The sequence below is a fragment of the Vreelandella sp. V005 genome (assembly GCF_052645115.1).
The window spans coordinates 1-57,671 of record NZ_JBQXYA010000003.1; the positions used below are offsets into that span (position 1 = coordinate 1).

At 54.5% G+C, this 57,671-nt stretch carries 47 protein-coding genes and 3 pseudogenes (1 of these 50 running past the window's edge); 10 read left to right on the forward strand and 40 right to left on the reverse strand.

Annotation, left to right across the window (positions count from 1 at the left end):
- Positions 1-479: 479 nt before the first annotated feature.
- The 13 genes and pseudogenes from ACUN8H_RS08620 to fliD (ACUN8H_RS08680) all read right to left on the reverse strand — a co-directional run bounded on the left by ACUN8H_RS08620 (position 480) and on the right by fliD (ACUN8H_RS08680) (position 16,953).
- On the reverse strand, positions 480-1,940 hold the full coding sequence (locus ACUN8H_RS08620) for a flagellin N-terminal helical domain-containing protein (RefSeq protein WP_445531732.1): 1,461 nt from the start codon (positions 1,938-1,940) through the stop codon (positions 480-482).
- Between the two features lie 310 nt (positions 1,941-2,250).
- A complete protein-coding gene (locus tag ACUN8H_RS08625; RefSeq protein ID WP_445531733.1) occupies positions 2,251-2,718 on the reverse strand; it encodes a hypothetical protein in 468 nt (155 codons plus the stop codon).
- Positions 2,711-2,860 carry a hypothetical protein gene (locus tag ACUN8H_RS08630; RefSeq protein WP_445531734.1) on the reverse strand — a complete coding sequence of 50 codons (150 nt, stop codon included), beginning with the start codon at positions 2,858-2,860 and terminating at the stop codon, positions 2,711-2,713. The genes ACUN8H_RS08625 and ACUN8H_RS08630 overlap by 8 nt, the downstream gene beginning before the upstream one ends.
- Positions 2,861-2,905: 45 nt before the next feature.
- Positions 2,906-3,846: pseudogene (locus ACUN8H_RS08635) on the reverse strand (DegT/DnrJ/EryC1/StrS family aminotransferase).
- A gap of 146 nt (positions 3,847-3,992) precedes the next feature.
- Positions 3,993-4,181 (reverse strand): hypothetical protein, encoded by a 189-nt coding sequence (locus ACUN8H_RS08640; protein WP_445531735.1) that lies wholly within the window; start codon positions 4,179-4,181, stop codon positions 3,993-3,995.
- 28 nt (positions 4,182-4,209) lie between these two features.
- Positions 4,210-4,842, reverse strand: a pseudogene (locus tag ACUN8H_RS08645) (GDP-mannose 4,6-dehydratase).
- Positions 4,832-9,181, reverse strand: a complete 4,350-nt coding sequence (locus tag ACUN8H_RS08650) for a glycosyltransferase (RefSeq protein WP_445531736.1) — start codon at positions 9,179-9,181, stop codon at positions 4,832-4,834. The pseudogene ACUN8H_RS08645 and the gene ACUN8H_RS08650 overlap by 11 nt, the downstream one beginning before the upstream one ends.
- 366 nt (positions 9,182-9,547) lie before the next feature.
- Positions 9,548-10,429, reverse strand: a complete 882-nt coding sequence (locus ACUN8H_RS08655; RefSeq protein WP_445531737.1) for a flagellin N-terminal helical domain-containing protein — start codon at positions 10,427-10,429, stop codon at positions 9,548-9,550.
- Between the two features lie 229 nt (positions 10,430-10,658).
- A complete protein-coding gene (locus ACUN8H_RS08660; RefSeq protein WP_445531738.1) occupies positions 10,659-11,552 on the reverse strand; it encodes a flagellin N-terminal helical domain-containing protein in 894 nt (297 codons plus the stop codon).
- Positions 11,553-11,838: 286 nt separating this feature from the next.
- Positions 11,839-12,720 carry a flagellin N-terminal helical domain-containing protein gene (locus ACUN8H_RS08665; protein WP_445531739.1) on the reverse strand — a complete coding sequence of 294 codons (882 nt, stop codon included), beginning with the start codon at positions 12,718-12,720 and terminating at the stop codon, positions 11,839-11,841.
- 326 nt (positions 12,721-13,046) lie between these two features.
- Positions 13,047-13,937: a flagellin N-terminal helical domain-containing protein gene (locus ACUN8H_RS08670; RefSeq protein WP_445531740.1), complete on the reverse strand. Its 891-nt coding sequence runs from the start codon at positions 13,935-13,937 to the stop codon at positions 13,047-13,049.
- Positions 13,938-14,073: 136 nt separating this feature from the next.
- Positions 14,074-15,426 carry a flagellar filament capping protein FliD gene (fliD, locus tag ACUN8H_RS08675; protein ID WP_445531741.1) on the reverse strand — a complete coding sequence of 451 codons (1,353 nt, stop codon included), beginning with the start codon at positions 15,424-15,426 and terminating at the stop codon, positions 14,074-14,076.
- Between the two features lie 171 nt (positions 15,427-15,597).
- A complete protein-coding gene (gene fliD, locus ACUN8H_RS08680; RefSeq protein WP_445531742.1) occupies positions 15,598-16,953 on the reverse strand; it encodes a flagellar filament capping protein FliD in 1,356 nt (451 codons plus the stop codon).
- A gap of 474 nt (positions 16,954-17,427) precedes the next feature.
- On the opposite strand from fliD (ACUN8H_RS08680), the gene ACUN8H_RS08685 reads away from it, so the two are divergent.
- Positions 17,428-17,769: a hypothetical protein gene (locus tag ACUN8H_RS08685; RefSeq protein ID WP_445532175.1), complete on the forward strand. Its 342-nt coding sequence runs from the start codon at positions 17,428-17,430 to the stop codon at positions 17,767-17,769.
- A 384-nt stretch (positions 17,770-18,153) separates the two neighbouring features.
- Positions 18,154-19,185 (forward strand): serine hydrolase domain-containing protein, encoded by a 1,032-nt coding sequence (locus ACUN8H_RS08690; RefSeq protein ID WP_445531743.1) that lies wholly within the window; start codon positions 18,154-18,156, stop codon positions 19,183-19,185.
- 139 nt (positions 19,186-19,324) lie between these two features.
- Here the strand turns inward: ACUN8H_RS08690 and ACUN8H_RS08695 are convergent, their stop codons facing one another.
- From ACUN8H_RS08695 to ACUN8H_RS08760, 14 genes and pseudogenes are all read right to left on the reverse strand, one after another.
- Entirely contained in the window at positions 19,325-19,918 is a 594-nt protein-coding gene (locus tag ACUN8H_RS08695) for an exopolysaccharide biosynthesis protein (protein WP_445531744.1), read from the reverse strand.
- The gene (locus ACUN8H_RS08700) at positions 19,911-20,375 is read right to left on the reverse strand and encodes a tellurite resistance TerB family protein (protein ID WP_445531745.1); all 465 of its coding nucleotides are present in this window, start codon (positions 20,373-20,375) and stop codon (positions 19,911-19,913) included. Before ACUN8H_RS08700 ends, ACUN8H_RS08695 begins: the two co-directional genes overlap by 8 nt.
- A 35-nt stretch (positions 20,376-20,410) precedes the next feature.
- The gene (locus ACUN8H_RS08705; RefSeq protein WP_445531746.1) at positions 20,411-21,424 is read right to left on the reverse strand and encodes a nucleoid-associated protein; all 1,014 of its coding nucleotides are present in this window, start codon (positions 21,422-21,424) and stop codon (positions 20,411-20,413) included.
- A gap of 47 nt (positions 21,425-21,471) precedes the next feature.
- The gene (locus ACUN8H_RS08710) at positions 21,472-22,233 is read right to left on the reverse strand and encodes an ABC transporter permease (RefSeq protein ID WP_445531747.1); all 762 of its coding nucleotides are present in this window, start codon (positions 22,231-22,233) and stop codon (positions 21,472-21,474) included.
- Positions 22,230-23,165 (reverse strand): ABC transporter ATP-binding protein, encoded by a 936-nt coding sequence (locus tag ACUN8H_RS08715; RefSeq protein ID WP_445531748.1) that lies wholly within the window; start codon positions 23,163-23,165, stop codon positions 22,230-22,232. Before ACUN8H_RS08715 ends, ACUN8H_RS08710 begins: the two co-directional genes overlap by 4 nt.
- A gap of 83 nt (positions 23,166-23,248) precedes the next feature.
- A pseudogene (locus tag ACUN8H_RS08720) lies at positions 23,249-23,536 on the reverse strand (peptidylprolyl isomerase); the annotation flags it as partial.
- Between the two features lie 39 nt (positions 23,537-23,575).
- On the reverse strand, positions 23,576-24,646 hold the full coding sequence (locus ACUN8H_RS08725) for a serine hydrolase (RefSeq protein WP_445531749.1): 1,071 nt from the start codon (positions 24,644-24,646) through the stop codon (positions 23,576-23,578).
- A gap of 75 nt (positions 24,647-24,721) precedes the next feature.
- Positions 24,722-25,846: a heparan-alpha-glucosaminide N-acetyltransferase domain-containing protein gene (locus tag ACUN8H_RS08730; RefSeq protein ID WP_445531750.1), complete on the reverse strand. Its 1,125-nt coding sequence runs from the start codon at positions 25,844-25,846 to the stop codon at positions 24,722-24,724.
- Positions 25,847-25,922: 76 nt separating this feature from the next.
- The gene (locus ACUN8H_RS08735) at positions 25,923-26,693 is read right to left on the reverse strand and encodes an SDR family NAD(P)-dependent oxidoreductase (protein WP_445531751.1); all 771 of its coding nucleotides are present in this window, start codon (positions 26,691-26,693) and stop codon (positions 25,923-25,925) included.
- A 42-nt stretch (positions 26,694-26,735) separates the two neighbouring features.
- Positions 26,736-27,899, reverse strand: a complete 1,164-nt coding sequence (locus ACUN8H_RS08740) for a Gfo/Idh/MocA family protein (RefSeq protein WP_445531752.1) — start codon at positions 27,897-27,899, stop codon at positions 26,736-26,738.
- 41 nt (positions 27,900-27,940) lie between these two features.
- On the reverse strand, positions 27,941-28,996 hold the full coding sequence (locus ACUN8H_RS08745) for a sugar phosphate isomerase/epimerase family protein (RefSeq protein WP_445531753.1): 1,056 nt from the start codon (positions 28,994-28,996) through the stop codon (positions 27,941-27,943).
- Positions 28,997-29,108: 112 nt separating this feature from the next.
- The gene (locus tag ACUN8H_RS08750; RefSeq protein ID WP_445531754.1) at positions 29,109-30,074 is read right to left on the reverse strand and encodes an ABC transporter substrate-binding protein; all 966 of its coding nucleotides are present in this window, start codon (positions 30,072-30,074) and stop codon (positions 29,109-29,111) included.
- Positions 30,075-30,149: 75 nt separating this feature from the next.
- Entirely contained in the window at positions 30,150-31,175 is a 1,026-nt protein-coding gene (locus ACUN8H_RS08755; protein WP_445531755.1) for an ABC transporter permease, read from the reverse strand.
- Entirely contained in the window at positions 31,168-32,679 is a 1,512-nt protein-coding gene (locus tag ACUN8H_RS08760; protein ID WP_445531756.1) for a sugar ABC transporter ATP-binding protein, read from the reverse strand. Before ACUN8H_RS08760 ends, ACUN8H_RS08755 begins: the two co-directional genes overlap by 8 nt.
- Before the next feature lie 161 nt (positions 32,680-32,840).
- Here ACUN8H_RS08760 and ACUN8H_RS08765 point away from each other — a divergent pair, with 161 nt between their 5' ends.
- Positions 32,841-34,070 carry an ROK family protein gene (locus tag ACUN8H_RS08765; RefSeq protein ID WP_445531757.1) on the forward strand — a complete coding sequence of 410 codons (1,230 nt, stop codon included), beginning with the start codon at positions 32,841-32,843 and terminating at the stop codon, positions 34,068-34,070.
- Here ACUN8H_RS08765 and ACUN8H_RS08770 read toward each other — a convergent pair.
- From ACUN8H_RS08770 to ACUN8H_RS08790, 5 genes are all read right to left on the reverse strand, one after another.
- A complete protein-coding gene (locus ACUN8H_RS08770; RefSeq protein WP_445531758.1) occupies positions 34,067-35,812 on the reverse strand; it encodes an IlvD/Edd family dehydratase in 1,746 nt (581 codons plus the stop codon). The genes ACUN8H_RS08765 and ACUN8H_RS08770 overlap by 4 nt on opposite strands.
- Positions 35,813-35,885: 73 nt before the next feature.
- Positions 35,886-36,902 (reverse strand): L-arabinose ABC transporter permease AraH, encoded by a 1,017-nt coding sequence (gene araH / locus ACUN8H_RS08775; protein WP_445531759.1) that lies wholly within the window; start codon positions 36,900-36,902, stop codon positions 35,886-35,888.
- Between the two features lie 55 nt (positions 36,903-36,957).
- A complete protein-coding gene (gene araG, locus ACUN8H_RS08780; RefSeq protein ID WP_445531760.1) occupies positions 36,958-38,451 on the reverse strand; it encodes an L-arabinose ABC transporter ATP-binding protein AraG in 1,494 nt (497 codons plus the stop codon).
- A gap of 45 nt (positions 38,452-38,496) precedes the next feature.
- On the reverse strand, positions 38,497-39,492 hold the full coding sequence (locus ACUN8H_RS08785; protein ID WP_445531761.1) for an arabinose ABC transporter substrate-binding protein: 996 nt from the start codon (positions 39,490-39,492) through the stop codon (positions 38,497-38,499).
- Between the two features lie 87 nt (positions 39,493-39,579).
- Positions 39,580-40,809 carry an aldose epimerase family protein gene (locus ACUN8H_RS08790; RefSeq protein WP_445531762.1) on the reverse strand — a complete coding sequence of 410 codons (1,230 nt, stop codon included), beginning with the start codon at positions 40,807-40,809 and terminating at the stop codon, positions 39,580-39,582.
- A 159-nt stretch (positions 40,810-40,968) separates the two neighbouring features.
- Between ACUN8H_RS08790 and ACUN8H_RS08795 the strand changes: the two genes are divergently transcribed.
- Entirely contained in the window at positions 40,969-41,910 is a 942-nt protein-coding gene (locus tag ACUN8H_RS08795; protein WP_445531763.1) for a LysR substrate-binding domain-containing protein, read from the forward strand.
- Here the strand turns inward: ACUN8H_RS08795 and ACUN8H_RS08800 are convergent.
- The gene (locus tag ACUN8H_RS08800; protein ID WP_445531764.1) at positions 41,907-43,652 is read right to left on the reverse strand and encodes an IlvD/Edd family dehydratase; all 1,746 of its coding nucleotides are present in this window, start codon (positions 43,650-43,652) and stop codon (positions 41,907-41,909) included. The two genes, ACUN8H_RS08795 and ACUN8H_RS08800, sit on opposite strands and share 4 nt — an antisense overlap.
- Before the next feature lie 225 nt (positions 43,653-43,877).
- Between ACUN8H_RS08800 and ACUN8H_RS08805 the strand changes: the two genes are divergently transcribed.
- The 5 genes from ACUN8H_RS08805 (at position 43,878) to ACUN8H_RS08825 (ending at position 49,534) form a co-directional block, all read left to right on the forward strand.
- Positions 43,878-44,897: a TRAP transporter substrate-binding protein gene (locus tag ACUN8H_RS08805; RefSeq protein ID WP_445531765.1), complete on the forward strand. Its 1,020-nt coding sequence runs from the start codon at positions 43,878-43,880 to the stop codon at positions 44,895-44,897.
- An 84-nt stretch (positions 44,898-44,981) separates the two neighbouring features.
- Complete coding sequence (locus tag ACUN8H_RS08810) at positions 44,982-45,593, forward strand: TRAP transporter small permease subunit (protein WP_290698982.1); 612 nt, start codon at positions 44,982-44,984, stop codon at positions 45,591-45,593.
- The gene (locus ACUN8H_RS08815; RefSeq protein ID WP_445531766.1) at positions 45,593-46,894 is read left to right on the forward strand and encodes a TRAP transporter large permease; all 1,302 of its coding nucleotides are present in this window, start codon (positions 45,593-45,595) and stop codon (positions 46,892-46,894) included. The genes ACUN8H_RS08810 and ACUN8H_RS08815 overlap by 1 nt, the downstream gene beginning before the upstream one ends.
- 33 nt (positions 46,895-46,927) lie before the next feature.
- The gene (gene araD1, locus ACUN8H_RS08820; RefSeq protein ID WP_445531767.1) at positions 46,928-47,914 is read left to right on the forward strand and encodes an AraD1 family protein; all 987 of its coding nucleotides are present in this window, start codon (positions 46,928-46,930) and stop codon (positions 47,912-47,914) included.
- Positions 47,915-47,959: 45 nt separating this feature from the next.
- Positions 47,960-49,534 (forward strand): aldehyde dehydrogenase (NADP(+)), encoded by a 1,575-nt coding sequence (locus ACUN8H_RS08825; RefSeq protein ID WP_445531768.1) that lies wholly within the window; start codon positions 47,960-47,962, stop codon positions 49,532-49,534.
- Positions 49,535-49,553: 19 nt separating this feature from the next.
- On the opposite strand, the gene ACUN8H_RS08830 is transcribed toward ACUN8H_RS08825, so the two are convergent.
- The 4 genes from ACUN8H_RS08830 to ACUN8H_RS08845 all read right to left on the reverse strand — a co-directional run bounded on the left by ACUN8H_RS08830 (position 49,554) and on the right by ACUN8H_RS08845 (position 54,184).
- On the reverse strand, positions 49,554-50,492 hold the full coding sequence (locus tag ACUN8H_RS08830) for a Gfo/Idh/MocA family protein (RefSeq protein ID WP_445531769.1): 939 nt from the start codon (positions 50,490-50,492) through the stop codon (positions 49,554-49,556).
- Positions 50,493-50,598: 106 nt separating this feature from the next.
- The gene (locus ACUN8H_RS08835; RefSeq protein WP_445531770.1) at positions 50,599-51,369 is read right to left on the reverse strand and encodes a FadR/GntR family transcriptional regulator; all 771 of its coding nucleotides are present in this window, start codon (positions 51,367-51,369) and stop codon (positions 50,599-50,601) included.
- Between the two features lie 31 nt (positions 51,370-51,400).
- On the reverse strand, positions 51,401-52,348 hold the full coding sequence (locus tag ACUN8H_RS08840; protein WP_445531771.1) for a DMT family transporter: 948 nt from the start codon (positions 52,346-52,348) through the stop codon (positions 51,401-51,403).
- Between the two features lie 33 nt (positions 52,349-52,381).
- Positions 52,382-54,184, reverse strand: coding sequence for an IlvD/Edd family dehydratase (locus tag ACUN8H_RS08845; RefSeq protein ID WP_445531772.1), 1,803 nt, complete (start codon positions 54,182-54,184; stop codon positions 52,382-52,384).
- Positions 54,185-54,449: 265 nt separating this feature from the next.
- Here ACUN8H_RS08845 and ACUN8H_RS08850 point away from each other — a divergent pair, with 265 nt between their 5' ends.
- Positions 54,450-55,526, forward strand: a complete 1,077-nt coding sequence (locus ACUN8H_RS08850) for a TRAP transporter substrate-binding protein (protein ID WP_445531773.1) — start codon at positions 54,450-54,452, stop codon at positions 55,524-55,526.
- 95 nt (positions 55,527-55,621) lie between these two features.
- Here ACUN8H_RS08850 and nanR read toward each other — a convergent pair whose 3' ends face one another.
- The 3 genes from nanR to ACUN8H_RS08865 all read right to left on the reverse strand — a co-directional run.
- Complete coding sequence (nanR, locus tag ACUN8H_RS08855; protein ID WP_445531774.1) at positions 55,622-56,344, reverse strand: transcriptional regulator NanR; 723 nt, start codon at positions 56,342-56,344, stop codon at positions 55,622-55,624.
- Positions 56,345-56,446: 102 nt separating this feature from the next.
- Positions 56,447-57,535, reverse strand: a complete 1,089-nt coding sequence (locus ACUN8H_RS08860) for an Ldh family oxidoreductase (RefSeq protein ID WP_445531775.1) — start codon at positions 57,533-57,535, stop codon at positions 56,447-56,449.
- A 61-nt stretch (positions 57,536-57,596) separates the two neighbouring features.
- Positions 57,597-57,671 carry the 3' end of a TRAP transporter large permease gene (locus ACUN8H_RS08865; RefSeq protein WP_445531776.1) on the reverse strand. The gene runs 1,305 nt beyond the window's last position, so only the last 75 of its 1,380 coding nucleotides appear in the window; the start codon falls outside the window, past its right edge; it ends in the stop codon at positions 57,597-57,599.

Below are 57,671 nucleotides of genomic sequence, written 5' to 3' on the forward strand. Positions count from 1 at the left end.
GAAGAAAGACCGAAGAAAAGTCTTGGTGGGCTGACACCTTCAGCCTATGCCGAGCAACTGGTGATAAAACACGATAAAGTTACTTCTGACTCTAAACCTAGCTGCTACTGAAGATGGGGTGACGTCGCCCCTGCCACTCAGCATGTAATACATAGCGACGACTAAACAGTTAAAACTCAGCCAGCCAGCAGCAATCGTTAAGGTTATTGCCAATTTATGCGGATCCATAGTTGGTTTCCCGCTAGGTAAGTAAACAGTGGTTAGAATTTTTATAGTTCCCCTAAGCTCACTATAACTTACTTTTTATTGAACATACGAGCAAGTTCGATTCTAGCGGGCATAGCCATTGGTGGGAATATTGCCACAAGAAAGCCAAGACGACCCAGTAAAGGCTGATGATCCACCTCCTATGTTTAACACCATAAAAAGGAACCGTATTCGGTCCCCTTTTAACTCTCAATTACCAATCGATTAATCAATTAACCCAGCAATGAAAGAACGCTTTTGGGAATCTGATTGGCTTGGACAAGCATTGATGTACCAGCCTCCTGTAAGATTCGTGCATGCGTCATATTAGTGACCTCTAAGGCGTAATCTGCATCCTCGATTCTCGACTTAGCAACCCCCAGGCTCTCTTGCTCCTGCCCCAGGGTACCAATAGCAGATTCGAAGCGATTGTTGAGTGCTCCATATTGGCTTCGATAGTCATCGACTTGGCCCATTGCCTGCTCAAGCTTCTGCATCGCTTCCAAGGCCTTCTCTACAGGATCTAATCCTACCCCCTCAAGCCCCAAAGACTGGGTATCCGAGGGCGTGGGAGCGATCGTGATGGAATCCATTTTCTGCCCAACCCCCGCGCTTACCAGTATGTTTGTGGGCGTGCTAACAGGGGTCATCGCGGGCTCTGGCTCGTCATACTCAATGGGCATATCATCCCAGGTAGCGCTGGCATTGAAAGCGCCCTGGCCTACCACGAAAACAATTAGGTTTTCCGTTATCTTGTCGAAGGTAACTCGCTCGCGCATATTTTCCGACAGCCTGCCGTCGTTAAACTCTGTGCCAGCATCACCCGCCGTCGCCACAGCAAGACGATCACCGTCACCGCTATAGGTAATTTTCATACCATTGTAATCAAGCTGAACAGGCGGTGAATTCAGATCATAACTCCCAGCAGCGTCTTGGAGCAGGCTAGCATCGTAGGTGGCGCCTGAATTAAATCCATTGCCAGGCGTCAGTAGCGAAGTATTAGCAGAGGCGGCATCATCAACGTTTTGGAACTGCCAAACATAATCAGCGTTTCCGCCCTCGATAGGGGTACCAACAAGGTGCTGCCCGTCTTGCGTAAATATCTGAATATCATCGTCTAAACCAAGAGAGTCGATTTCCAGCGTCACGTTAGTAGCACCAGCAGGTATGTAAGACAAGGAGACCGTCCCAGAGGTGAAATTCTTAGCGCTAGGCCCTAGAAGCTCGGTTATATGGGGTGTATTACCTAGCTTAACTGGCAATGGGCGGGGCTCAGCGGGGGCGAGCGGGGTCTTGCCAAACGCCTCGGTACTGAATGCCAGCCGATCGATCTCCTCTGCAAGCTGCTGATACTCGGCATTGACCGAGGCACGATCAGCATCAGAAAGGGTTCCGTTTGCCGATTGAATGGCCAGTTCGCGTGAGCGCTGCAAAATGCTATTGATACTATCCAAGCCACCTTCAGCGGTTTGCATCAACGAGATGCCATCATTAATGCCCCGAGCCAAGGCCTTACCCGCCTGTAGATTGGACTCCATGCGGTTAGCTATTGCTTGCCCGGCAGCATCGTCCTTGGCACTGTTAATACGCAGCCCGGATGAAAGTCGCTCAACGGCACTCTCCATGGCGGACTGTGAGCGCTTGAGATGGTTTTGCCCGCTTAAGGCGAGCAGGTTCGTATTGATTACCGCCATCTAAGACATCCTTGTACACAATTTATTACATTGAGTAACGGCAGAGGTGATGGGAACTTTAGGGGACGATTGAGAAAATACTCAGGTTTTGTATTTTCCTTCATTTAACATCAGTGACTCACACATCGCGTAGTCAAATAAGCATCAATATCTATTGATCTATCTTTTGGCATAATAAATGCTTTAGGTTCATCGAAAATGATTCGACCTTCAGTCAAGAAGGCCAATCTATCAAATACGTAAATTGCGCCATTAGTTCTATACTCTTTACTAGCCTCTTGAGAGAACGAAACACTGATATCAAAACCTTTCAAACGCTATCTTCTGATATAATTCTACACCGTGCAGTTGGATGATCAATTTCGCATTCAGAAATAACATTATTTGTTTTTTTCCTTTTCAAAAAATTAATAGCTCCCTGAATATTGCATGCTTTTCTAACTAGTGAAGTTGGCTGAAGAAGCAAAGCACGTTTAGGATAAATTCCTATTTTAGAAAACCCTAACAAAGTATGTGCGACGACACCTATAGCACCAAGCCCTATTGACTTGGCCACGCCCACGCGAGTATTCGAGGAAAGCAGCATTTCGACTTTGGCACCTACGTTAAAGCCATCTTGCTCAATTAATTGCCAGATATTACCTAATTCGGGTGATAAATGCATGGCAGCTACGATGACCTGTAGCTCCAATTGAGTGTGAGCATCAATCTCTTTCATCAACCAATAAAGTAGCCCGTATTCAGCTCGCGTACCGGTAAAAACAGCGATCTTACGCATCAGCCTCTCCCTGTGTAGAGCTGACGCTGCTAGGCAGATTCACCACGCGCTCTTCGAGCCAACGCGCATTACTCAAATCACCAACAGGAGCATGGGCATACATCGGCAGGCGATTCATTAACTGCCAAATAGGGCGAGTCATCGCGCCTAGATCGTTGGTTATGCGTAGCAGCTCATCGCTATGTTTCTAATTTTCGCAGATCACGGCATTCAGCCAACAATTGCTGCGACATTCTTCTGGCTCAGTCACAAATTGATAACTGCTATCCTCCAAGCAAGCGGCATAATTGGACGCTAGCTGGCGTTTTTCGGTAATGAAAGCGTCGACCTGCTCTAGCTGGGCGCAACCAAGAGCAGCGTTTAAGTTTGGCAGGCGATAATTATAGCCAAGCTCATCGTGCACGTATTCATAAATATGCGGACGCTTGGCGGTAGTTGTCAGATACTTGACACGATGGGCCAGCTCTTCACTAGCCAAAATCATACCGCCACCACCGGTGGTCATCAGTTTGTTACCGTTAAAGCTCAGCGTACCCACCGAACCAAAGATACCGGTGAGTTGGCCAGGTAGAGACTTCCCAATGACTCGGCAGCATCTTTTACCAACGTAATACCCCACTGCTGGCAAACACGGACAAGCCCAAAAATATCTGCCGGGTGCCCGAATGTACACATCGGCAGGCACTGCCGACGACACTGCCTCTGATCAACACGGTAGGAGTGCGTTTCCAGCCACCTCGTGAGTGCGATTGGCGACAATCCCATCGTATGACGGTCAACGTCAATAAACAGTGTCATGCCACCGGTGTAAGCAATAGCATTACAGTTAGCTACAAAAGTTAGTGGCTGGGTAATAACAAGATCTCCTGGTTCAAAGCCTACCAACCTGAGAGCAACTTGCAGAGCCGCCGTTCCGTTGACCGTTGCAACGGCTTTCGGACTACCTGTGTAAGTGGCAATATCCTGCTCGAACTTGTCGACAAACGCACCTACGCTGGATACAAAAGTAGAGCCGATGGTTTCCGAAACATAAGCTTTCTCATTGTCGCGAACGACCGGCGTATGGAGGGGAATAAACGCATAGGTGTGATAGTGTTCGCGAATGAACTGGATCAGCGTTGACAGCATAGCGGCACTCAAACGTTATAAAGACTGGCTTAATATTTCGCCAGTTAGTACGGTTGAGAAAACCAATCAATATTTTTCTGTAAGCCGGTACGAATATCATACCGTGGCACAAAACCAGTCAGCTCGCGAATACGGGTGTTGTCCCCTCACAGGCGGAAAACTTTTGACTTACCTGGGCGTAAGCACTGCTCATCGGTGATGAACTCGACATCGCTCTTCATCACCTCGCGTATGATATTAAGCGTATCACCCACAGAAATTTCGTAGTTAGAGGCAATATTAACCGTTTCCCCAACCGCCGCATCACAGTTCGCCAGCGCCAAAAACCTCTGCAAGTATCTTCTACATAATTGAGATATCGGGTCAGCGACACGTCGCTAGCTTGATTTGGTTTATACCGCTAGCAATCTGACTGATAATTGTTGGAATGACTGCTCGAGCCGACTGCTGAGGGCCATAGGTATTAAATGGACTAGCAACCGTCACCGGCAAATCAAAAGTGTTATAGAAACTCATAGCCATAGCATCGGCAGCAATTTTAGAAGCACTGTAGGGCGATTGTGGCTGAAGCGGCTGCTTCTCATCAATTGGCACGTATTGCGCCGTGCCATACACCTCGCTTGTGGAGGTGTGAACCACTCTTTGAACGCCGTTGTCTAGCGCCGCTTGGCAGATATTCAGCGTACCTTTGATATTAGTATCGACATAGCTATCGGGCGCAACGTAAGAGTAAGGAATCGCAATTAAGGCGGCCAGATGAAAAACTACCTCAACATCTTTCGTAATGTACTTACAATAATATGGATTGCGCACATCCCCGTTAAGCACTTCAACCTATACTAAACAGTCAACATCTTCTAACCAGCCCCAGTTATTAAAGGAGTTATACTGAGAAAGAGCTTTGACTTTATAACCTTCACGGACGAGCAGTTCAGTTAGGTGAGACCCGATAAAGCCACCAGCTCTGGTAATTAATGCCGAACACTTAATCATCATAAGTTTCCGGTATAAATGAAGGAATTTTCATAAACTCGGCACTAGGTTGATTTAAGACTCGATAAGGAATCCCAAAATATTTACATTCCCAGGCAGTTGTAGTAAATGGCATAAGAATAATCACTTCTTTGGCACTAGCATAGGCTTGAATAATATTTCGGGCCTGAGTATCTACCTTAGCCCCAGGCATCAAAGCTAAAAGCTTCTTTTCTTCCTCAAGACTATATCCATGCTGTCGCCTAAACCTCATTACGACATTTACTCTCTCATCATCAGTAAGAGAATTATAAAATTCTCTTACCTTACTTTCATCATAATAATCTAAGTCTGTGCCAGCAATACCATCAGGCACAACTATCTTATGTGGACATATAACTAAAATTTCTTCAGGCTTACGCTTTACTTTTAAAAACTCTTTTTTCAGCTCAATTATTCGATGAGGCTTTTCGGGTATGGCTTTACCTAACTTATCTTCCCAGCCCCACGTAAAATATTTATCTGACATTCTCAACTCAATTGATGAACCAGAATGGGTAGGATCATCTCCATAATATCCCCCTCCATGTTGTTGTAAATATAAAGGTGTTCCTCGCTCAGCTAGAATAGCTGCCACAAGGCGATTTGTGATCGTTGGTAGCAGCGCAGAAAAAACAAATTCAACTTTACGCTCATACAAAACATTTTCTGAAGTTTCGTAAAGAGACATAAAATCTTCTAATAATTCTTTGGGCAAACATAATGCTAAGCTAGACCAAAAACCTTCAAATCCTTCAGCAGGACTGGTTACATCTAAATTTGCAATGCGATAACGCACATTCCAATCTACGTAACCCGCTGTAAACGTATCGAAACTGGGGAAGCTTACTAGATTTATCCCTTTGGCTTTAAACTTAGGCTTCCAGTATCGAATATTTTGCACCCCCAAGTTGTAAGCAAGAGGGGCTTTAGAGTTTTCATAATCATCAAGTATGGCCTTAATTTTTGTTTCTTTTAACTTAAGAAGATCAAATGACTCTGCATCTCCAAAATACTCTCTGCTCGCGTTTTTAGATATAATGTTACCTGCCACATAAGGAGACATTTCTCCAACTAATGTTTCTGTTTTATTCATGTAATCTCTAAAACTTTTGCACGGAAAATTTTTAAAGATCATATCTGCTTTAGGGTTGCTATTTAATAAACCATTATTCCACCGAGATAGGTAGCGGGGGACAAACCTTCTCCCTAAAAAGTAGTGTAATAGTATTTCCCAAAATCGCTCGGTCTTCTCCAAACCATGAATAAAATTCAACTCTTTAGTTAATACTTTTCGAGAGAACTCATAGAGCTCTCCTAAATTTTTCAACATCTCTTGAGTCGATCTTTCTCTAAGCTCTTGTGAAGGCTTTTTGTGAGAAACATTGTCAACTACGACATTATTTTTATCTGTAGAAAGGGAGGCTTCTTTTACTGCCAAAGTATCCAGATTACTGTAGTTGTATAATGTGTAACCCAGGCCAGAAAGATAAACACACAAATCTTTATATGCTTCTTTGGACAAGTGGGCTCTTTCAAAATTTATTAGCTGGGGTTGAGTTATTTCAATATTACAAGAATAAATGACCTTATCATCCATGCCCTCAGCATCGATTTGCAAAATATCGATTTGTCGCTCATCCCATGAAGCAGAATCGAGAATAGTCAAAAGATCATGAGATGGAACCTCAAGCCTTTCAATAGCATCCTCTATTTTGGTATTTTTAGGAAGATTCCCTTCCGCATGTTTAATAACATGTTTTTTGTCAAAAGAAGAAAAACCACTAGGCACGCGATAATTAGGTGAATCATGCAAATATCTTTTTGTGAACAAACCGTAGTAAGCTGGTTTGATACGATAAAGACTTAGCAGTGAATCAGGACCCACAGCATAATTAGCAATATGGGCACTAGGGTGAAGGCTATAGTTTTGCTCCAAATGTTCGATAATATTGCTTTGCGGTTCGATAAGAAGAACTTTAGTCTTATCTTTATTGCGCATAACAACTTCATAAATAGGGTCGTTGATGCACCCATCATTTGCCCCTACCTGAACAACTTTCGTGCAACTCTTACTATCAATAATTGCTTGCATATTTCGTGCATACAAGCCTGTATCGTTTACAGTTTCAACTTTAGCCTCAATATCATTACCATCCGAACATTGAGATAACACCTTCTGCGGACCGTCACTACCTTCACCATTTTCGGAGACACGCGGAAGTAAATCCTGCGCCTCAAGAAACTCTAACGCCTTCTTTTCACTCACGTCAGCTAATAATTCAAAGGCCATATCATGTGCCGCAAAACCGACACTTAAAATAAAAGCGAGCTTAGTCTTGCTGGTATCGCTGAGAGCCGCCATTCGCTCGTGACTGGGAAGAAATAATACATCAGCGCTTTCTTGCTCAGTAGCGCAGGGGGTTCGCGAGTTCAGCTCTTCTGGCAGATGACTGTAGTGACGAATATTGTGAAAACGATAAAAACGGAAATTATTTCGGCTCGCCCAGTGCTGCAATTCAGCGAGGCTGGGCTGTTTTTCATGGGTAAGCTGAAAAGGAATTCGGGCTTGAATAAGCAGCGTGTCACCGAGTGATTTTTTACCATTCTCCAGCACAGTTATGGCATCGCTTAACTCGTCAAGAATCAACCAGTCGAGGCTTCCTAAACCTTCAATACTATCTAGAGCTACAGAATTAATAGGTAGCTCAGCCAACGGTTTTGCACTTAATTGGTGGCGCTTGGGAAGACTTTCGGCCGGTAGCGGTGCCAGGGTACTGGTCATCTCTGGAGCCACACAGGCGTGCATCGTAGCTACTTTTCCATCGCCTAGCAGGGCGTGCTGGAATAACTGAATATACTCACTACCTTCGTACTGAGAGATATCCTTTATTTCGCTTGCGGGGTCAAACGCGACAATGCCAAAGGCTTTTGTAGCTGCCATCTGATCAGCAAGACCACTTTTGATCAAGCTGGCTCGATTGTCGAGCACCATAATTTTACCTTTAATTTGCCAGGTAAAGTTATCAGTAAGCCACAATTGATTATTTTTTGGCTCGTCGTTGCCCTGCTTGGTTCCAGTTTCAACTCTGGTCAACTGTTGTAAGGAGTTATCAACTTTGAATTCAGGCTTTGTTGTTCGGCCGGCTAGTCGCTGACGGTGCCGCTTCTTCTGGGTAATAGTGAAATCTTTATTACCAGCGCGCAGATTCACTAAAGGCGTTAAAGCTGTGAGCAGTCGTTCTGTAGCTCTATCAAGATGGTGCTTCTCGCTACCTACCTGCCAAGCGCGAGCAACATACTCTTGATAAATATCTTCACCATCGAAAAACCGAGTGACCGCCTCCACAAGCGGTTGAAGTTCGTCTTCACTCAATAGGTGTTGGTAGGGCTCTTTATAACACTCATCTGGAAAATCAAAGGCGATACCGGCGTTGCCTATCATTTCCGGCATGCCACCACGATTGGTGATCAGCGCAGGAATACCGTTCAGCATGGCCTCGGCAAGCATGCGCCCGGAACTCTCCCACCATAGGCTAGGCGCTAACAATACGCGAGCTCTACTGTATGGGCCGCGCATATCGCTAGTGTTGGGGGTCACTACCACATTGTTTAAAGTGCTGCGCTGCTCCCCCATTCGCCGGGTGGTTTCCCTCAAAACGGCAGGCCAGTCGGCTCGGGCCTCCACCACTTCAAGCTCAATATCGGGCCTTTCTCGCTCCAGCTTTTCTGCCAACTGTACAAATATGCTAGCTCCTTTTTGCCAACTTGGATTAACAAATAAAAGGCGCTGGCGTTCATGATGCTCAGCGATAAAGTTTCTCGGAGCAATAAACTTGCCCACCGGCTTAGCGATATAACCGACTTCTTTACGATACATATCCGCTGTTGCTTGGCTGTCGGTAAGGATCAAATCCACATCACGGCACCAGCGTGATGCTTTATAGTTACCGTTGGCCAAGTAAAAAGCGACAGGAATACCTCGATCACGGGCCTCATCAGCAATCAGAATATCGAGGGTTTGACCGCCATAGAACCACACAACATCTGGCTTAAATGAATCCAGCATGTAGAGATACTGGCTATACCAAAGACCTTCTTCATGCGTCGTAAAATGATTGCGATTGTGACTGTAACTGACGACTAATTGATGCGTTAGCGGACCATCATCGGCCTCAATCAATTGATGCAAGTGAGCGCTCAGATCTAAAAATTGTTCTTTGAGCCGACCCATTCCTTTGGGGTTATCAAAAACAGTTGCCCCCAGCACCTGAACCTCATAGCCGCGTGCCACCAGTTGTATCAACATTTGGCGAACAGTCATGCTGGCCCCGCTAGAGGTATCCAACAGACAATAGGGATTAGCCCAAAGCAAGCGGGGTTTGCGTTTTGAAGTAGCGGATGCGGGGTTTGTCTTAACCATGAAGTGACTCACACAGAAAAATGGCAATCTAGCTAGATTACCTTGCTAGGGCAGTTTGCAAAGGTACGAATGCGCGGGTATTTAGGTGGGTGTTCTTTCGATCACAACTACTTAAAAACAGCAAATGGTGGCTTAGCTACCAATGACTCACGACAATTTTGTTTAATATATTATTAGAAACTCCTCAACAATGAGATTAATAGGCCAAAAAAACGGGGCCAACTGGCCCCGTCGTTACTTTCTTTTTCAGATCTGCGGCGAAACCTATTAGCCCAGCAGCGACAGTACAGACTGTGGTGTCTGGTTAGCCTGTGCCAGCATGGAAGTACCGGCCTGCTGAAGGATGTTGGCACGGGTCATGTTAGAGACTTCAACAGCGTAGTCAGCATCTTCGATACGCGATCGGGCTTCAGAGAGGTTGGTAGACGTTGTCGCCAGGTTATCAATCACCGAATCAAAGCGGTTCAGCGTTGCACCCAAGGTGGCACGATTGGTATCCAATGTCTTAGTAGATGCATCAACGGCATCAATAACATTCTGGAAATCATCATGCGTAACTGCACCACCAGAACCAGTGCCAGTAATTACAGTGGCACCACCAGAGACTGAAAGCGAACCACTTGAGCCTGTAGTCAAGCCAAGTCCTACTGTCGTAGCGTTGACTGTATCCACTTCAATAACGTCTTGAGCGGTAGTGTTGGAACCGACCTGAATATCTAAGGTAGTGCCGCCAGAACTCAGCAGATTGGTGCCGTTGAAGTTATTACTTCCCGCCACACGATCAATCTCAGCCAGGCGCTCGTTGATCTCTGTAGTAATGGCAGCCCGGTCGTCTGCAGTATTGGTGTCGTTGGCACCCTGTACCGCTAGCTCACGAATACGCTGCAGGTTGTCGTTAACTTGGTCAAGGCCGCCTTCCATGGTCTGCACCAGGGAGATACCGTCGCTAGCGTTACGGCTAGCCTGATCCATACCTTTGATTTGGGCCGTCATTTTGTTGGCAATAGCTTGACCAGCAGCATCGTCAGCGGCGCTGTTAATGCGCAGGCCAGAAGACAGACGCTCTTGCGCTTTAGCCAGCATGTCCTGAGATTTAGACAGGTTGTTCTGGCCAATCAGGGCGGTAATGTTAGTATTGATTACAGACATGTGAGTGCTCCTCGAAATTTAACTGGCCTGTTGGCCTGCTTTGCGGCACTTGCGTTGCCGTTATTATAATTAACGGCAGATACACCTATTTCTTTAGAAAATTACTCTTTTTTATGCTTATGACGGCAAATTATTTAGCTGCTGTTTCGCATAGCGCCAAAGCAGGCTTAATTGCAAAAACGGGGCCTATTGGCCCCGTTACTACTTCTTTTGAAAATCACCGACGGTATTAGCCCAGCAGAGATAGTACAGACTGCGGCGTCTGGTTAGCCTGCGCCAGCATGGAAGTACCTGCCTGCTGAAGAATATTGGCACGGGTCATGTTAGACACTTCAACAGCGTAGTCAGCGTCTTCGATACGCGAGCGGGCTTCTGAAAGATTGGTAGACGTCGTCGCCAGGTTATCGATTACCGAATCAAAGCGGTTCAGTGTTGCGCCCAAAGTAGCGCGGTCAGTATCCAGTGTTTTAGTAGACGCATCAACGGCATCAATGACGTTCTGGAAATCGGCATGCGTAATTGCACCACCGGATCCCGTACCAGTTAATGTAGTTACACCGCCAGAGGCTGTAATAGAACCGCCTGAGGACGTAGTGAGACCAAGTCCCGCAGTAGTTGCATCAATCCGCTTAACAGTGATGACGTCTTCAGTACTGGTATTGGAGCCAACCTGAATACTTAGTGCGCCAGTAGTTCCGCCACTAGCTACATTGAGCAGATTAGTACCGTTGAAGTTATTGCTACCCGCTACACGATCAATCTCAGCTAAGCGCTCATTGATTTCAGTTTCAATGGCCGCGCGGTCATCTGCGGTATTGGTGTCGTTGGCACCCTGTACTGCTAGTTCACGAATGCGCTGCAGGTTGTCGTTAACTTGGTCAAGACCGCCTTCCATGGTCTGCACCAGAGAGATGCCGTCGCTGGCGTTACGGCTAGCCTGATCCATACCTTTGATCTGGGCCGTCATCTTGTTGGCGATGGCCTGGCCAGCCGCATCGTCAGAGGCGCTATTGATGCGCAGACCTGAAGACAGGCGCTCTTGAGCTTTAGCTAGCGAGCTTTGAGCGTTAGATAGGTTATTCTGGCCAATCAGGGCGGTAATGTTAGTGTTGATGACAGACATGTGAGAGCTCCTCGATATTTGACTGGCCTGACGGCCTGCTTTGCGGCACTTGTGTTGCCGTTATTATAATTAACGGCTGACACGCCCGATTCTTTAGGGAAGATCGCTCTTTTTATGTAAAGTGCTGTAACTTATTTCGTTACTTTTCTGGTGGTATTAAATATGCATTTTTTAGCGGTAATCAAAAATGTCATCACTAATGGCGCTGATTACGAAAGTATTCTACATACAAAAACGGGGCCTGTTGGCCCCGTTATTACTTCTTTGGCATTACCGGTTAAAGGTATTAACCCAGCAGAGACAGCACCGACTGCGGCGTCTGATTAGCCTGCGCCAACATGGAAGTACCGGCCTGCTGAAGAATATTAGCGCGCGTCATGTTAGATACCTCCACCGCGTAGTCAGCATCTTCGATACGCGAGCGGGCTTCAGATAGGTTGGTAGATGTCGTCGCCAGGTTATCAATCACCGAATCAAAGCGATTCAGCGTAGCACCCAACGTTGCGCGGTTGGTGTCCAGAGTTTTAGTAGCGTTATCTACGGAATCAATCATGCTCTGGAAGGCTTGATGAGCACCACCGCTAGCAGCGCTTACAGCAGTAGAGTCAAACGTAGAGCCTGTAAGTGCAGCATTACCAGAAGCAAGTCCTAGCCCTGCAACTGTGGCATTAACGGTCTTCACGGTAATAACATCTTCAGCGTCAGTATTAGAGCCAACTTGAATGCTTAAGCTACTGCCAGCGCCAGAATCCAGATTCAACAAATTAGTGCCGTTAAAGTTATTGCTGCCAGCAACGCGATCAATTTCAGCCAAACGCTCATTGATTTCGGTTTCAATCGCTGCGCGATCATCTGCAGTGTTGGTGTCGTTGGCGCCCTGTACCGCTAGCTCACGAATACGCTGCAGGTTGTCGTTAACTTGGTCAAGGCCGCCTTCCATGGTCTGCACCAAAGAGATACCGTCACTAGCGTTACGACTAGCCTGATCCATGCCTTTAATCTGGGCCGTCATTTTGTTGGCAATGGCTTGACCAGCCGCATCGTCAGAGGCGCTGTTAATGCGTAGGCCAGAAGACAGACGCTCTTGCGCCTTAGCCAGCATGTCCTGAGATTTGGACAAGTTGTTCTGGCCGATCAAAGCAGTAATGTTAGTATTGATAACAGACATGTGAGTATCCTCGAAATTTAATTGGCCTGATGGCCTGCTTTGCGGCACATGCGTTGCCGTTATTATAATTAACGGCAAGCCAACCAATTTCTTGAGAAGAAAACCGCTTTTTTTATGTAAACTACTGTAACTTTCTAGCTACTTTTTTGCATCGCGTTAAGTATGCAGAGGACAATAGCCATTAAAGGTTTTGAATATACTCGCCTCCCTACGCAACGCTTGAATGTGGTGCGCCCTGCGCAACCTTTTCACAGCAACGCTCTTAAATGCAAAAAGACGGGGCCTAATGGCCCCGTCATCACTTCTTTTAAAACACTACCGAGATATTAGCCCAGCAGAGAGAGTACAGACTGCGGCGTTTGGTTAGCCTGTGCCAGCATGGAAGTACCGGCCTGCTGGAGAATATTAGCACGCGTCATATTGGACACTTCCACCGCGTAATCGGCATCTTCGATGCGCGAACGGGCCTCAGAAAGATTCGTAGAGGTTGTCGATAGGTTGTCGATTACCGAATCAAAGCGGTTCAGAGTCGCACCAAGAGTTGCGCGATTGGTATCCAACGTTTTAGTTGCGTCATCTACGGAGTTGATCAGGTTCTGGAATTCCTGATGTGTAGCGCCGCCTGATACATCTGCAACCACAAACTTACTATCAGCACCTACGGCCGCCGCTGTGCTACCAGACACAGTCGATGTTGTTTCAAGACCGAGACCAGTAACAGTGGCATTAATAGTATCAACTTCAATAACGTCATTGGTTGAGGTGTTGGAGCCAACCTGGATATTCAAAGTGGTTCCACCGCTGCTCAGCAGGTTAGTACCATTGAAGTTATTGCTACTAGCGACCCGGTCGATTTCTGCCAAACGCTCGTTAATCTCGGTAGTAATAGCGGCACGGTCGTCTTTGGTGTTGGTATCGTTGGCACCCTGTACCGCTAGCTCACGAATGCGCTGAAGGTTGTCATTTACTTGGTCAAGGCCGCCTTCCATAGTCTGTACTAGAGAGATACCGTCGCTGGCGTTACGGCTAGCCTGGTCCATGCCTTTAATTTGTGCCGACATTTTGTTGGCAATCGCTTGGCCAGCCGCATCGTCAGAGGCGCTGTTAATACGCAGACCAGAAGACAAACGTTCTTGCGCCTGAGCCAGCATGCCTTGAGACTTAGACAGGTTATTCTGGCCGATCAGGGCAGTAATGTTAGTGTTGATTACAGACATATGAGTGCTCCTCGAAATGTAACTGGCCTGGTGGCCTGTTTTGCGGCACTTGCGTTGCCGTTATTATAATTAACGGCAGGCCCACCAAGTTCTTTAGATAAAAACGCTCTTTTTTCTAAAAAATACTGTAAATAAATTAGTTACTCTTCTGCATAGAACCCAGCATATCGAATTGCTGAGAGAGGTAGCTGCTCATAGAGTTCATTTGCGCAATCAGGCCATCTAGCCCAGCAAACTGCTTACGGTAGCGTTCAGTACTCCGCTCAATACTCGCCTCCATACGAAGTTTGCGCTGATCCAGGCTATCAACCCGCTGCTCGGCGCTATTGACCGAACTTTGAATAATGCCGTCCTCTGCAGTGATCGCCTCAAGCGTTGCACTTAACCGCCCTGCGAAACCACCCTCTTCCGTTTCACCCGCAAAAAAGGCGGATAGCCCTTCAGGATTATTGGCGACTGCCTCATCCAACTTAGTTTCATCGACTTTTAAACGGCCGCGCTCATCAATGGCAATACCCAGCTGAGAAAGCCGTGAAATATCACCTGTACCAAGGTTATCGGTGATATCTCGGCGCAGACGATCTTCAATAGTGCGAACGGTGCGATCACCCACCAACTCGCCGGAGGTCTCGCCTTCACCGTTGTATGCGGTCATACGCTCAACGGTAGATTTCATTTCGTTGTAATTACTGACAAACGAATCAATCGCCTCTCGCAGTGACGCTTCATCACGCTCAATAACTAGGGTGACAGGGTTTGCAGAGGCCTCTGTAAGATCAAGCGTAACGCCCTGAATAGCCTCTTCAACGCGATTGGTTTTACTGGTAATGGCGATGCCATTAACATTTAATTCAGCATCCTGGCCTGCACGCACCGTGGCCGCGTCCATGGTTAGTGACGCTAGTCCAGAGAAACCGGTAAGCGAAGCGTCCTCTCCCGTCTCTTTGGAAGTCAGCGCTAAGCGGTACCCCGTGCCGTCGTTAACAAGGGAAGCCGTGACACCTGCTTCTTTATCCGCATTGATCTGGTCGCGGACGTCAGCAAGGGTACTGCCTGCGGCAATAGTGACGTCATAGCTTGTTTGTGTTGTGCCAGCACCAAAGTTAAGCGTCAGTGCCGTATCCGTTCCGGTTAGCTCTTGATCGAGCGCCACGCTATTAGAAGCAGCGCTGCCCGCGCGAGCCAGCTGCGTAACGGTAATTTCATAACGCCCCGCATTAGCGGTTTCGCCTGCAGTGGCCAACACGCCGTCGCCGGTTACCGTGCTTTTTTGCTGCATGAAAGAAGAGGGATCATTCAGCTTGGCAATAGAGGTTTGCACCCGATCCATTGCTGATTCAAGGCGCCCATAGGCAGAAATTTTGGTTTTCTGCGCACTCTGCTGCTCTAAAAGAGGGACAAGCTTTTGGCGTTCGGCCGCTTTAAGCTGATCCACCAAACCAGCAAGATCCAATCCAGAACCTACACCCAGTGCGGTAATTGAGGCCATTTGGTTCATTCCTTAAAAGTAGTAGAGATACGCGTCTAGGTTATTTATCGGCTACGGGCGAATAAACTTTAGCGGTGGTGTTTATTAAAGCTGTTCTAAGCCATTGCAAAAAAAAGCCCAGCACAGAGTGCTGGGCTTGGGGCATGCCATCAATCGGGAGTATTGATCGATTTAGCCTTGGTTTTGCTGGCCCAGCACTGCGAACTGCTGGGTAAGATAGGCGCTGGTTTGATTCATTTGTGCCACCATACCGTCCATTGCTTGAAACTGCGTGCGATAACGCTCTACGGTTTGTTCAATACGGCTTTCAGTCGTGGCAAAACGGTCTCCTAGGGAAGCAACGCGACTTTCTGATGAGCTAACTGCGCTTTCGAGACGTCCCCCCGCTCCAACAAGACTCTCAATTGCCGAGACCATTTGGCCTGCCATGCCGCCCTCTTCACTGTTCCCGGCGAAAAAATTAGCGAGCTGATCCGGCTGAGTAGCAATGATGTTATCCAACTGGTTTTCATCAATGGCAAGCGTGCCATCCACTTGCAGTGAGATACCTATATCGGATAGCGCGTTAAAACCCTCTCCCCCGACAGTGCTACTGATGGTTTGACGAAGAGTCATCTCGACAGCGCGGGTCGTCGCATCTGCGTTAAGCCCCGCCGCCTGGCCCGTTTCAGGGTCAAAAGCAGTCAAACTGGTAAGGGTCTCTTTAAGCGTGTTGAAGTCGTCAACAAATGCCGTGACCTTCTCGCGCATCGCCTCGTTATCCTGCTCGACAGTTACCGTACTCGCCGCGCCCGCTTCAGATAAGTTTAAGGTAACGCCCTGAATAGCACCTTCCACTTGATTGGTGGCACTAACGATATCGATTCCATTGACGTTAAACGCCGCATCCTGGCCCGCTTGAATTACCTGCACATCGGAGGTTTCTACGCCAGCGGCTAAAATGTCTGCAAAATTGGTGCTCTGTATACTTGCGTCTGCGCCGGTATCAGCCGCATTGATAGAGAGCCGATACCCTTCACCATCGTTGATAATCGAGGCGCTTAAGTTACCATCGCTCTGTTCATTGATAGCATCACGTATATTTTCCAGTGAACTGCCATCAGCAATGGTAATAGTATTTAATGCGCCATCAGCAAGCGTAAAGTTAAGTGACTGCTCCCCCGTCACGATGCTCTCAACTGCCGTTTCAAGACGCTCCGTCACTAAAGTACTTGCCGTCGCCAAACGCTCAACCTGCACTTCATACTGGCCTGGCTGAGCCTCATCGGTACTGACAGCACCAACAGCACTACCCTCGACATTAGTCGTCAGGCTTTCAAATGAAGAGCCATCATTGAGCGCTTGAGCAGAGCCCTGAAATTGTTCAAGCGCACTTTGCAGTTTTCCATAGGCTGATATTTGCGTTTCTGCAGACTGGATTTGTTGTGCTATGGGCGTGAGTTTACTGCGCTCAGCATCTTGCAACTGATTCAGCAAACCATTCAGATCCAGCCCAGAACCTATACCGAGTGATGAAATGGAAGCCATAAAATCAATGCCTTTGTTGAATACGTTTTGCTACGCTCACTGCTCCACATTCCCGTCTATGACGAGCAATGCGTGACACTAATACTTAATATAGTTACCTTAAAACGACGGACAAGTGAATTACAACTTAAGTATTAGACATTTTTTCTCGTACTAAATAATTTACACTAATTAACAGTTTGCAATATAGCGGCCCTTACACAATTAAACAATCAAGTTAAATCATGCCATTAATAGCTAACGGAAAAGTTTTTATCCGTTCTTATTAATAGAAGCTACAAATAAACACAGTCGGTAAGCCTAATGCACAAGCAGTGCTTGCCAAAGAGCACCCTATCAGGATTAGCCGTCCAGTCAAAAAGCATGAGCGACCCGCGATAGACCTTGGTCTAATATCGATCTTGGTCTATAATGCGCTGCAACAAGCCCAACTTGGTGCTAATTGCAGGAGAACACGCGATGCCTCCAGAGATCATGCCTTCCGAGCTGACTAGCGAACGCCCTGCCCAGCCGAATCTTGGGCTTACGACTGCGGCCAATGTTCAGCGTAGCCTTCGCCAGTGCCTGTCGATTGCCGCTGAACTGCTTTACGACCATGGCCATGTGCTCGAAACCATTACCTTACCCCAGCGCGGCTTAGCCCGCCGTGAGCTTGTCGCGCTGAGCACCGCGGCGCCTACTTGGGCAACCTGCCAGCAAGTGCTGGAAGCCAGCGAAGCCGCCACCTTTAATGAGTACGGTCGCTTTGTATTGACTGGCATGGGCCGTGAGATGATGTTCGATATGTTTGGCCAAGGTGCTGCTGATTGCGCTTGAGCCTATACGTTTTAATTATCCTGCCCATAAAAAACCGCCTACAGCATTATGCTTGTAGGCGGTTTTTTTTGGCTTAACGCTGGTATTGCTTCTCAGACGTTAGCGCAGGCCGAGCATCGAAAGAATGAACAGCACAACCACGATTAGGCCGATAATGTAGATGATATTACGCATAGGGCGCTCCTTGCTTATTGCGTTTCAGGGAAAATCAAAGAGTTGTTTAGCTTTGAAGTAACACCCCTAGAGTAGCAGCCCTGCCCATATTTTGCCTAATCACATCTAACCACGTTGGCGGAACCTTCCACGCTGGCTACTTTCGAACTCATACCAACGCCCGCGCTAAACCGCCAAGCTCGGTTACCATTCACGCAGAGAGGTACTTCTATGCGATCACTTCTACTGCTGGCATCCACCGCTTGCGCGATGTTAAGTGCAGCGTCGGCTTCTGCAGCAGCACCGAGTGCTACTTCGCTGGCGTCACTAGAGAGTGACACGGCGGCATTAAACCGCGTCCACAGCGTGGTCATCGCCTACGACGGCGAGATTATTCACGAGATTCATCAGGGTGGGCCGGGCGTTGCCTCGCCGGCCAACATCAAATCGCTCTCAAAAACCGTGTTGGCGGCGATCACTGGCGCAGCGATTGAGGCGGATATTATTGAATCCGTCGATCAGCCCATGGTGGCGCTGTTTGGCGAGCATCTTCCTCGCGGGATCGACCCAAAGGTCAGCGAGATCACGGTGGCCCACCTGCTTGCCCAGCAAGCGGGGCTTGAGCGTACCTCCGGCAGCAACTATGGCGCCTGGGTGGCCAGCGACAACTGGGTTAACGATGCGATGACGCGCCCGTTTGTGGATGAGCCGGGTGGGCAGATGCTCTACTCAACCGGCACTAGCCATCTGCTTTCCGCCGCGCTCACCCACGCTAGCGGCGAGACCACCCACACACTCGCCCAACGTTTGCTAGGCGATCCACTCAATATCACTATCCGCCCCTGGTTACGCGACCCGCAAGGCATCTATTTTGGCGGCAATGATATGCAGCTTTCGCCACGCGCCCTGATTGAGGTGGGCGAGCTATACCGCAACCATGGGCTAGTCATTGACGACGCAGGGAATGAGCAGCGCGTTCTGCCTGAAGGCTGGGTAGAGGCGTCGTGGCAGCCGCGCGGCACCTCTCGCTGGACCGGAGATGGTTATGGCTTTGGTTGGTTTATTACCCAGTTGGCGGATGAAGACGTTTACTACGGACGCGGCTACGGTGGCCAAGCGCTGTTCGTGATTCCTGAACGTGAAATGACGATAGTGATCACCTCAGACCCTACCCCACCCTCGCCGGGCGGGCAGTTCCAACAGCGATTGAATGGGCTGGTGGAAGGGTTGCTATCCGCCAATGCGCAGTCGCTTAGCCAGTAAAGGCAGGCTCGCTTACTCGTCTTTGTGGCCCAGGCTCATCAAATAGAGCGCGGCCGCCAGAGCTAGCACTGAAAGCGCTAGGTAGATGGCGTCCAGGGGCGTGGGGGGATGAAGCCTCTGACATGACGAAATTCTCTTATTAGAAAAAATTCATTGCGATCAAAGCACAGGTAGCGCCAAACAGCGCAAACCCTAGCAGCAGCGCCACGCCATCCCGGGCTACCAAGCCTAACCCCAGCAGCGTCAGCGCCAGCCCAGCCCCGTTGGCTGAAAAGGGAATGAATTCCATGGGTGGCATGGCCAGTGCGATGAGCAGACACACAAGCGCCGTCACCCGGATCCCGATATACCCCGTCAGCCATGGCAGGCGAACCCGCAATAGCCCGTCCACCCAGCGGGCGGGCTTTTTCATGTAGTGAATGCCTTTATCGAACTTTGGCCGTGAAATGGAGCGCTTGAGCAGCCATTTAGGTAGCCAAAATGCTTCACTACCCGCTAATAGCTGCACGGACACCAGCAGTACCAAGGCGGCCATCAGCGTGGGCATGCCGGGTATATCGCCAATAATCGGCGTGAGGGTAATCAAACCCGCCAGCAGCAGCAGTGGCCCAAACGAACGCCGCCCCACGGCATGCACCACATCATCAACGCTGACTCGCGAAGCGTCCTGCTCCATATTCTCGATCGAGTCGATTAAGTCCATTAAATCCGAGTCTTCGTTGCGGTTATGCATCGTGGTTATTGCGCTCCTCTATTTGCAGTTTGGTGCGGATAAAATCGCTATGGCTGACATACAGCAAATCCGCCAGACGGCGAATACGATGCTCTTCTAGCGAATCGACACTGCCGTCGGCCCAGGCCAATTGCCACATTTGTGCCACCAACTCACAGCGCTGCTCGTAGTTATAGTGCTCTTTGATCAGACTAACGAACTGATAGTGGTCGACGGCTTCATCCACTTCCGCCTGGGCAAGCGTCATGAGCTCTTCAACATCACGCTCACTTAGCCGGTAGCGCGCCGTTAGCATGGCGCGCAGTGCGACAAGCTCCTCATCGGTGGTGTCGTAGTCCGCGCGGACGATTTCACACAGCAGCGCGGCAGTGGCGAGTTCCAGCGTCAGCGTTTGGTTCTCGCGCTGTTCGGGTTGCGCCAGCGTACGCTGAAAAAAATCGTTAATAGCGTTCAGCATTAGAGTCTCCTGAGTCGGTGCCGCTTGTCCTCAGCTTAGTCCTGTTTGGTAAGCTGCTCTCTTAATTGCTTGGGCACTTGTTTGATAATCAAGCGATCCTGGGCAGCATCGTACTCAATGCTCGAACCGAGCAGGTGGGAGTCAAAACTAATCGAGACGCCGCCTGCACGCCCGGTAAAGCGACGAAACTGGCTCAAGGTGCGCTTATCCGGCGGAATCTCCGGCGAGAGCCCGTAATCTGAGTTGCGGATATGCTCATAGAACGCTTTAGGCTGCTGTTCATTCACTAGCCCGGAGAGCTCTTCCAGGGTCATCGGCTCACCGCGGCGCAACTGCTCATTGGCGTAATCGACCAGCGTGTCAGTTTTTTCACGACTTACTTCGTCGTCGTAATCCTCTTTTTCGACGTAGTCGCTGAACGCTTTTAGCAGCGTGCGGGTTTCGGCCGGGGCATCGACGCCCTCTTCCATGCCCAATAAGGCCACCAAGCCTTCAGCGAGTTTTTTGCCGCCACGGTCTTTCAAAAACGAGACATACTGCGCACTTGGCGCATCGCTCTGCCATTGGGTCAGGTTGATGCGGGCCGCCAGGGTGATCTGGCTGGTGTTGAGCTGGGCCGCGGGCACCGCTTGGTGCGCGTGATCGATACCAACACCTTCACGCTGATGCACCAAGGCCATGAAAAGGGTTTCGGTATCGCCCTGGCGCTGGTGGCTGAACACTAAGTAACCACTCACTGACAACTGCTCTTGAAGCTGCTTTGCGAGCCGTTCGGCCAGTGCTATTGAGAGCTCGGCAAAGCTCTGCTCTCCGGCAAGGTAATTACGCAACCACACGGCCAGTGGCCCGGCCTGATCGCCCCCGTCAGCAAAGCGCCCCCAGCCTTTGGGCTTGGTGTTGTAGGTGTCGTTCAGCACACCGACTAGGCCCGCCATCACCGGATCGTCGCTGGGCGCCGCCGGTTCTGATTGGGGGGCGGCGGTTAGGGTTAGGCGTTCACCATCAAGCGTCGGGGCAAGACGGTGCACAATACTCTGCAGTAGCGGCATAAGAGTTGACTAACATCCAGGTTTAAAGAGAGAAGTAGCGACCGAGCTTACGGTTTAAGGCGGTAACCGGTGCGAAAAATCCAGCCAATCGTGGTAAGGCAGGCGACCAGGAACAGCGCAATCATGCCCACGCTTGCTGCGAGACTCACATCGCTAATGCCATAAAAGCTCCAGCGAAAACCACTCACCAGGTAAACCACCGGATTCGCCAGGGTAACGGTTTGCCAAAACGGCGGCAGCATATCGATGGAGTAGAAGCTGCCGCCTAAAAAGGTGAGCGGCGTGATAACCAGTAGCGGCACTAGTTGCAACCGATCAAAGCCATCCGCCCATATGCCGATGATAAAACCGAGCAGGCTAAAAGTGACCGCCGTAAGCACCAGGAAGGAGAGCATCCAAAACGGGTGGGCGATTTCCAGCGGCACAAAGAAATTTGAGGTCGCTAAAATAATCAGCCCGAGCAAGATCGATTTCGAAGCAGCCGCGCCCACGTAGCCAACGACGATCTCTAAATGCGAAATAGGCGCTGAAAGCAGCTCATAAATGCTGCCGGAAAACTTCGGAAAAAAAATGCCGAAGGAGGCGTTTGAGACGCTTTGTGTTAACAGCATCAGCATAATCAGCCCCGGCACGATAAAAGCGCCGTAACTCACGCCATTCACTTCGCTGATGCGAGAGCCGATCGCGGCACCGAACACCACAAAGTAAAGCGATGTGGAGATCACCGGCGAGACAATACTTTGCAGCAATGTACGGCGCGTGCGGGCCATTTCCGCCATATAGATAGCGCGAACGGGATGCAGGTTCATGCTCGCTCCTTAACCAAATCAACGAAAATATCTTCAAGCGAGCTTTGCCGGGTATTCAAATCCTTGAACGTAATCCCTTCCCGCTCCAGCGCGGTTAAAAATGCTGAAATAGCGTGGCCGTCCTCTTCCTGGCTGCCGTCGTAGGTATAAATCAATTCATACCCTTCCGCCGCCAAGCTAAGCTCGAAGTGGCTAAGCTGAGCCGGAATATCGGCGAGCGGCGTGTGCAGGTTCAGGATGAGCTGCTTGCTTCCCAGCTTACTCATCAAGGCGGCTTTCTCTTCTACCAGTACTAGTTCACCGCGATTGATGACACCGATACGATCAGCCATCTCCTCGGCCTCTTCGATGTAGTGGGTGGTCAGTATGATCGTCACCCCGTTGTCACGCAGTTGGCGCACGACCTCCCACATCTCGCGACGCAGCTCAACGTCGACCCCGGCGGTGGGCTCATCCAGAAACAGAATGCGCGGCTCATGGGAGAGCGCTTTGGCGATTAGCACACGGCGCTTCATGCCACCCGAGAGTGTCATCAAGCGGTTGTTGCGCTTATCCCAAAGCGCCAGCGATTTGAGCACTTTCTCGATATGGGCTGGATTGGGCGCTTTGCCAAACAGACCACGGCTGAAACTGACGGTGTTCCAGACGGTTTCAAATGCTTCGTTGGTCAGCTCTTGAGGCACTAGCCCAATGCGCTCGCGGGCTTGGCGGTAGTGGGTAATATTATCGAACCCATCGACCAGCACATGGCCAGCGGTCGGATTGACCAAGCCACATACCACGCTGATTAGGGTGGTTTTGCCCGCCCCATTGGGGCCTAGCAGCGCAAATATTTCACCGCGCTGTATCGTTAAATCAATGTGGGTTAACGCCTGAAAGCCACCCTCGTAGGTTTTGTTCAGGGCGTTAATGGTAATAATCGAGTCGTTCAAGGCGTACTCCTCACACCGCGGCTTGACCACCGCGGTGCTTGACGGCCTTTTAGGCGAAATTAATAGCGTTTGGTTAAGAAAAGTTAAGTGCGGCTGGTGACTTCGAGCAGGTGATAACCAAACTGGGTTTTCACCGGACCGTGCACTTGGCCAACCGCGTCATTGAAGACGACCCTATCGAACTCAGGCACCATTTGGCCGGGGCCAAAACTGCCGAGGTCGCCGCCTTGACGGCTGGAGGGGCAGCTGGAGTGCGCTTTGGCGACTTCAGCAAAGTCGCGGCCATTTTCGATCTCTTGCTTGAGTGCTAGGCACTGCTCTTCGCTGCTGACTAGAATGTGGCGGGCGCTGGCTTGTGTCATAAATTGCTCCTGACTGAGTAGGTTCTGAGAATCATTCGGGGCAGTAGTTTACCACGGCTTACCCAGGGCGCCGCTATAACGCAGCGCTTCACCGACACTGGCCAAGGCGCGTTCATGAGCGCTTACCGCCGCCGGCCCGCGAGCACAGCTAACGATCACCCAAGGCCCTTGGGTGGTCGTCTCAGCACCAGCACGCTCGGCAATACCGGCATCGCAACTGCGCCGCTGCTGAGTGCCGGTTTTATGGGCGAAGCTTACGCCGCTGCCCAGGCCCGCTTTAAGACGCCGCTTACCGGAGCGGGTTCCCTGCATCACCGCTAATAGCGTTTGTCGCTGCTCGGCGCTTAAGTCTTCCATGCCGCCGTGCAGGCTAGCCAGTAGGTCGCCAAAGGCGCGTAAGGTGCCCACGTTTTCGCCGGTGGCTTCATAGGCATCAAAGGCGTGATCGTAATCGGGCTGAGTGAAAGATGCTGTGCTAACGCCTAGCGCGCGGGCTAACGCCTGGGCGCGCTGGCTTACCGGATGCTGTCGCAGGGCGATAAAATCCATGCCGCCAAGCGTCCGAGCATCCGGGTGCAGCTCGCCATAAACACCTTGGCGGACGCCGACCAGTTTTGAGATAAGGCCTATATCGTCGGGATTGCCACCGCTTGCCGCGATCATCGTACGCGCGCGCTGATTCACCGCTTCAAGCCCTACCCGATCGATCAACATATCGGTGGCAGTGTTATCGCTGACGGTGATCATCTGCGCCAGCAAGTAACGAATAGAGATAGGCGTACCGGGATCGTGCCAATTGGTGGGCCCCGCGCCATCGACAAAGTCACTTTGGGCAAGCGTTAGCCGCTCATCCAGCGTCAGGGCGCCTGCCTGACGTTCGGCCAGCACCTGCGCCGCCACCGGTATTTTAATCAGTGAGGCTAAATACCACGGGGCATCGGCACGCCAGGAAAATGCTTCACCACTGGCAAGGTTTTGTACGTAAACGCCGAGCTCACCTTCAAATACACCTTCGATAGCCTGCAAACGTGCAGTTAAATCGCCCTGCCAGGCGCTCTGCTTATCGACTTCATAGTACCAATTCGTCTCGTACCTCTGGGCCTGCACGGGTAGTGTCATCAGCAGCACTACAGCCAAAAGAGCGCGTTGAATCCAGTGTCGCAAATCGTAAGCTCCAGCCATTATTAATCGCGGTTAACGGTGATTCGCCATCCAGCGGGTCAGCCAAATCCACGCCGCGGCGCCCAGTATCAACAGCCCGCCTACGCCCAGTGCCTGTGGATAGCTGTACACTCCCTCGCCTTCCCACAAAAAGCGCAGCACCAAGAAGATCATCACGATATGAAAAATAAACGCTTTAAGGGCATCTGAACCGACCATCGTCAGCGGTAAAAGTGCCTTGGCAGCTTTGGCGCCACCGGCTAACGCGAGGGCTAACAGTACTAGCGCACCGCCCAAGCTAAACAGCATGAACTCAAGCCCTGGCGGGTGTTTACCGACATTGTTGGCGACGGCCACCATCGCCGCGTTTACATCGCCACTGGCAAACGCCAGTGCATAAAACCCCGCCACCATTAGCGCCCCCAGGCCCAGTAGCGTCAGCACCAAGCGTCGCCGAGAGGTCGGTTCAAAATAGCAGCGGAGTAGCGCTTCGCCGATAAGCAGCCCGACTAGAATCATCGGTGCACGGCTGATCTGGCCCCAGGCGTAGTGGTCTTCATGATCTACCAGCAGCGCTTTGAGAATGTCGTTGCCACCAAAGGTAAGATGCTGCAGCCAAATAGTCAGCGCGGCTAATGCGCCAATGGTGGCGAGTCGGCTCCACAGCGGTGCCCGCGCCCAGAGCGGCAGTATCAACGGCACCCAGAGCAGCGCAATGGCGTAGAAACCTAAGATTTCGACCCAAATCGCAAAGCGGCCATACAGCAACGCATCGACGATCTCGCTGGGCGGATAAAACGGAAGCATCTCAAAGACAGTCAGCGCCTTGTACCAGAACCACACTTCCACGGCGCGCAGCCAAAGTTTGAGCCGACGTTTTGGCCAGTCATCGCTCTGGGTGTGAGAAAGAAACGCCACTGCCAGGGCAATGCCAAACACCATAATGAACAGCGAAGAGGAGAATTTGGTCAGAAAATGAATGGGCACCATTCCCCAATCAGGCACATTGCGGATACCGACGAGGCCACTGACAGCGTGGCTTACGATCATCAAGCCAATGGCTAACCCGCGCGCCAAATCAATCGCTTCTATACGGCCTTCCGCTTTGGGCAGGTGGGGCTTTTCATTCCATTTCAGCGTCGTCCAATTCAGCGGCATCGAGACATCCTTGTGGGGTTCAAGGATCAAATCATTACGCAAAACGAGGCGTTACACCATAGCCGGCAGAGCGTCTCTAACCCCACCCCGCATCTACCGCCAACTCCTGACCAGTGATGGCCTGACTTTCGGCACTGGCTAAAAACAGCACGGCGGGGGCGATATGTTGGGGCTCAAGGCGCATTTTTAGGCACTGACGCTCTTGAATAGTCACTTCATCTTCGGGGCTAATCCATTTTTCGAGCTGCCGCGCTGTCATCACTGCGCCAGGCACCAGCGTATTAACGCGAATATTGTGCTCGCCCAGTTCCCGGGCCAAGCTGCGGGTCAAACCGTGTACGGCCGCTTTGGCTGTTACATAAGCGGGCAAACCGCCCAGCGCCATTTGCACGCTAACCGAGCCAAAGTTGATGATCGAACCACCGCCGGCTTGCATCATCTGTTCAGCGGCCGCTTGAGCGGCAAAGAACATCGGCCGCAGATTGAGCGACATACGCTCATCCCAATAGGCAACATCGACATCCTGCCAAGCGTGACGATCATCACTAGCGGCATTGTTAATCAGGGTATGGATTGGCCCGAGGTGCTGGCCGGTCTCGGCGATAACCTGCTGTAGGCTTGCCACGTCGCGAATATCACAATGGTGAAAGCTCGGCGCTTCGCCGGTCTCGGCTCGGAGCTCTTCGACCAGCGCCTCACTGGCCTCATCGTTAATATCGACAAACACCACCCGGGCACCCTGATGATGAAAGGCGCGGGTAAGCGAAGCTCCGATGCCACTCCCACCGCCGGTAATAAAAACCACCCGCTGCTCAAGGCTCGCATAGCGCGCTGAAGGTTGGTTCATAGGTGTCTCTCTTCCATTTATTGTTATTGCCGAAGACCGTTTCTACATATCCACCCACTGCCCACCGGCGGCGGACGAGGCCAGTGCACGGGTAATGAACGTCAAACCATCGACACCATCGGTGACGCCGGGTGTTGGCATTGCCAATGCGTGGGTACTTTCCCCGCGTTGATGGGCATGAATTTGCACAGCGAAATCACGGTAGAGCTGGGCAAAGGCTTCGAGATAGCCTTCAGGATGCCCTGGTGGAATACGCGCGGCTGACAAGGCGGCATCCCCCAGGCCTGGGCCGTTGCGGATCAATAGCCGCGTGGGCTCACCCAGCGGCGAATGCTCCAGCTGATTAGGATTTTCCTGGCGCCAGGCAAGGCCACCAAGGCTTCCATAAACGCGTAGCTGCAGGCCGTTTTCGTTGCCCGGTGCGACCTGGCTCGACCATAGCATGCCCCGCGCGCCGCCCTTGAAGCGCAGCAGCATATGTACGTTGTCATCCAACGCTCGCCCTTCGACAAAGGTGTGCATATCGGCGGCGAGGGATTCCAGTTGCAACCCGGTAACGTAGCGCGCCAGGTGGTAGGCGTGGGTGCCGATATCGCCTAAACAACCTGCCGGGCCGCTGCGTTTGGGGTCGGTGCGCCACTCGGCCTGCTTCACCCCGCTCTCTTCTAAGCGGGTGGAGAGCCAGTCTTGCGGGTACTCCACCTGGACCACGCGCAGCTCGCCCAGCTCACCGTTGGCGATCATCTCTCTAGCCTGGCGAACCAGCGAGTAGCCGGAGTAGTTATGGGTCAAGCCGAAGAATAGCCCCATGCTTTCCACCAGCTCGGCGAGGGTTTGCGCCTCGTCCAGGGTGATCGTCATTGGCTTATCGCAGATCACGTGAAAGCCCGCTTCGAGAAAGGTGCGCGCTACGTCGAAGTGCACATGGTTGGGGGTCACAATGGCGACCACATCAATACCATCCGGCCGCTTGCGCTCAGCTTCGGCCATGGTTTGGTAATCGGGGTAGGCGCGTTCGGCGTCCACGTGCAGTTCTTCGGCGGCGGCCCGGCTGCGCGCAGGGTCAGAGGCAAAGGCCCCGGCAACCAGTTCGTAATGGTCATCCAACCGTGCGGCGATGCGGTGCACACCGCCGATAAACGCTCCCTGGCCGCCGCCCACCATACCCAGGCGCAGCCGACGCGGCGTGTCGTGTTGATTGCTCATGTCTTGTTGCCCTCCGCTGTCGTTGAATTAATTAAGGCACGTTATCGAAGACCGAGGATGCGGCGATTGGCAGCGTCGTCAGACCCGCCGCTGGCAAAGTCGTCAAACGCCCGCTCGGTGACCTCAATAATGTGGTCGCGAATAAAGGTCGCGCCTTCGCGGGCGCCGACTTCGGGGTGCTTCAAGCAGCACTCCCACTCCAGTACCGCCCAGCCGTGGTAGTCGTTGGCCGCCATCCACGAGAAGATCGCCTTGAAGTCGATCTGGCCGTCGCCCAGGGAGCGGAAACGACCCGCTCGCTCTGTCCACGACTGATAGCCGGAGTAGACGCCCTGTTTGGGGCTGGGGTTAAACTCGGCGTCCTTAACGTGAAACATCTGAATATGATCGCGATAGACGTCCAGAAAGCCACGATAGTCGAGCTGTTGCAGAATCAGGTGGCTGGGGTCATAAAGAATGTGGCAGCGCGGGTGGTTACCAACTCGCTCAAGGAACATCTCAAAGGTGATGCCGTCGTGGAGATCTTCGCCGGGATGGATCTCGTAGCAGAGGTTCACCCCTGCCTCGTCAAAGGCGTCCAGGATCGGACGCCAGCGTTTTGCCAGCTCGTCGAACGCGGTTTCGATCAATCCTGCCGGGCGCTGGGGCCAGGGGTAGACGTAGGGCCACGCCAGCGAGCCCGAAAAGGTGCCATGGTCGGTGAGGCCGAGGTTTTGCGATGCCTTGGCGGCCAGCTTTAGCTGTTCGACGGCCCACGCCTGACGCGCTTTAGGGTTACCACGCACTTCGGGCACCGCAAAGCCATCGAACATCTCATCATAAGCGGGATGCACCGCCACCAACTGCCCCTGTAGATGGGTGGAGAGTTCGGTAAGCGCCAAGCCATGCTGGGCCAGAGTGCCTATTACTTCATCACAGTAAGTGCGGCTCTCCGCGGCGCGTTTTAAATCGAACAGGCGGGCATCCCAACTGGGAATCTGTACGCCCTGATAACCCAGCCCCGCCGCCCAGCTGGCAATGCTGTCGAGGCTATTAAAAGGGGCTTCGTCACCGGCGAACTGGGCGAGAAAGAGCGCTGGCCCTTTGATGGTTTTCATAGGACTCTCTCAATATCGTTTGGATTCAGTGCTGGGGTAGGCGCGGGAGGAAGTGATGCTTGTTACCCGCGCCTATTAATGACTACTCAATCAATAAGCCATCAACACGCGATCAGAAAGGCGAATCGGGGAAGTAGTACTGCTCGGCGTTCTCCTGGGTAATCAGCGGCGAACCCAGAATGTATTCGCCCAGCACGGGGCCATTGGAGACAAAGTGCTGAACGGTCAGATCCATGGCGGTGGCAATCATCGCGGGCGGATAGAGCACATCCACCGGCACCAGCTCATCACCGTCCATGACTCGCTTGATGATGTCCTTCATGCCCGCGCCGCCGACGATAAACAGCTCGTCTTCACGATCCGCCTGGCGCACCGCTTCGATGACCCCTAGAGCGATATCGTCATCCTGGGCCCAGACGGCGTCGATATTGTCGAAGCGGGATAGGTAGTCCTGCATGACTTCAAAGCCATCGTCACGATTCCAGTTGGCGTGCTGCATATCGAGAATATTAACGTTGGAACCTTCGATCGCCTCTTGGAAACCTTGCACCCGTTCGTCGTCAATCACCGTGGGAATACCACGCAACACCACAATGTCGCCTTCACCATCTAACTGTTCACGTATGTACTCGCCGGAAACACGGCCTAGCTCGTGGTTATTGCCCGCGACATAAAGGTCTTCGATGCCCTCTTCCGTTAGCCCGCGATCGACCACCGTGACGAACACGCCGGAGTCTTTAACCCGGCGCACCGGATCGGTCAGCGGGCCCGACTCAAACGGCAGCACGACTAAGGCATCGATGTTGCGCAGTGAGACTAAATCTTCCAGGTCATTGGCCTGCTCACCGGCCGTGCCTGCGGTGGAGATGGTGATTTCAATATCCGGGTAGAGTGCCTCAAGGCGTTTCTTGGCCTCTTCGGCATGGTAGTTAACGCCGCCTGTCCAGCCATGCGTGGCGGCAGGGATGGAAACACCGATGGTATACTCCTGGGCAACCGCGGTGCCGGAGAGTGCAATTGTTGACGTGAGTGCTGCGGTCGTCACGCAGGCCTTCACTGCTGTCTTGATGGTTCGCATGGTGATGCTCCTTTCGTGTTTGTACTTGTTATGTTTCGCTGCTTGTCGTTAATGTTGCGCTGTTAGCGAGTGAGTCTATGGTCCTGTTTTCCTCCACGATGCACGCTGCAGATAGACCGCCACAATGATGATGATCCCCTGCACCGTGCCGTTGAGATAGTTGGAAATGGCGTCGGTCAAATTGAGAATATTGCCAATCATAGTGAGCATGATGGCGCCCACCACCGTGCCCCAAATGCGCCCATGCCCACCCTTCAACATGGTCCCGCCAATAATCACCGCGGCAATCGCTTCAAGCTCCCATAACACCCCGGTAGCCCCCGAGGCAGAGCCCAAACGCGGCACATAAATAATCGTCGCCAGCGCCACACACACGCCTTGCAGCATGTAGGTCAGGGTTTTCACGCGATCCACATGAATGGCACTGTATTCGGCGACTTTTTCATTGGAGCCAATGGCAAAGCAGTAGCGCCCAAAGCGGGTGTAGTTGAGCAAGATGTAACCGATGACGGCCACTGCCAAAAACACCCACACGGGGATAGTGATGCCCAAAAAGCTGCCGTAGTAGACCGGGCGGTAGATATCGCGCACGGCCCAATCCAAGGTAAGGGTGCCGCCGTCTGCAAGGTAGGTCACCAGCGAACGGTAAATCCCCATGGTACCGAGAGTGACAATAAACGCTTCGATCTTGCCTTTCGTCGTCACGATGCCGTTGATAAAGCCGGCGCAAATCCCCAGCAACAACGAAGCGCCAATACCCAGCAGTATAGTGGTCCACCCCGCACCGAACTGCTCGATGAGGCTATTCATTAAAATAATCATCACCCCGGCAATAAAGGCCGCCATGGCCCCCACCGAAAGATCCAACCCACCGGCGGTAATCACGAAGGTGGCGCCGATGGCGATAATGCCGATAAAGGCACTGCGGGTGAGCATGTTCGAAAGGTTATCCAGCCCCAGAAACGCCGGGTTAATCAGCACGCCCAGTAGCCCTAAAGCCACCAGCGCCACAAACGGCCCCCAGGTTTTCAGGTCAATCGCGAAGCCTTTTTGAGTAATCATTTTATTAGCTGCTTTATTAGTCGTTTTGTTATTAGCCATGGCGCTGCTCATCGACCCCTACTCCTTTAATACCGGATGCGTACTGCATAATTTCTTCTTCATTAATTTGTTCGCCTTCAATTACGCCAGTCAGCAAGCCAGCACACATCACCGCCACGCGATGGGATAGCCCGATCAGCTCGCCCATCTCCGACGAGATCAGAATCACCGAGCAGCCTGAATCCGTTAACTCACGGATAAAGTGATAAATCTGGTGCTTGGTGCCTACATCAATGCCCCGGGTCGGTTCATTGATAATCACGATTTCGGGATCGATGGACATCACTTTGGCGAGCAGCAGCTTCTGTTGGTTGCCGCCGGAGAGCTCAGCGGCGGTGCGTGCAGCGGTGCGCAGTCGAATATCGAAGCGCTCAATCGCCTGTTGAAAGGCTTGCTCTTCACGTCGACGATCGATCAGCGGGTGGCAATGAGCGCGCAGGTTGAGCAAGGTAACGTTGGAGCGCAGATCCATATTGAGCACTAAGCCTTTGCCCTTGCGATCCTCGGTGAGATAGGCGATGCGCTGGTGCACCGCATCGCGCAGGTGGCGCATGACCACCGGCTGGCCGTTGCGCAGCACCTGCCCAGCGCTTTTGCGTCGCAAACCCAGCACCGCTTCAATCAATGCGGTGCGTCCGGCCCCCACAATGCCGCCAAACCCCATCACCTCGCCACGGCGCAGGGTAAAGCTGGCGTGCTTAACGGCACCGGGCACTACCATATCGCGCACTTCCAATACCACCGGCGCATCGTCAGGAAGGTGGGTACGCGGCGGATACATTTCCGTGATCTCACGCCCCACCATCAACCGCGCCAACTCCTCTTTGCTGCGCCCGGCCATGGGGCCGCTGTCCACCAAGTGGCCGTCACGCAAAACCGTCACACGGTCAGCGATTTGCTCGATTTCACGCAACTTGTGGGAGATATACAAAATGGCCACGCCCCGCTGGCGCAGGCGGTCGATCAGCGCAAACAGCACCTTTACTTCGTTTTCAGTCAAGGTGGCAGTGGGTTCGTCCATGATCAGCACGCGTACATCACGGGTGATCGCCTTGGCGATTTCCACCATCTGCTGGTCTGAAGTGCTGAGATCTTTCACGCGGGCGCGTGGCTCGACATGCGTTTCAAGCTCCGCCAGCGCAGCTCGGCTACGTTCGCGCATGGCGCGTCGGTCTAGGAACAGCCCTCGACGCAGTTCGCGGCCCAGGAAGATGTTCTCTTCCACGCTGAGCTGTTCCGCCAGTGCCAGTTCCTGGTGAATCATCACCACACCGTCATCTTCCGCCTCACCGCTGGAGCGGTAATGTCGTTGGCAGCCGTCCACCAATACGTCGCCAGAAGATGCGCTAAGGTAACCTGCCAGAATTTTGACCAGCGTCGATTTTCCCGCGCCGTTCTCGCCCAGCAAGGCATGCACTTCGCCCGCCTGCAGATCGAGATCAACGTCGAATAAGACCTGGTTATTGCCAAATGAGCGGCAGAGTTTGTGCGCTGATAAGAGCATGGAGCCACCTATCGTTACTGTTGTTATTATGCGTTAAGGCTTTCTCACATTATTTGCTGTCGTGCGATGCTTTATTTACTTTAGGTGCTAAAATAAATAAATGCATATGCAACTTAGGTCGCATTTTGCAATTTTTCACCTCAAACAATAACGGCATTTTTATGGCGCTTACGTCGACTGATACCAGCCGCTATGACAACACGCTGGCGGTTATCCGTACCCTGCGAGACCAAGGGCCGGTTGCACGTGTTGACCTGGGTGCGCTGAATGGCATTAGCTCTGCCACGGTGACCTCCATCAGCGCCGAGCTGCTTCAGCAGGGCCTGATCAATGAACGCCCACCCGAAGCACACCGCCCCTCTGGGCGTGGGCGACCCAAGACGCTGGTTGAGCTCAACCCGCAAGCGGCCTGCGTGGTATGCATCAAGCTATCGATCAACGAGCTCCAACTGGTGGTGGGCGATTTTTCAGGCCAGGTACGCCATAGCGAGCACCACGCACTGCCCACCCTGACGCTGAGCGCCGACGACCTGGAAACGCTGCTGAAAGAGAAGATCAGCGCTGTTTGCGCGCACCAGCTAAATGGATTTCAACGTTTGGCGGGGATCTGTTTGGCCGTGCAGGGGGTGGTATCTTCGCAAAGCGGGTCGATTATTTGGTCACCCGCTTTAAGCTTTCGCAACGCGCCAATATCGGCACGTCTTGCCGAGCGGTTTCACTGCAGCGTACTGCTGGAAAACGATGCCAACTGCATTGCCAGTGTGCTTGCGGCACAGCCCGCCTACGCAGACTGCCCCAACTTGGTGGTCATTATGCTGGGCTACGGCATCGGTATGTCAGTATTGATTAACGGCGTGCCTTACCTTGGCGCCAATGGTTCAGCGGCGGAGTTTGGCCATAGCAAATATCACCCGGATGGTGCCCTGTGCGCCTGCGGAAAACGGGGATGCATTGAAGCTTATGCCAGCGACTATGCGCTCTATCGCGCCGCCGCCGACCATATAACATTACCTAGCGGTGGCGACAGCGCTCACCCTTCAGAACAGCAGATGCAGGCGCTAACCCAACAGGCGTTGAACGGCGACCCAGCGATGCAGCGTATCTACGCCGAAGCGGGCCGGGCGTTGGGCTATGGCATCGCCAATATCCTGGCGCTCTTTAACCCCGATCTGGTGCTGATTACCGGTTCCGGCGTGCGTGGTTTTGACGCCATGCAGGCCGCCATGCATCACGCCATCGATGATGCCCTGGTGGCCGAGCTAAGAGGTACCACCCGTATCGAAAGCTGCGCCTGGGATCGCGACATGACCTGCATGGGCGGCATCGCCATGGCGCTATACGCCACCGATGCCCAGGCGCTATCAGAGAGTCAGGCCAGCTCCGTCAGTTAATGCGAATGGCGCGGTACGTCAGACCCCCGACAGCCCACCAGGAAGTCGAAGTCACAGCCTTCGTCCGCTTGCAACACCCGCTCGATATACAGCTGGCGGTAGCCGCCCTGACTGGCGATCAGCGTCGAGGCGGCCGTTGGATCACTTTCGGCCAACCGCGAGGCCAACTCTTCATCGCTGAGTTCCAGATGCAATCGGCCGCTTTCGCAGTCAAGCTCGATCCAGTCGCCGTTGCGTACCGCGGCCAGCGGGCCGCCCGCGGCGGCTTCGGGTGCTACGTGCAGTACCACCGTGCCATACGCCGTGCCGCTCATGCGCGCGTCGGAAATACGCACCATGTCGGTGATACCTTGGGCGAGGATCTTAGGCGGCAGACCCATATTGCCCACCTCAGCCATGCCGTGATAACCGCGGGGGCCGCAGTGTTTCATGACCAGAATGTCGTTGGCTTCTACGTCCAGGTCCGGGTCGTTGATGCGTGCCTTGTAGTCGTCGAAGTCTTCGAATACCACCGCGCGACCACGGTGCTGCATCAGCTCGGCGGTGGCCGCCGAGGGCTTGAGCACGGCACCGTTGGGGGCCAGGTTGCCGCGCACCACGCAGATGCCGCCGTCCGCGGTAAGCGGGTTATCCAGTGGGCGGATGACCTCGTCGTTATAGAGTGGGGCGTCTTGAACATTCTCCCAGATCGTTTTGCCGTTGACGGTGAGCGCGTCCTTGAAGGGCAGCCGGCCGGCCTCGCCCAGGCGTCTAAGCACCGCAGGCAGGCCACCGGCGTAGTAGAACTCCTCCATCAGAAAGCGCCCCGAGGGTTGCAGATCAACCACCGTGGGCGTACCGCGCCCCACCCGGCTCCAGTCATCCAACGTTAGATCGACACCAATACGGCCAGCAATCGCCTTGAGATGAATCACCGCGTTGGTAGAACCGCCGATGGCCGCGTTGGTGCGGATGGCGTTATCGAACGCTTCCTTGGTGAGGATTTTGGAGAGCCGCAAGTCTTCGTTGACCATCTCGACGATGCGGTTACCCGATAAATGGGCGAGCACGTAGCGGCGGGAATCGACGGCCGGAATCGCCGCGTTGTGGGGCAGCGAGGTACCCAGCGATTCGGCCATGCAGGCCATGGTGGAGGCGGTGCCCATGGTATTGCAGGTACCCGCCGAACGGGACATGCCGGCTTCCGCGGCCATAAAGTCGTGGAGCGATATCTCACCGGCTTTGACTTGCTCGGAGAGCTTCCAGACCACGGTGCCGGAGCCAATGTCCTTACCCTTGTGCTTGCCGTTGAGCATCGGCCCGCCGGTGACCACGATGGTGGGAATATCGCAGCTCGCCGCGCCCATCAGTAACGCCGGGGTGGTTTTATCACAGCCCACCAGCAGCACCACCGCATCGATGGGGTTGCCGCGAATCGCCTCCTCCACATCCATGCTGGCCAGGTTACGGGTGAACATCGCCGTGGGCCGCAGGTTGGACTCGCCGTTGGAGAACACCGGGAACTCCACGGGATAACCGCCCGCCTCCAGCACGCCTTTCTTCACGTGCTCCGCCAGCTTGCGAAAGTGCGCATTGCAAGGCGTTAGTTCCGACCAGGTATTGCAGATGCCGATAATTGGCTTGCCCTGAAACTCATGGTCAGGGATGCCCTGGTTTTTCATCCAACTGCGGTACATAAAGCCGTTCTTGTCGGCGGTACCAAACCACTGGGCAGAGCGTAAGGGCTGCTTGCGATCGGACATAGGGAACTCTCCGTAAAAACCGGGAAAAGTGTGGCGATAAATAGTGACAAAAAAGGCAGTAAAGCTTTACGCGTCAGGCCCGTTGACGGCGAGTGTGTTTCCAGCGGTCAAACATCACCGCCAGCAGTAGGATTCCACCGCGCACTAGGTATTGGTAAAAGGTGGGCACGTTAAGCAGGCCCATGGCGTTTTGTACGCAGCCCATAATCAGCACGCCAACTACCACGCCGGTAATTGTCGCCACGCCGCCCGACAGCGCTACGCCGCCGAGTACGCAGGCGGAGATCACCGCTAGTTCCAGGCCCATGGAGGTATTGGGATCGCCCAGCCCCATGCGCGAAGCCAGCAGCACCCCCACTACGCCAGCCACCACGCCCTGGAGACCGAAGACAATAATCTTGAGGCGGCGAACGTTAACCCCCGCCAGGGCGGCGGCCTCTGAGTTACCGCCGGTAGCCAGCACATTGCGCCCGAAGGCCGTCATATTGAGTATCACGCCAAAGATCACAAAACAGGCCAGCATGGTCCATACCGGCAGGGTTAGACCGAGAAAGGAGGCGCTGCCAAGGTCAAAGAAACCCGGCACGGTAATCATCACGGCGTCGCCGCCAGAGGTGATGTAAGCCAACCCGCGCACAAACTCCATCGCCGCCAGCGTTGCGATCAGCGAATTGATGCCGAACTTGGCAATGACTAGACCGTTAAAGGCGCCTACCGCACCACCCGCGACAATACCCCCAATCACGCCGATAAAAACGCTACCGGTGCTGGTGGTCACCGTCGCTGCGACCACCCCTGCAAAGGCCACCGTGGAAGCCACCGAAAGGTCCACCTCACCCAGCGCCAATACCAACATCATGGTGGCGGCTAAACTGCCGATCAACGTTACCGACAGCAGCAGCCCGACCATGTTGCGGCCGGTTAGGAAGTCGGGGATGAGCACCGCTAGAGCGATAAATAACAACAAAAAGATCGCAATCATTCCCGAGGTATCGAGCAATGTACGTAACGGCTTGATAAGCCCTTGGCGCCCCGCCGGGCGAGCGGGCGCTTTAAGACCAGCGCTTTGGGTCACATCATTGGTTGTCATGGTGTTTGTCCTGAACTTGTTCTTTTAAGAGCGAGCGTGCTGAAAAAAAACTGACTTAGGCTGGCAATGCCAACCCCAGCAGGCGTTCGGGGGTGGCCGATTCCCGCGGCACCACGTCCACCAGTTCCCCGTCGCGCATCACCGCGATGCGGTCACAAATGGAGCTGACTTCCGCGAGATCGCTGGAGATCACCACCACGCTTTTGCCTTGTTCGGCCAGGTCGTAGAGCAGCGAGTAAATATCCCGCCGCGCACCGACATCAATCCCTCTGGTCGGTTCGTCCATCACGAACAGGTCGATCTCTTCAGCCAGCCAGCGGGCCAGAATCACCTTCTGCTGATTGCCCCCTGAGAGCTTGCCAATCGGCGTTCTCGACCCCGGCGTTTTAACGCTGAGTTGCTGGATATACGTCTCGGCATTGCGCCGTTCACGGCCAGGGTGGCGGAACATACCCCAGCGTTTGAAAAAGCGTCGACAACTGATATTGAGGTTGTCGGCGACGCTGGCCACCGGGAAGATACCCTGTGACTTACGATCCTCCGGGCACATGGCAATACCGGCGCGGATGGCATCCTGCGGGCTTTTAAACCGTCGCACCTCGCCGTTGAATTGCACACTGCCTGCCTTGGGGGACTCGACCCCGCAGACCAGCCGCAGCAACTCGCTGCGTCCGGCGCCGACTAAACCAAACAACCCAAACACTTCACCGCGCTTAACGGAGAAACTGACAGGTGCCTTGAGACCGCGCCCCTGAATGCCCTCGACGTTCAAGATCACGTCGCCATGTTCGCGAGGGCGATAGCCGTAAACATCGTTGATATCCCGGCCCACCATCTCACTCACCAAGAGGTCGTGGTTTAGTTCCGACATATCTTCATGGGTGCGAATATGCTGGCCGTCACGGAAGATAGTGACCGCATCGCACATATCAAACACCTCCTCCATGCGGTGGGTCACGTAGAGCACCACTCGCCCCTCGTCGCGCAGCCGTTTAACGATGCGCTTTAGCTGGCGAGTCTCTTGAATGGAAAGGCTGCTGGTAGGTTCATCAAAGGCGATAATCTTGGCGTCGCGCAGCAGTGCGCGGCCAATCTCAATCATCTGCTGTTGGCCGATCGAGAGATCGCGCACCTTGGTCGAGGGGTGGATATTCCCCTCACCAAGGTCGGCCAGAATCGCCAGCGCTTTTTCGCGCAACTGGCGACGGTTAACAAAGCCTCGCCGCGTAGGCAGTTGGCCCAGCAGCAGGTTCTCGGCCACCGACATATTGGGCGAGAGCGTCAACTCCTGGTAGATGATGGCGATCCCTTCCCTCAGTGCTTCACGGGCATTACTGAACACGTGGCGTTGGCCGTTGATCCACAGCGCGCCCTCCGCTACGCGATTAACGCCGCTCAACACCTTGAGCAGAGTGGATTTACCGGCGCCGTTCTCGCCCATTAGCGCATGCACTTGGCCGGTGTGAGCCGCGAAGCTCACACCATCCAGCGCCCGCACGCCAGGGAAGACGACGCTAATCGCGTCGAAACGTAGATAAGCATCAGACATGCTTCAAGACTCCCGCGGTCACTTATCGTTACAGACACCGTTTTCTTATAGACCCAGGTCTTCGCGCACTTCCTGCCAGTTCTCACGCGTCATCAACACGCCTGAGGTTTCGGTATTGGCCGGCGGTTGTTTGTCTTCGCTAATCCAGCGATAGAGATCTTCAGCGGTCTGACGGCCGTGCATGGTAGAGCTAACTGCCACAGTGCCATGAAAGCCAGTAGGGTTATCGCGTGAGAACTCAGCAAAAGCAGCACCGGAGCCGTTGATACCTACACCGATCACGTCTTCAGGCGCTAGGCCGTACTGCTCAGTGGCACGAACACCACCCAACACACTTTCCTCGTTAAGGGCATAGACCACCCAATGCTCATAATCGCCACGTTGGGAGAGCACCGGAGATGCCGCCGAAAAGGCGCTGGCGGTATCACTGTTCTGCTGGGGTGCATCGAAGATGTTGCCTTCCGGGAAGCCAGCGTCAAGGAGCGCAGCGGTCGCACCATCAGTACGCTCAACGGCGGTGGGTAGTTCGTTATTGGTGATGCGTAGCGCGGCGACCTCTTCAGGATCCCAGCCGCGTGCTTCTATTTCCGCGGCAATCGCGTCGCCTACCTGCTGACCAATCTTATAACCGGACATACCCAGGTGGGGTACGCCTTCCATCGGTTCGCCACTCGAGTTAACGAACTGGTCATCTACGGTGACCACTTTCATATCGTACTGGTTAGCACGGTTCATGATCGCGGGCCCCAGGCGTACATCTGGCGGACAGATCACAAAGCCATCTGCCCCCTGGGCATAGAGGTTATCAATAGCGGTAAGCACCTCCTGGCCGTCTTCGCCGCTCAAGCGCACCACGTCGAAGCCAAGCTCTTCACCGGCTGCCGTGGCTGCTTCCTGTTCATTGATAAACCATGCCTGTTCCGGCTTTTTAACGATAAAGCCGATCTTCACCTCATCCTCTTGCGCCTGAACTGAGCCTAACGAGGCCAGCATAATGGCACTACCGAGAGCCAAACGCGTAAAGGTGGTCGTCAATTTCATGGTGCTACTCCTGCGATGTTGAGCGTTGTTTTTATTGCTACTTCATTACCAAGCACGACAGCGGGTAAACGTAGTGATGTATCGAAATTACGAATCAACGTCTTGCTGTGTGGCAAAGCGGTATACCGTGCGGGAACGATAGGTCTCGCCTGGTTCTAGGATCGTGCTAGGAAACGCATCCTGATTGGGGGAGTCGGGGTAGTGCTGAGTCTCTAATGCAAAACCGGAGCGCTGCTCGTAGGCCTGGCCCTGCTTACCGGTCAGGCTGCCGTCAAGAAAGTTGCCGGAATAGAACTGGATGCCTGGCTCGGTAGTAGAGACTTCCACCAGCCGGCCACTCTGCGGCTCCCATACTTTGGCCGCCAGAACCAGTTCATCCGATGCAGCGTTATCGCGATCAAGCACGAAGTTATGGTCATAACCACCGCCAACAGCGAGTTGCTCGTTATCCTGCTCGATCCGCTCACCAATGGGCGTTGCCTCGGTAAAGTCGAACGGCGTACCTTCTACCGAGCGGATTTCACCGGTAGGAATCAGGGTGTCATTGACCGGGGTCAATTCAGACGCATTGATCATCAAGCGATGATCGAGAATGGTGTCGCTCCCCTCGCCCTTGAGATTGAAGTAGCTGTGCTGGGTAAGATTGACCGGCGTTGCTTTGTCCGTCACGGCACGGTAATCCACCCTTAGCTCGTCATTATCGGTTAGCGTATAGGTGACTTCCGTCTCCAACCGGCCGGGGTAGCCCTCTTCGCCATCCTCGCTGGTATAACGCAACACCAGCCCCGACCCTGCCTCATTCTCAAACGGTTCAGCCTGCCACAGCACCTTATCGAAACCTTGATTGCCGCCGTGAAGGTGGTTACTGCCATCATTCGTCGCTAGGGAGTAGGTCTCGCCGTTGAGAGAGAACTGGCCACCCGCGATACGATTACCGTAGCGGCCAATGATGGCACCAAAGTAGGGGTTAGCGTTGCGGTATGCCTCGGAGAGGTAGCTATCCAGGGAGTCAAAGCCCAGGACGATGTCGTCGAACTCACCCTCCAAGTTGGGCGTTTTCAGCGACACGATGATGCCGCCGTAGTTGATCACCCGCAGCTCGATACCATTAGCGTTGGTGAACTGGTAGACATCGACTTGGCGCCCATCGGGTAGGTGGCCAAAGACAGCGGGTTGCATACCTCTTTCGCCGCCGTTAGCCGGTTTGCTTTCAGAGCTGTTCTGCGCCTGCACTACGTTTGATATCAGCATCGCGGCAACGGCACTGAGCAGCAGCGTCGAACTATTTTTCAAGCGTTGGCTGTACATGAGAGGCATGATCTTCCTCCTTGTTAATCACTGTTTGTTGTTGTTAGCACGGCATGGTCACCGTTAATACACCCTCTACAGTAGAGAGTTCCGGCATAACCAACCAATATACAAATGCCACATAAGCGATATACTTCTAAGTATCAATAACAAAGCAAGGCTTATCCCATGGGCGTTCTCGGTGAGAACTGGTTTCTAGACGTGCGACTAAAGTTGCGCCATTTCCAGCTATTTTTAGCCCTTGATGAACATCGTAACCTTCACCGTGCCGCGACCCAGCTCAAGATGAGTCAGCCCGCGGCGTCCAAGCTACTCAGTGACCTGGAAGCCAACCTGGGCATACGGTTATTTGATCGCCATCCGCGCGGGCTCATCCCCAATTGGTACGGCGAGATCATGATTCGCCACGCCCACAGCATGCTCTCGGCACTGCACCATACCGGCGAAGAGTTGAATGCGCTCAGCGCAGGCAGCGCGGGCACGGTAGCGGTTGGCACCGTCATGGCCCCGGCGGTGACCCTGCTTACCAGCGCCATCGAACGGGTGCACCGCGACCGGCCTGGCCTAAAAATCAGTGTCGATGTCGATGTCAGCAAAGTGCTGGTGCCCCGCCTGCTCGAAGGCGAGCTGGATTTTGTGATTACCCGTATTCCTGCTGGGGTGGATACCGAGCGTTTTGTCTTTGAGGAAATTGGCGAGGAAGAACTCTGCTTTGTATGCCGCAAGGGCCATCCGTTATCGGATAAAACGGCGCTGGCACTGGCGGATATGGCGACCTACCCATGGTCACTGCAGCCCGCTGGCGCGCTGATGCGTCAGCGGGTGGATAGCCTATTTCTGCACCATCAGGTCGTCCCACCCCGCCAGATCGTCGATACCGCGGATCTGCTGCTCTCGCTGGCGCTGGTGGATAAATCCGACACCATCACGGTCACCACTCGGGAAGCCGCCGATCTGCTCTGCCCACCCCAGCGCTTTCACCTGCTGCCCTTCAGCGAAACGCTGAGCGTACAGCCCTATGGGCTGGTCAGCCTTCGACATCAACGTCTCTCCCCTGGCGCTGCGGCGCTCATGAGCACGCTGCGCGAGCTGATCGCCCAATCCAATTAATGCGAATGACGCGGTACGTCAGACCCCCGACAACCCACCAGGAAGTCGAAGTCGCAGCCTTCGTCCGCTTGCAACACCCGCTCGATATACAGCTGGCGGTAGCCGCCCTGGCTGGCGATCAGCGTCGAGGCGGCGGTGGGGTCGCTTTCGGCCAACCGCGAGGCCAACTCTTCATCGCTGAGTTCCAGATGCAATCGGCCGCTTTCGCAGTCAAGCTCGATCCAGTCGCCGTTGCGTACCGCGGCCAGCGGGCCGCCCGCGGCGGCTTCGGGTGCTACGTGCAGTACCACCGTGCCATACGCCGTGCCGCTCATGCGCGCGTCGGAAATACGCACCATGTCGGTGATACCTTGGGCGAGGATCTTAGGCGGCAGACCCATATTGCCCACCTCAGCCATGCCGTGATAACCGCGGGGGCCGCAGTGTTTCATGACCAGAATGTCGTTGGCTTCTACGTCCAGGTCCGGGTCGTTGATGCGTGCCTTGTAGTCGTCGAAGTCTTCGAATACCACCGCGCGACCACGGTGCTGCATCAGCTCGGCGGTGGCCGCCGAGGGCTTGAGCACGGCACCGTTGGGGGCCAGGTTGCCGCGCACCACGCAGATGCCGCCGTCCGCGGTAAGCGGGTTATCCAGTGGGCGGATGACCTCGTCGTTATAGAGTGGGGCGTCTTGAACATTCTCCCAGATCGTTTTGCCGTTGACGGTGAGCGCGTCCTTGAAGGGCAGCCGGCCGGCCTCGCCCAGGCGTCTAAGCACCGCAGGCAGGCCACCGGCGTAGTAGAACTCCTCCATCAGAAAGCGCCCCGAGGGTTGCAGATCAACCACCGTGGGCGTACCGCGCCCCACCCGGCTCCAGTCATCCAACGTTAGATCGACACCAATACGGCCAGCAATCGCCTTGAGATGAATCACCGCGTTGGTAGAACCGCCGATGGCCGCGTTGGTGCGGATGGCGTTATCGAACGCTTCCTTGGTGAGGATTTTGGAGAGCCGCAAGTCTTCGTTGACCATCTCGACGATGCGGTTACCCGATAAATGGGCGAGCACGTAGCGGCGGGAATCGACGGCCGGAATCGCCGCGTTGTGGGGCAGCGAGGTACCCAGCGATTCGGCCATGCAGGCCATGGTGGAGGCGGTGCCCATGGTATTGCAGGTACCCGCCGAACGGGACATGCCGGCTTCCGCGGCCATAAAGTCGTGGAGCGATATCTCACCGGCTTTGACTTGCTCGGAGAGCTTCCAGACCACGGTGCCGGAGCCAATGTCCTTACCCTTGTGCTTGCCGTTGAGCATCGGCCCGCCGGTGACCACGATGGTGGGAATATCGCAGCTCGCCGCGCCCATCAGTAACGCCGGGGTGGTTTTATCACAGCCCACCAGCAGCACCACCGCATCGATGGGGTTGCCGCGAATCGCCTCCTCCACATCCATGCTGGCCAGGTTACGGGTGAACATCGCCGTGGGCCGCAGGTTGGACTCGCCGTTGGAGAACACCGGGAACTCCACGGGATAACCGCCCGCCTCCAGCACGCCTTTCTTCACGTGCTCCGCCAGCTTGCGAAAGTGCGCATTGCAGGGCGTTAGTTCCGACCAGGTATTGCAGATGCCGATGATCGGCTTGCCCTGAAACTCATGGTCAGGGATGCCCTGATTTTTCATCCAACTGCGGTACATAAAGCCGTTCTTATCAGCTGTGCCGAACCATTCAGCACTGCGTAGCGGACGTTGACGTTGGCCCATGAAGTTAACTCCTTGTTTTAGTTCGGTAACAGCTGACGGCCCAAGGACATATGTCGATACCGGTGGTGAATTGGCATGACACTAAACCACCCCCAAGAGATAGTCGACCATACAAAAGTATATGTTGAACAATTGCCCTTAATGTTCAACATTACCCCTTCGCCAGGGTCACTGACCCCGTTCACCACCACTTTTGCCACAACAAGAATCTTGAGGAATAGTGCCATGTTCACAACAAAATACAGCTTGCTACTCACTGGCTCAGCGCTGCTACTAGGCCTTTCAACCGCCCAGGCGGCCGAATACGAGTGGAAGTTTCAGGCATCCGAAACGTCGGGGGAGCCCAGCTTCAAAATCAAACAGGAGTGGGCTGATAAAATCACCGCGATGACCGATGGCCGGGTTGAGATCGAGGTAATGCCGATCAATTCCGTCGTCGGCCCTACCGAAACGCTGACTGCCGTTAGCTCAGGGATTCTGCAAGGGCATATGACCGACCCCAGCTACTTCTCTGGCCAGGATCCGGCCTTTGGCATGCTCGGCAACCTGGTGGGTGCATGGCAGAACCCTTACGACTTTTTAGAATTCATGAAGTACGGCGGCGGTGAAGAACTCTACAACGAGCTGGTCGAACCTTACGGTGCGCATTTGATCAGCGCCGCCACCTTTCCATTAGAATCAGTACCTTCCACGGTACCCATCGAATCCATCGCCGACTTTGAGGGCCTTAAGATCCGTGCGCCCCAAGGCATGGTGTACAACATCTTCGAGCGCATTGGCGCCACCCCGGTCAACCTACCGGGCTCTGAGGTGTATACCGGTCTGGAGAAAGGCGTGATCGACGCTGCTGACTCCACGGTGCTTTCAAATAATGACGCCATGGGCTTGCACGCTTTCGCTCCTTACCCGCTTTACCCAGGCTTCCACTCAATGCCGATGATCGCCGTATCGATCAATAAGGATATCTGGGATGGCCTGCCCGAAGAGCTGCAAACGACGTTAAATATCGCCTTTGACGGCATGGCCTATGACCTGATTGCGCGCCTCAAAGAGCAGGATATTGAGACCCTCCAGCGGCTTCAGGAAGATCCCGAGGTTCACCCCTTCGACCTTCCCGCTGAAGAGCGTCAAAAGTTCCGCACCGCGGCAGAGCAGGAGTGGCAAGAGTGGGCCGGCGAAAATGAAATGACCCAGAAAATCTATGACTCAGCGACCGCCTTTTTGCGCTCGCGCAACCTGCTCTAACGCCCGGCTCTCAATGCTGCCTCATTAACCTAACCAACGCAGCGCTCGGGCAAACGCCCCGAGCGCTGCGCGTAGAGTCGCGCCATGTCTCAAAAAAAGCCTGACACTCAATATCGCTCTCCTCCCACCCATGACCTGCCCGAAGTTCTCGAAACGGTCGAGGAGATCGCCCCCGAACGCAATGCGTTAGACCGGCTGATTGCGCGGGGCAGCCGCGCTGTTTCCTGGCTGGTGCTGGTAGCCATGGGTATTAGCGTCGTCGAGGTATTCATGCGTTACGGGTTTAATAACCCCACCTCCTGGGTACATGAAACCGTGGTGTTTTTGATTGCCGTCATCTTTGTGCTGGGTGGTCCAGCCGCCATGGCGCGCAATAGTCATATTCGAGTCAAGGTGTTGTACGACAGCGCCGGGCCACGCTTGAAGTGTTGGATGGATCGTTTTAACGACCTGCTCACCCTGATTTTCTGTCTGGCGATGAGCTACGCCGCGTTCCATATGTTCTGGGGAGCGTCACATAACCCGCTTGGCGAATGGTCGCTGGAGCGTTCTGGGACCTCCTGGAATCCGCCTTTTCCCGCCATGGTTAAAGGCATGATCCTATTTGCGCTGGCGTTGATGACGCTCCAGGCCTGCCTGCATCTATGGCAATCGCTGAAAGCGAAGCCTTATAACAGCATTGAGGAGGCCCGCTAATGGATATTTCAACGGCCACCATACTGATGGTGGGTGGCATTTTTGCCCTGTTGGTCACCGGCCTACCGCTCGCTTTTATCACCGGTTTAGTGGCATTAGCCTTTACCTTCGGCTGGTTCGGCGAGGCGGCATTGCCGCTAGTCACCAGCCGTGTCTATGGGTTTATCACCGAATATTCACTGGTGGCGGTGCCCATGTTCGTGTTGATGGCATCGCTACTGGATCGCTCCGGCATCGCGAAGGATTTGTTCAACGCCATGCGCGTTTTCGCCGGTCGCTTGCCGGGTGGCGTTGCGGTACAGACCATTGTGGTGGCGTTTTTCCTGGCGGCGCTCTCGGGCATTATCGGTGGTGAAATCGTACTGCTGGGGATTCTGGCGCTACCGCAAATGTTGCGTCTCGGCTATGACAAGCGCCTCTCCATCGGCGTCGTGTGTGCTGGGGGGGCACTGGGCACAATGATGCCACCCTCCATCGTACTGATTATTTACGGCTTGATCGCCAGCGTCTCGATTGCCGATCTGTTCGCGGCAGCCGTGACCCCAGCGGTCATTCTGATGGGCTCCTACATTGCCTATGTGCTGGTGCGCTGCTTGAAAAACCCCGCCCTGGGACCGCCACTAGACAAAAACGCCCTCGATAATCCCTTTGCCACCAAGCTGGACGCAGTGAAAGCCATCCTACTGCCGGGGTTAATTGCTTTTTTGGTACTAGGCACTATCTATGGCGGGATTGCCTCAGTGACCGAAGCGGCGGCCATGGGTGTCTTTGGTGTACTGCTGGCGACCATTGTCCGCGGCGAATTCACTCCCGGCATGCTACACCACAGCCTGGGGCAAACCATGAACACCTGCGGCATGATTATCTGGATCGGCATCGGCGCTGCCGCCCTGGTGGGTGTCTATAATCTCATGGGTGGTAACCGCTTCGTTTCCAGCTTGATCATGGGGCTCGACGTAGCGCCGTTAGTGATCATTCTGGTGATGATGGCGATCATGTTGGTGCTCGGGCTATTTCTCGACTGGATCGGGATTGCCATGCTGGCCCTACCAATTTTTCTGCCCATCGTTATTCAACTCGGTTTCGACCCGATCTGGTTTGGCATTCTATTTGCCGTCAATATGCAGGTATCGTTCCTGTCACCGCCCTTCGGGCCCGCCGCTTTCTATCTTAAAAGCGTGGCACCGCCGGATATCAGTCTCAAGGATATTTACCTGTCCGTACTGCCCTTCATGGCTATTCAGCTATGTGTCCTCGCGGCGCTATTGATGTGGCCGCAACTCGCCATCTGGCCGCTTTGATAACGACTACAATAGGTTCATAAGGAGATCACTATGCGACTGATTCAGTTTGACGACCAAGGCCAGGTTCGCGCCGCCCTGGTAGAGAGTGAACAGCAGGTTAGGCTACTAGACTGTGACACCTATACGCTCTCCAACCGAGCCATTAGCGCTGGTCAGTCACTTAGTGACGCAGTGACCGCCGCGCTGACCGACACGCGCTTGGATTACCAAGCATTAGTCGACGATAAGCGCTTGCTACCGCCATTGACCCATCCCGATCCAGCGCACTGCTTGGTTACCGGCACTGGTCTTACCCACTTGGGCAGTGCCGACACCCGTTCGGCGATGCACGCAAAAGCCCAAGCGGCAGAGGAAGACCTAACCGACTCCATGCGTATGTTCAAGCTGGGGGTGGAAGGCGGCAAACCCAACGCGGGCGAGATTGGCGCGCAGCCGGAGTGGTTCTACAAGGGCGATGGCCAGTGTGTGGTAGCGCCGGAAGCAGCAATCCCTTCGCCAGCATTCGCACAAGACGCAGGCGAGGAACCCGAACTGGCAGGCCTTTACGTGATTGGCGAGGACGGTCTACCCTGGAGAGTCGGGTACGCACTAGGTAACGAATTTTCGGACCATGTCACCGAGCGCTTCAATTATTTATGGCTGGCTCACTCCAAACTGCGCGCCTGCAGCTTTGGTCCCGAACTTTTGATTGGCGAACTGCCCGCCCATTTAGAGGGCACCAGCTCGATTCAGCGCGACGGCGAGACCGTATGGGAAAAGCCGTTTTTGACCGGCGAGGCCAACATGGCCCACAGCCTGGCCAACCTTGAATACCATCACTTTAAGTACTCCGGTTTCCGACGCCCTGGTGATATCCACGTACACTTTTTTGGCACGGCTACGCTAAGCTTTGCTGACAACATCAAGGTACGCGAAGGCGATCGCTTTGAGATCCGTATCGACGCGTTCGGTCGCGCCCTGCGCAACCCGCTTCGCGTGGAAGCAGACGCACCGGCGATCACCGTTCATTCGCTCTAACGCAAGTCACACAGCGCAAGCAAATCAAGCCAAGCAGGAGGATATATGACTCTGGAAGGTAAATTACTGATTGGTCAGCAGGCCGTCAGCGGCCAACAGGCTGACATTCAAGCCGTAAACCCCGCCACCGGCGAAACGCTTAGCCCTGCCTACCCTGGCGGCAGCAAAGCCGAGGTCGACCAGGCCTGTGCGTTAGCCGAAGCAGCCTTTAATAGCTATCGCGAAACTAGCCTAGAGGCGCGCGCGACGTTTCTTGAAACTATTGCCGCTGAAATAGAAGGGATCGGTGATGAGCTGGTTGAGCGCGCCATGGCCGAAACCGGCCTGCCTCGCCCGCGTATAGAAGGCGAACGGGGTCGCACCTGCGGCCAGCTTCGTCTGTTCGCCTCCGTCGTGCGTGCCGGGGAGTGGTTGGATGTGCGTATTGATCCGGCCATGCCCGATCGTGAGCCGCTACCGCGCGCCGACCTGCGTCAGCGCCATATTGCGCTAGGCCCCGTGGCGGTGTTTGGTGCCAGCAACTTCCCGCTCGCCTTCAGTGTGGCCGGTGGCGATACCGCCTCTGCACTGGCGGCTGGCTGCCCGGTCGTGGTTAAAGGTCACTCTGCCCACCCCGGCACCTCCGAGTTGGTAGGTCGCGCCATTCAGCGCGCCGTGGCCAAGTGCGATCTTCCGGAGGGCGTCTTCTCGCTGCTATTCGGTTCTGGTAAAGAGATCGGTCAGGCACTGGTCGCTGACCCGCGCATTCAAGCCGTTGGCTTTACCGGCTCACGCAGCGGTGGCACGGCCTTGATGGCCACTGCCCAGGCACGGCCACAGCCGATCCCGGTGTATGCTGAAATGAGTTCGATCAACCCGGTCTTCCTGCTGCCCGAAGCGCTCAAGGCGCGTGGCAAGGAGATTGCCGAAGGGTTTGTCGGCTCGCTCAATATGGGCGCTGGGCAGTTCTGCACCAACCCTGGGCTGGTCATTGCGGTGGAAGGCCCTGAGCTGGATGCCTTTGTTGAGACCGCCGGTGAAGCTGTTAAGGGTAGCACAGGCCAAACCATGCTCACGCCGGGTATTCATGACGCTTATCAGCAGGGCGTTGGTCGGCTCGCCAGCCATGACAAGGTCACCGAGGTGGCGCGCGGCCTGGCCGGTGAGACAGCGCACCCCTGCCAGGCGGGGTTGTTCGTCACCCAGGCAGACGCTTTCCTGAGTGACCCCGCGTTACAAGAGGAAGTGTTCGGCTCCACATCGCTGGTCATCGCCTGTGCCGATGCGCAGGAAGTGGCCCGTGTAGCGACTCAGTTGGAAGGCCAGCTCACCATTACCCTGCAGATGGATGACGCTGACTTGGCGACGGCTAAGCAACTGATGCCAACGCTGGAACGCAAGGCCGGGCGCATCCTGGCCAACGGCTGGCCGACGGGTGTCGAAGTGTGCCACGCCATGGTTCACGGCGGCCCTTATCCGGCGACGTCGGATTCACGCACCACTTCGGTGGGCAGCGCAGCGATCTTCCGCTTCCTGCGCCCGGTGTGTTACCAGGCGCTGCCGGAGGGCCTGCTGCCCGAAGCGATTCGTGATGGTAACCCGGCTGGCGTATCACGCCTGGTCGACGGTAAGCGTGAGTAAACCAGCGTCACTCAAGACGTTACTCAATGAAGGCGTCGGTGGTTTCTCGATGACCGTATAGAAATGCATCGGCGACTTGGCGCAGCGGGGCAACATCCACCTCGCTGCGCCTGTTGGCGATTAGCTCGGCAAACCGCGCGTAGAGGCCTGGGTACTCGCGCTCTTCGTCTTCGATCACTCGTTCACCGTCGATCATCAAGCAGCAGCCGCCCTGGGTAAGACTCATGCGACTGCCGTCACTCTCGACATGTATATCCCAGGTGGGCGGGCCGCTCTGGCGGAAGTCGAGCTCTGCCGCAATGACCGCACCTTTAGGGTCGGTAAATGCCAACTCCGCCGCGATTGGTGTTTGCGCGTTACTCGGCACCAGCAGCTGCGCCTGTTGCAGAAAAAACGGCTGAGGCAGGATTTCAGTCGCAATCGACAGCGCGTTAATACCGGGATCAAAAACGCCCATGCCACCCGGCTGCCAGATCCACGCCTGGCCTGGATGCCACACTCGCACATCTTCCTTCCAATCGATATTAACCCGCTGAACGTGACGGTCGGCTAGCCACTGCTGCGCGTGCGCGACGCCGGGCGCAAAGCGCGAATGCCAAGCCGCGAATAGGCTGACGCCTTGTTGCTTAGCACACGCAATCAAGTCCTCTACTTCACTCAGCGTCGCCCCTGGCGGCTTTTCCAGCAGCACGTGTTTGCCACGCATCAACGCTGCTCGCGCCTGTGAATAGCGCAGGTGGGTTGGCGTACAAATGGCGACGGCGGTAATTTCTGGGTGCGCGTCGAGCATCGCCTCCAGGCCTTGATAAGCGGGTAGATCCGGCAGTGAAGCGTGGGGGTCTGCCGTGGCAATAAGGTGGCAGTTTGGAGTGGCGGCGATTGCCGGTAGGTGTTGATCGCGAACAATCTTGCCCACGCCCACCAGGCCGAGCTTAAAGCCAGAGCTGTAGTCAGACATACGCTTGCCTTTGTTTTGATGGAAGAATCGTTTTGAGGAAGAAAACGTTTTAATGGAAGTAACGAATCCAGAATCGCTTAACTGGAAATGGCTGAGAGAGGCAGCGTCAATGGGTGTTATGGGGCAACTCAACACTGCGGCCCAGCGAGCTGGCACTGTGCTCTAACCCCAGCGCAGCGGCGGTGCCCGCCAACACGGCCTGGGCCGCTAAAAACGCTTCACGAGGGCGGCGCAGGCGAATGCTCTCCATCAATTGGCGATGGCGCTCTAAGCTCTCGTCGGGGTCGACGGCATTCTCGTTGGACATCGACACCAGCATGAAGATAGAGGGTCGAAGGATATGCGACAGCTGTGCCCAGACAATATTGTGGGTCGCTTTGAAGATCGCCTCATGAAAGGCAACGTCGCACTCGCTATGCAGCCGTCGCTCCTCTTCACAGGTGGCATTGCGCAGGTTCTGCCCCAAGCCCTCAAAGGCTTCCTCAATGGCCACCAGATCACGCGCTTTGGCGCGCTTGGCGGCGGTCATCGCTACATAGGGTTCCACATCCAAACGAAAGGCGAGGATTTCGCGCTGTATTTCCGGATTGGGGGCGGCGTAACGGGTCAGCCAGTCGGTCACCTGCGCGTCGAGAATATGCCATTCTGAGTACTCACGTACTTTTGAGCCATGCCCAGAGATACGCTCGATAATGCCCGCCTCCACTAACTGTCGAAGGTCGCTGCGCACCGCGGAGCGATTGATCGCAAAGCGTTCGCATAGATCCATTTCACGCGGCACAAGATCGCCGGGATGATAGCGGCCGCCAAATATCTCTTCGGCGAGATATTCGGCGATACTGGGGCGAGCGGTTGGCTTACTGAGAGATGACGTCACTACGATAAGACCCTGTTCCGATTCCTGCCCATCATAACGTACTTGACCGGTCTACTGTTATCGGTGAAGCAGCCGCGAGCCGGGCGCGCATGCGTAGCTCAAGGCGTCTTTCATAGAGACCCTTCGCACCCAGTGTGCCCAGTACCAGAAGACCGCCCACCATGGCGATCGGCGCGGGCTGCTCGCCTAAAATCCACCAGGCTAATAATGTCCCTACCACCACTTCGAGTAGCAGCAGCAGACCTACTTCCGCAGAGGGCAGATAGAGTGGCCCGCGCTGCAGCAGCGTCACCCCGCAGGGTACGATAATCAGGCACAGCAGTATCACCACGGCGAGCTGGCTGGTAGCAGGCAGTGTGGTTGATTCGCTCCCTGTCAGCCAAAAAAATCCCGCAACGCTACCGACGACAAGTCCGTTAAATACCAGCATTGGGCTCATATCGACGCCCGGTCGCGTGCGGCAAAGCGTGAAATTAATCGCCAGCGTGGTCGCTGCCATCAAGGCGAAAGCGTTACCCACCCACGAACCTGCCCCGGCATCATCCAGCGCGATCATCGCAATACCGACCATACAGAGACAAATAGCCAGCCAGGTACGCCGGGGCAAACGCTCCTTGAGGATAATCCAGGAGAGAACGGCGGCGATAATTGGCGAACTGGCCAGTATCATTAGCACGTTGCCTGCCTTGGTGTACTGGTTGCCCAGCACGAAACCACAGGTGGTCAGGCTGAACAGCAGCGCCACGGCGATACCGGTCCAACCGCAGCGACGGTAGGCGGCCAGTGTGCCCCGGCCATAGCGCGCCAGGGCAATCAGCAGAAAACCCATCCCGGAGAGAAAACCGCGCCACATCAATATTTCGGCATCAGGCAGGTCAGCCACTTTAATCAGCAGGGCATCCGGCGCCATGATCATGGCGCCGCCACCGGTCAATAGCAGGCCCTGCTGGCGGTGCGACAAGGTGTTAAAACGGCTCATCTGCGTGCGAATCCCTTTCTTTTTTTGGTCCCTTTAATGGTTATCCCGCGGCGGGTGCTGGCGAGCGACATCGCGATATTTAGTGGCAGGCGCTAGCGTCATGCCGCGATCCAGTGGTTCGACCATGCTGCGCTGAATCTCTTGCCAGGGGGTCTGATGGCCGGGGTAGCGGTAGCCACCCTGCTCGGCCAAACGCGTCCGACGTGCTTCCAGCTCACTGGCTTCAATCAAAAGCTGTACCTCGCCACGCTTGAGATCGACCCGCAACCGATCGCCACTCTCCAGCAGCGCCAGACCGCCGCCGGTGGCGGCTTCGGGGGAAGCATTGAGAATCGACGGCGAGCCAGAGGTGCCCGACTGGCGGCCATCGCCCAGGCACGGCAGTGATTCGATGCCTTGCTTGATCAGCGCCTCTGGCGGCTGCATATTGACGACCTCGGCACCGCCGGGGTGGCCGACGGGGCCTGCGCCGCGCATGACCAGGATAGTGCGGGCGTCGATATTAAGCGCCGGGTCATCGATACGTGCGTGGTAATCCTCCGAGCCGTCAAACACAACGACCTTGCCTTCAAAGGCTTCAGGATCGTTGGGATCATTGAGGAAGCGCTCGCGGAAATCTCGCGAGATCACGCTGGTTTTCATCAGCGCCGAGTCGAACAGGTTGCCCTTGAGATTGAGGAAGCCCGCATGTTCGACCAGCGGATCGCCGTAACGACAAATCACATCGGGATCCTGGGTTTCACGACCCTGCAGGTTATCGCCCAAGGAGCGCCCATTGACCGTTAGGGCATCGCTGTGCAGCTTACCGGCCGTTTGCAGTTCATGGAGAATCGCGGGCACGCCGCCAGCGCGGTGGAATTCTTCGCACAGGAAAGCCCCAGCGGGCATGACGTTGGCCAGCAGCGGGATTTCATGGCCCAGGCGCTGCCAGTCATCATTGTTAATCTCGATACCCGCGTGGCGGGCAATCGCATTGATGTGCACCGGCGCGTTCGAGGAGCCGCCTAGTGCCGAGCAGGCGACGATGGCGTTCTCAAAGGCTTCGCGGGTCAGGATATCCAGCGGTCGCAGGTCTTCCCACACCATATCGACGATTCGCGTGCCGGTGTCGTAGGCGACCATGGCGCGCTCTTTATAGGGCGCGGGAATCACTGCGGAACCGGGTAAGCTCATGCCCAATACTTCGGCCATCGAGTTCATGGTCGACGCGGTGCCCATGGTATTGCAGTGACCAATCGACGGCGCTGAATCACTGGCGCGGGACAGAAACTCGGCGTAGTCGATATCACCCGCTGCAAGGCGCTTGCGTAGTTCCCAGATAATCGTGCCCGACCCCACTCGCTCAGCGCCCCGCCAGCCGTTGAGCATCGGCCCACCGGAGAGCACGATGGCCGGAATATTCACCGTTGCCGCCGCCATCAGCGCCGCCGGGGTGGTTTTATCGCAGCCGGTGGTCAATACCACGCCGTCTAGCGGATAGCCGTGCAGCACTTCGACGATACCCAAATAGGCGAGGTTGCGATCCAACGCCGCCGTAGGCCGACGCACGTTTTCATGGATTGGGTGCATGGGGAACTCAAACGGCACGCCGCCTGCCGCACGGATACCGTCTTTCACCCGCTTAACCAAGTCGATGTGATGTCGATTGCAGGGGGTTAAGTCCGAGCCTGATTGGCAGATACCAATGATCGGTTTACCGCTGGTTAACTCATCCAGCGTAATGCCGTAATTGAGGTAGCGCTCAATGCATAGCGCCGTCGTACCGGCGTGATCGGGGTTGTCGAACCAGTAGCGTGAACGCAACTGCTCAGGAGTTATTCGCTGAAAATTGGCCATGGTGCCACTCCACGCCTAGAGTAAGGTTATAAAAGTCATAAAGGAGGATGATCACGACGGTACGCTTTCTTGATGGCGACGTCGATACATACAAAAGTATATGTTGAACATATAGGCAAAACGTTACACATTCATCTAAGGGTTGCGGCGCATAGGCGAGAAAGCCTGTACCGCGGAGACACAACAACAATAGACATCACGCTGGAGCTGGCTCAGTCAACCCCTTTGACTAAGTGGTCTCCAGCACGCCAGGAGAGTGACGATTATGCATCATCTTTGGAAGCGCACCCTAGTGATGACCGGTGCCACACTGCTCAGCTCGGGTTTGGTCTACGCACAAACGCCTGATCTATCCGACCCACCGGAGATCGATGGTGAAACGGTAGGTGACCACGGCAGCGTTACCTTACGCATGGGCCTTGGTTTGGCTGAAAGTTCGCCACAATATATTTCCAGCCAGTACTTTGCCGATATTCTTGACCAGCGCAGTGATGGACGCATTACGGTCAATATTTTCCCGAATAGCCAGCTTGGCGATGACGTGCAGATGATGGAAATGCTGCAAACCGGCACGCTGGATATGACTTACCCTTCCTCTTCTCCTGCTACCGGCTACGTTGAGGAACTGGCGGTGTTCGACCTGCCGTTTTTACTGCCCACCCGCGAAGCGGCGGTTAAGGCCATGCGCAGCGATGCCGCCCAAGAGATGCTCGATGCCTTTGACGGCACTGGTTTGAAAGCGCTCGCATTCTCTGAAAATGGCTTCCGCCAGCTCTCCAACAGCGCTCGTGAAGTCGCTTCACCAGAGGATGTGGCGGGTATGGATGTCCGCGGCCTGTCCATTCGGACCATGGAAAACCCGGTCCACCTGGCCATCTGGCAGGCGCTGGGCGCCAACCCCACGCCCATGGCGTTTGGTGAGCTGTTTTCAGCGATGGAACAAGGTGTCGTAGATGGCCAAGAAAACCCCTGGAGCACCATCCTGACCTCCAATTTCTATGAAGTGCAGGATTACGGCTCCGAAACACGTCACGTTTACACCCCCTTCATCAAGATGATCTCTGAGCGTACCTGGGACCGCCTTGATCCTGAGTATCAGGAGCTTGTACAAGAAGCCGCGTTGCAAGCCGCTGATTATGAGATCCAGCTTTCAAGCGAATACGACGATTGGGCCCGCGAGCAGCTTGAAGAGCGTGGCATGCAAATCACCCGCCTTGATGATGAGCAGATTGCGGCGTTCCAGGAAGCCGTGCAGCCGGTTTACGAAGAGTGGGCACCGCGCATTGGCGAAGATCTCGTAGCTGAATTCCAAGAGATCGCTGAATCGACCATGACCGAGTAAGTAACAAAGGCACCAAAGCATCACCTCTGCCGCCGGGCGATAACGGCGGCAGGGGTAAATGCTAAAGCAGGCATAGCGGCCAAAAAGAGAAAGTGTTAAGAAGCGTCCGAGAGGCGCTTTTTTAGCTGCATATAAGTCCCATAGTGACGATCAAGATGGCGCCGCATGGCCGCCTCAGCCGCATCCGGGTCGCGGGATTCGATGGCCGCAATAATTTCGGTGTGGGCAGCGGTCGCGGCTTTGTCTTCATCTTTTTGCTGCAATACCAGCGCCCGTCGATCATCCAGCCACTCAGAAAGTGCCACGTGAATAGCATCGAAAATGGGGTTACGGCCTATGCTGGCCAACACGCCATGGAAATCATTATCAGAGCGTTTGAAGCGAGCTTCGTCACCAATGGCATCGCGATTGTCCGCCAACGCAGCATGCAGCCTAGCAAGGTCCTCCTCGCTGGCGTGGCGAGCAGCATAGCGCGCCAGGGATATTTCAAACATGGCCCGCGCTTCCTGGAAATACTGCTGACCATCGGGCTTGGAAAGCAGTTGCCGGGTAACGCCGGAGAGCCTCGCCATTACCGCCTCGGCGGTAGGACGAATCACCCGCGCTCGCGTGCCGCTGTTGATGGCGATGAGCCCAAGTTGCTGTAGGTGGAACAGCGCTTCACGCACCGCCGGCCTACCAACGCCAAACTGTTCCATCAATTCTCGTTCTGAGGGTAATTGATCGTTTTCACTTAGCCGCCCGTCGAGAATCTCCGCCTCGAGCTGTTCAGCCACCTGTTCGGACAGCGTTTTACGCTCGATCCGGTATCTGCTCATAGGCAGTCACCCTTGGTTAACCTAGAATTCACCGCCATTTTACGGCATTTCTCGCCATTGTCCTTTAAACCCGCCTTCAACCAAAGCGCTCGACCCAACCTTTCAATCCAACTGAATGAGTGGCGCTATTTGGTACTGCTCGGCGATCTCGGCGTAGGCCAATTGATTGGCAGAATCGAGGGGGATGCCTTCAGCGTCACGCTGGGCCTGGCAGCGCCATTCGCGATCCCCGGGTGCCATGACTTGGGCGCTGATTTGGGAACTGTTTGACGCGGGCTGGGCACGCAGGTCGGCCAGGTACTCGGCCATTCCGCGCGCAAAGGTACCGGCATCCACGAAGGCATCTGGTTTCATGACCAGGAAAAAGTGGCCGACGCCGCGCGGTGTCGACATATCAGGCCCGCCCATGGGCAACAGCCGAAAGCCGTGCTGCATGCCTGACAGCATCGAACTCAGAACCTCCACCATGCCACCCAACCCCGCGCCCTTGAAACCGAAGGCGCTTCCGCCCAATGGCAGCAGTGCAGCCACGTCGTTAGGCGTGCGGCTTACCTGTCCGGCAGCGTCCGCCGCGACTTGATCGGGCAACTCACGGCCAATCGCCCCAAACTGCTGCACGCGATTCCAAGGCACCGAGCTGGTGGCCATATCCAGCAGGTAAGGCGACTCGCCCGTCACCGGTGCCGCAAAGGCGATGGGGTTGGTGCCATGAAACGGCTTGGCACCCTCATGCAGCAACACAAATGGGTCTGAATTGCAGAACGCCATGCCGAGATAACCGCGCTCGGCCGCTGCCAACGCATAGCACCCCGCCGCGCCAAAGTGCGACGAGTTACCCACTGCGACGGCGCCCATGCCCACCTTTTCTGCCATGGCCATGGCGTGCTCCATGGCGGTGTAACCCGCCAGATGCCCCAACCCATCGTCAGCATCCAGAAAACCGGTCGCCGCCAAACGCTGGTGGAACTGCATGTCGGGCGCGCCGTTGATCCGCCCGCCCTTGAGTGCCAGTAAATAATGCGGCAGCAGGCGTAAGCCATGACTGTCGGTACCCATGCGAGAAGCGGTGACCAGCGCGCGGGTGACGGCATCTGCTGAGGCCTTATCAGCGCCCGCCACCGCCAGCACCGCTTGCATAAAACGGCTAAGGTCTTCGCGAGCGACGCGAAAACTGGACGACGTATCACTCATCGATCAATAGCTCCTGGTTTCAACCATGCCGGGGCTGATCAGTAGTCAGCCCCGTTAATGCTTAACGGTAAATTAGCGTCGGTAGCCACAGCGAGATGGCCGGAATAAAGGTCACTAACAGCAAGGCAATGACCAG

Bases quoted from the DNA above. Each gene is read 5' to 3' on its own strand.
- ACUN8H_RS08770 (WP_445531758.1), bottom strand. From the start codon at position 35,812: ATGTCCGATCGCAAGCAGCCCTTACGCTCTGCCCAGTGGTTTGGTACC.
- ACUN8H_RS08625 (WP_445531733.1), bottom strand. From the start codon at position 2,718: ATGCGTAAGATCGCTGTTTTTACCGGTACGCGAGCTGAATACGGGCTA.
- ACUN8H_RS08695 (WP_445531744.1), bottom strand. From the start codon at position 19,918: ATGCATAACCGCAACGAAGACTCGGATTTAATGGACTTAATCGACTCG.
- ACUN8H_RS08630 (WP_445531734.1), bottom strand. From the start codon at position 2,860: ATGACTCGCCCTATTTGGCAGTTAATGAATCGCCTGCCGATGTATGCC.
- ACUN8H_RS08620 (WP_445531732.1), bottom strand. From the start codon at position 1,940: ATGGCGGTAATCAATACGAACCTGCTCGCCTTAAGCGGGCAAAACCAT.
- ACUN8H_RS08690 (WP_445531743.1), top strand. From the start codon at position 18,154: ATGCGATCACTTCTACTGCTGGCATCCACCGCTTGCGCGATGTTAAGT.
- ACUN8H_RS08805 (WP_445531765.1), top strand. From the start codon at position 43,878: ATGTTCACAACAAAATACAGCTTGCTACTCACTGGCTCAGCGCTGCTA.
- ACUN8H_RS08815 (WP_445531766.1), top strand. From the start codon at position 45,593: ATGGATATTTCAACGGCCACCATACTGATGGTGGGTGGCATTTTTGCC.
- fliD (WP_445531742.1), bottom strand. From the start codon at position 16,953: ATGGCTTCCATTTCATCACTCGGTATAGGTTCTGGGCTGGATCTGAAT.
- ACUN8H_RS08725 (WP_445531749.1), bottom strand. From the start codon at position 24,646: ATGACACTACCCGTGCAGGCCCAGAGGTACGAGACGAATTGGTACTAT.
- ACUN8H_RS08850 (WP_445531773.1), top strand. From the start codon at position 54,450: ATGCATCATCTTTGGAAGCGCACCCTAGTGATGACCGGTGCCACACTG.
- ACUN8H_RS08710 (WP_445531747.1), bottom strand. From the start codon at position 22,233: ATGAACCTGCATCCCGTTCGCGCTATCTATATGGCGGAAATGGCCCGC.
- ACUN8H_RS08765 (WP_445531757.1), top strand. From the start codon at position 32,841: ATGGCGCTTACGTCGACTGATACCAGCCGCTATGACAACACGCTGGCG.
- ACUN8H_RS08845 (WP_445531772.1), bottom strand. From the start codon at position 54,184: ATGGCCAATTTTCAGCGAATAACTCCTGAGCAGTTGCGTTCACGCTAC.
- nanR (WP_445531774.1), bottom strand. From the start codon at position 56,344: ATGAGCAGATACCGGATCGAGCGTAAAACGCTGTCCGAACAGGTGGCT.
- ACUN8H_RS08685 (WP_445532175.1), top strand. From the start codon at position 17,428: ATGCCTTCCGAGCTGACTAGCGAACGCCCTGCCCAGCCGAATCTTGGG.
- ACUN8H_RS08860 (WP_445531775.1), bottom strand. From the start codon at position 57,535: ATGAGTGATACGTCGTCCAGTTTTCGCGTCGCTCGCGAAGACCTTAGC.
- ACUN8H_RS08730 (WP_445531750.1), bottom strand. From the start codon at position 25,846: ATGCCGCTGAATTGGACGACGCTGAAATGGAATGAAAAGCCCCACCTG.
- ACUN8H_RS08750 (WP_445531754.1), bottom strand. From the start codon at position 30,074: ATGCGAACCATCAAGACAGCAGTGAAGGCCTGCGTGACGACCGCAGCA.
- ACUN8H_RS08745 (WP_445531753.1), bottom strand. From the start codon at position 28,996: ATGAAAACCATCAAAGGGCCAGCGCTCTTTCTCGCCCAGTTCGCCGGT.
- ACUN8H_RS08740 (WP_445531752.1), bottom strand. From the start codon at position 27,899: ATGAGCAATCAACACGACACGCCGCGTCGGCTGCGCCTGGGTATGGTG.
- ACUN8H_RS08650 (WP_445531736.1), bottom strand. From the start codon at position 9,181: ATGACTGTTCGCCAAATGTTGATACAACTGGTGGCACGCGGCTATGAG.
- ACUN8H_RS08800 (WP_445531764.1), bottom strand. From the start codon at position 43,652: ATGGGCCAACGTCAACGTCCGCTACGCAGTGCTGAATGGTTCGGCACA.
- ACUN8H_RS08795 (WP_445531763.1), top strand. From the start codon at position 40,969: ATGGGCGTTCTCGGTGAGAACTGGTTTCTAGACGTGCGACTAAAGTTG.
- ACUN8H_RS08670 (WP_445531740.1), bottom strand. From the start codon at position 13,937: ATGTCTGTAATCAACACTAACATTACTGCCCTGATCGGCCAGAATAAC.
- ACUN8H_RS08665 (WP_445531739.1), bottom strand. From the start codon at position 12,720: ATGTCTGTTATCAATACTAACATTACTGCTTTGATCGGCCAGAACAAC.
- araH (WP_445531759.1), bottom strand. From the start codon at position 36,902: ATGACAACCAATGATGTGACCCAAAGCGCTGGTCTTAAAGCGCCCGCT.
- ACUN8H_RS08660 (WP_445531738.1), bottom strand. From the start codon at position 11,552: ATGTCTGTCATCAACACTAACATTACCGCCCTGATTGGCCAGAATAAC.
- ACUN8H_RS08705 (WP_445531746.1), bottom strand. From the start codon at position 21,424: ATGCCGCTACTGCAGAGTATTGTGCACCGTCTTGCCCCGACGCTTGAT.
- ACUN8H_RS08830 (WP_445531769.1), bottom strand. From the start codon at position 50,492: ATGTCTGACTACAGCTCTGGCTTTAAGCTCGGCCTGGTGGGCGTGGGC.
- ACUN8H_RS08840 (WP_445531771.1), bottom strand. From the start codon at position 52,348: ATGAGCCGTTTTAACACCTTGTCGCACCGCCAGCAGGGCCTGCTATTG.
- ACUN8H_RS08735 (WP_445531751.1), bottom strand. From the start codon at position 26,693: ATGAACCAACCTTCAGCGCGCTATGCGAGCCTTGAGCAGCGGGTGGTT.
- ACUN8H_RS08700 (WP_445531745.1), bottom strand. From the start codon at position 20,375: ATGCTGAACGCTATTAACGATTTTTTTCAGCGTACGCTGGCGCAACCC.
- ACUN8H_RS08825 (WP_445531768.1), top strand. From the start codon at position 47,960: ATGACTCTGGAAGGTAAATTACTGATTGGTCAGCAGGCCGTCAGCGGC.
- ACUN8H_RS08790 (WP_445531762.1), bottom strand. From the start codon at position 40,809: ATGCCTCTCATGTACAGCCAACGCTTGAAAAATAGTTCGACGCTGCTG.
- fliD (WP_445531741.1), bottom strand. From the start codon at position 15,426: ATGGCCTCAATTACCGCACTGGGTGTAGGTTCTGGATTGGATCTTGCT.
- ACUN8H_RS08755 (WP_445531755.1), bottom strand. From the start codon at position 31,175: ATGGCTAATAACAAAACGACTAATAAAGCAGCTAATAAAATGATTACT.
- ACUN8H_RS08810 (WP_290698982.1), top strand. From the start codon at position 44,982: ATGTCTCAAAAAAAGCCTGACACTCAATATCGCTCTCCTCCCACCCAT.
- ACUN8H_RS08655 (WP_445531737.1), bottom strand. From the start codon at position 10,429: ATGTCTGTAATCAATACTAACATTACCGCCCTGATTGGCCAGAACAAC.
- araD1 (WP_445531767.1), top strand. From the start codon at position 46,928: ATGCGACTGATTCAGTTTGACGACCAAGGCCAGGTTCGCGCCGCCCTG.
- araG (WP_445531760.1), bottom strand. From the start codon at position 38,451: ATGTCTGATGCTTATCTACGTTTCGACGCGATTAGCGTCGTCTTCCCT.
- ACUN8H_RS08785 (WP_445531761.1), bottom strand. From the start codon at position 39,492: ATGAAATTGACGACCACCTTTACGCGTTTGGCTCTCGGTAGTGCCATT.
- ACUN8H_RS08760 (WP_445531756.1), bottom strand. From the start codon at position 32,679: ATGCTCTTATCAGCGCACAAACTCTGCCGCTCATTTGGCAATAACCAG.